Origin of the sequence: Lactiplantibacillus sp. 30.2.29 (assembly GCF_018991255.1) — a bacterium.
GTDB lineage: Bacteria > Bacillota > Bacilli > Lactobacillales > Lactobacillaceae > Lactiplantibacillus > Lactiplantibacillus pentosus.
Genome location: NZ_JAGYGU010000015.1, coordinates 57,672 through 100,762 on the forward strand (window position 1 = coordinate 57,672; position 43,091 = coordinate 100,762).

A 43,091-nucleotide genomic window follows, 5' to 3' on the forward strand; every position below is an offset into this window, starting at 1 on the left:
CAACGGCCGAACCCGTTTGCAAAGTCGATTTATGAGAACATTGCCTTTGCATTGCGGCAGCGTGGGTTGAACAATAAACAACAGTTGGATGAAATCGTTGAACGTTCACTCCGTCAAGCTGCGATGTGGGACCAAGTTAAGGACGATTTGAATAAGAGTGCGTTAGCGCTATCCGGTGGGCAACAGCAACGGCTCTGCATCGCGCGGGCAATTGCGGTCAAGCCTGATATCTTATTACTGGATGAACCGGCGAGTGCCCTCGATCCAGTCTCGACTAGTCAAATCGAAGATACCTTACTAGAATTAAAGCAAAACTACACGATTATTATCGTGACTCATAACATGCAACAAGCGTCACGGATTAGCGATTACACGGCGTTCTTTAACCTTGGAAAGGTCTTGGAATACTCAGAAACTGGTGAGATTTTTACGAATCCGCAAGTTGACCTGACAAACGACTACATTTCCGGGAACTTTGGATAGGAGGATCGTTCATGAGTACAATTTTAACGACTGAGAACTTATCATTATTTTATAGTAAAAAAGAAGCTCTGAAAGGTGTTAACCTAGACTTTGAGGACCGCGGGATCACTGCGTTGATTGGCCCTTCCGGTTGTGGGAAATCCACTTTTCTGCGCTGCCTGAACCGCATGAATGATCTGATTCCAAACGTCACGATTACTGGTGAAGTTAATTTTAACCAGCATAATATTTACGCTCCGACGATGGATACGGTACAATTACGGAAAGAAGTTGGGATGGTATTCCAACAACCCAATCCTTTTCCGTTCTCAATCTATGAGAACGTGGTCTATGGGCTACGTTTAGCTGGTGTCCATGATAAGGAACGTTTAGATGCGGCCGTTGAAAAGAGTTTGAAGCAAGCGGCAATTTGGGATGAAGTTAAGGACCGCTTGCACGCCAATGCGTTATCACTGTCTGGTGGGCAACAACAACGGGTCTGCATCGCACGGGTGCTTGCTGTGGAACCCGATATCATTCTCCTAGATGAAGCAACCAGTGCGCTGGATCCCATCTCTAGTCGAATGATTGAAGAGACCCTATTGAATTTACGTCAAGATTACTCTATCATAACTGTTACGCATAACATGCAGCAGGCTTCACGAATTTCTGACCGCACGGCGTTCTTCTTGAATGGTGAATTGATTGAAGTGAACGATACCAAGCAGATTTTCATGAATCCGGTTAGACAAGAAACCAATGACTATATTTCGGGACGATTTGGTTAGGAGGAAAAAACATGCGACGACTTTTTGATGATGAACTAAATGATATTGATGCAAACTTCACTGAGATGGGAATGATGGTCAGCGAAACGATCGAAAAGGCGGTTAAAGCCTTTATTGACCATGACCGCGATTTGGCCCAAGAAATCATTGATAATGATAAAAAAATCAATCAACGTGAAGTGGAACTAGAACAAAAATCGTTTGAAATGATTGCGTTATACCAGCCCGTGACTTCCGATTTACGGGAAATTGTCACCATCTTGAAAGCCGTTTCTGAATTGGAACGTATGGCTGACTACGCGCGTAACATTGCCCACGCCACGATTCGGGTCAAGGGTAACGTTCGTGTTCCTGAAATCGAAGCCGCGTTATCCGAAATGGGTAACCGGGTTCGGAAGATGGTAGAAGACATGTTAGCCGCCTACGTGAAGAGCGATGACCAAGAGGCGCGCCGCGTTGCCGCTAAGGATGCCAAAGTCGGTGAGATGTACGACAAGATCAACGCTAAGGGCATCTCTAAGATGGAACGGCACCCAGAGACGGTAATCGGGTCGACGGATTATTTAAATGTGGCGACTTACCTGATGCGGATTGGGGCCTTAGTAACGAATATCGGCGAATGGATCGTTTATTTGAACACGGGCGAAATCATCGAACTGAATCCAGAAAGCTCCAACTTAGTCTAGTTAATCATAAATAATTCTTTAAAGCCGGTCGTCTCGTTTGCAACCGGCTTTTATAATTAGTAAGATAAAGTTAGACCAGACTTATAAGGAGTGGCTAACGATGAAATCAAATACAAAACAAAAATTAACTAAATCCAATAATCGCGTTTTTGCCGGAGTCTTGGGCGGAATTGCTGAATATTTAAATTGGAATGCAAATGTATTACGAGTCTTATATGTTATTTTGACCTTAATTACCCATGGCTTTGGTCTTTTGGTATACTTATTACTAATGACAATTATCCCAAGTAAGCCAGAAAATACCGGCTTCTTCGAACAGATGCGGCAGAGTGCTGGCCAACCAGCACAACCAACCAAACATGGACGAAAAGAAATTCATAATGTTCATGAGGAGGATGAGCCGCGTCACCAAGATTAATGGAGTGATAAAAAAGTGGGTTTTGTGAAACGAATTTTAATCAATACGATCCTATTTATTGCGATTGCGGGCTTCTTTCAGAGTAGCTTTCACGTTGCCAATGTGTGGATGGCATTATTAGCAAGCTTAGTGTTGGCGTTCCTGAACGCTGCCATTAAGCCGGTATTGATCATCCTTTCATTGCCAATTACGTTAATCACGTTAGGGCTGTTTAGTATTGTCATCAACGGGTTTATGCTCCAAATGACCTCGTTTGTCGTTGGCAAGAATAACTTTGGCTTTTCGAGTTTTGGCATGGCGATTCTTGTCTCCGTCCTGATGTCGATTGCCAATGTGATCGTATCCAATTTTTTCGCAAAAGACAGCATTGATGGTGAATAAAGCGCTTTAAAGTGCTAAAATTAGCAGATAGGGATAATCCGTTTTCAGTCATAAAAGTGTGGCCGCTTGAAAAGGTAGCGTAATAGCGCGACTGGACAACGCCGGTCACACTTTTTTATTAACGGAACGATTTGGAGGGATTCATTTGGCAGAGAGTGTAACCGTTGCCGATTTGGTTAAAAATACGCGTCTGGACGTTTACCATGGCGCTGATTTATTAGATAAAAAAGACATTACGACTAGTGATATTTCACGCCCGGGACTCGCGTTGACCGGTTACTTCAACTACTATCCACGTGAACGGGTTCAATTATTAGGCAAAACTGAAACCGCTTATTCAAAGAACATGAGTCATGATGAACGCTTGATGATTTTTCGTAAAATGTGTCAATTAACGACGCCAGCGTTTGTGATTTCAACTGGTTTACCAGTGCCAGAAGAACTGGTTCAAGCTGGTGAAGAGAATGGGGTGCCGATTCTTGGCACTAAGATGACGTCGTCACGGATCTTGAGTAATATGACCAATTACTTGGAAGGCAAGCTCGCTGAACGGCAGTCCGTTCATGGGGTCTTGGTCGATATTTATGGTCTCGGTGTCTTGATCACTGGTGACTCCGGTGTTGGGAAGAGTGAAACCGCGTTGGAATTAGTCAAACGGGGCCATCGTTTGATTGCCGATGACCGGGTCGATGTTTATCAACAAGATGAACAAACACTGGTTGGTGAAGCGCCTGCAATTTTGAACCACCTGTTGGAGATTCGCGGTATCGGAATCATTGATGTCATGAACCTCTTCGGGGCTGGTGCGGTCCGTCAAGATACTGACATTGACCTCATCGTCCACTTAGAGAATTGGACGCCTGATAAGCAATTTGATAGACTAGGGAATGGAGAACAGAATCGGAAATTCTTTGATGTTGAAGTTCCAGAAATCTCAATTCCAGTCAAGACTGGGCGTAACCTTGCCATTATTATTGAGGCGGCGGCCATGAACTTCCGTGCCGAGAGTATGGGATATGACGCAACCAAGGTATTTGATGATAACTTGAACAAGCTGATCAAAACGAATTCCGTCCACGATTCTCACAAGGCATAAGGAGATGGCAGTAGCGTGAATACCGTTTTAGGGGCACTTAACCCGATTGCACTACGGTTGGGACCAATTCAGGTCCATTGGTACGGCGTCATTATTGCGAGCGCCGTCGTGATTGCGGTGGCACTCGCGGTACGTGAAGGTCAGAAGCGGGGCATTCGTCCCGATGATATTTACGACATGATTTTATGGGCACTCCCATTTACGTTGATTGCGGCGCGGACGTATTACGTCATCTTTCAGTGGTCGTATTATAGTCAACACCCGAGCGAGATTATTCGTATCTGGGATGGTGGGATTGCCATATACGGTGGCTTGATTGGTGCCGGAATTGTGGTCGTCCTATTCTGTCGGTCGCGGTTCATTCCCACCTGGTTAATGTTGGACGTTGCGGCGCCCACGGTGATCATGGGCCAAGGAATTGGTCGCTGGGGTAATTTTATGAACCAGGAAGCCTTTGGGCGCGTCACGAGTCTGAGCTTCTTGCAAGGGCTTCATTTGCCCGAATGGCTCATCAATCAGATGTATATCCAAGGCGCGTATCGCCAACCGACTTTTTTGTATGAATCAGTCTGGGATTTATTGGGGTTTGTGATGTTGATGGTGACCCGCCATCGAACGAATTGGTACAAGCAAGGTGAGGTCTTCTTGACGTACGTTGCTTGGTACGCCTTTGGTCGCTTCTTTACGGAAGGGATGCGTACTGATTCGTTAATGTTATTTAACGTCATTCGAGTCTCACAAGCATTATCAGTCGTGCTCTTCTTCGGGAGTATCGGCCTGATGATCTGGCGGCGGCGACGTCATCCAGAGAATCGCTGGTATTTAGCTGGTTCAGGGCAAAAGATTGCCACGGAAAACAAGTAGAGTAGAGGTTATTTACATGTCAAAACAAATTGCCGTCTTAGGTGCTGGCTCATGGGGCAGCATCTTGGCAAATTTATTAGATGAAAATGGTCATTCCGTTCGTTTATGGTCGTACGCACCTGCACAGGTCGCTGAACTCAACGAACACCACACGAATCAGCGCTATGTGCCTGATTTTCACTATTCAGAAACATTGACGGCTTATTCAGATTTAGCAACCGCAATCGACGGTGCCGACGTGATTTTATTCGTCGTTCCAACCAAGGCAATTCGGAGCGTCGCACACCAAGTTGCCGACGTGTTAGCGAAAACGAATGCCCACCCAATCATTGTTCACGCAAGTAAAGGGTTGGAACAAGAGACCCATAAACGGTTGTCGCAAGTCTTGGCTGAAGAAATTCCGTCTGCGCAACGTGAAGCAATCGTCGTATTATCAGGGCCAAGTCACGCTGAAGAAGTCGCACGGAAAGATATTACGCTGATTACTGCGGCGAGTGATAATGAGGCGGCGGCCGAAACGGTACAACAACTCTTCATGAACGATTACTTCCGAATTTATACGAATACGGACGTGGTCGGTGTTGAACTGGGCGCTGCGCTCAAAAATATTATCGCGTTGGGTGCTGGTGCGTTACATGGCTTAGGCTATGGTGACGATGCCAAAGCAGCCTTGATGACGCGGGGACTAGCTGAAATCAGTCGGTTAGGTGTTGCGCTAGGGGCGAACCCGCTAACGTTTATCGGCCTTTCTGGTGTCGGCGATTTAATCGTTACTGCGACGAGTGTGCATTCACGTAACTGGCGTGCTGGTAACGAGCTCGGCTCCGGTCAAGATTTGAAGACGGTCATCGATACGATGGGTATGGTTATTGAAGGTATTCCGTCAACTAAAGCGGCTTATGAATTAGCTCAGCAACAAAATATCGAAATGCCCATCACGGAAGCGATTTATGATGTATTATATAAGAGTGCTGATATTAAGGAAGTCATTCCACAATTAATGCGGCGCGAGGGGAAACCTGAGATTCAGTAGGAGTTTCCAAACTAATTTCACTATTTTTAGGAGGATTATCACATGTCAAAAGTTAGAAAAGCCGTTATCCCAGCGGCCGGTTTAGGGACCCGGTTCTTACCTGCTACTAAAGCGATGCCTAAGGAAATGTTACCAATCGTTGATAAGCCAACGATTCAGTTCATTGTTGATGAAGCACGCAAATCTGGTATCGAAGATATTGTTATCGTTACTGGTAAGAGTAAGCGGAGTATTGAAGATTACTACGATTCTAATCCAGAACTTGAAGATAATTTACGGGCCAAGCACAAGGAAGAAATGCTGAAGTTGGTTCAAGAAACGACCGATATTAACTTATACTTCATTCGTCAATCACACCCACGTGGCTTAGGGGATGCGGTCTTAACGGCCAAAGCGTTCGTTGGTGACGAACCATTCGTTGTCATGCTTGGTGATGATTTGATGGAAGATAAAGTGCCATTAACGAAGCAATTGATGAATAGTTACGATAAGACACATGCTTCAACCTTGGCTGTTATGAAGGTTCCTCACGAGGAAGTTTCTAAATATGGGGTCATCAATCCTGAAAGTGAAAAGGAACCTGGCTTGTACAACGTTAACAACTTTGTTGAAAAGCCATCACCTGAAGATGCACCTAGTGATTTAGCCATCATTGGTCGTTACTTACTAACACCAGAAATTTTTGATGTTCTAGAACATCAAAAACCTGGTAAGGGTGACGAAATTCAATTGACCGATGCCATTAATACGTTGAACAAGACGCAACGCGTTTTCGCCCACGAATTCAAAGGTACGCGGCATGATGTTGGTTACAAGTTCGGTTACTTGAAGACGACCATCGAATACGGGTTGACTCATCCAGATGTTAAGGACGACTTACGGACTTACATCAAGGACTTAGGTGCCCAATTAACCAAAGAAGATAGCACAACGGCACCAAAGGCCACTAAAAAAACAACCAAATAAGCGCCACTGATCAAGTTGAGCATCGTCTTAACTTGATTGACGAGCGAGAATCGGCAGCTATTCCAATCTGGGGTGACTGCCGATTTTTTGCGGTGGTCAAATGAGGTGAGAAGTCGTATGGCTGACCCATGTCAGAAATACCGATCAATGAACTGGCCGGCTACGGTATGCTGCATAAAAAAGCCATGAAATCTGCTTCAGATTTCATGGCTGTAATCCAAGACAATCGCACGTCGTTATCAGTGTGAGCCCCAATTAATGATGAATAGAATAATAGCTAATGGTCGGCCTTTAATTTGAATAAATGGGGTTTGCCGTAATAGTAACCTTGGCGTAATGCGATATTTAGGTCATCCGCCATCTGGTCTTCAACGTCATTTTCGACGCCTTCGAGAATCAGGCGAATATCATGCTTTAAAGCGATGTCGCGCCAAAATTTCAGTTGAATTGGAATCTCGTTTTCGCGATCTTCCGCGCGAAAGTTTTGCATCGCAAACTTGATTTCTTCAGCTGATTCTAACAATGGTTTGATGTGATCATACACGTTGATGCCAGTCCCAACATCATCAAGACTGAATTGTAAACCGCTGGCCTTGTACTTGGCAATTTGTTGTTGCATGGCCGCCAACGTATAGGTGTCTTCACCTGGTTCTTCGGTGACTTCAACGATGACGTGAACCGGGAATAATTTCTTCTGCGCGTCAATGACGGCGTTGGCGATGTCATCGTTCAGAAATCGTTTGCGGTTGAAATTAATCGACACCGAGCCAATTTTAAGTGCTAGTTCACTGGCCGTAGCCTTTAGTAAGCTGACTTGTACATCGATTGGAATATTATCGAAGCTCTCCGGTAATGTCCAGCGGTCCTGATCAGTTTCACGATAGCGAATCAGCATTTCGTAACCAATCAGTGAATTATTAAATTTATTTAACTGAGGCTGAATAAAGTAACGGTACATGAGCTGGCTCCTTTGATTGGATTAAAACGTTGAACCTTTCACTAATACATACTATACCAAATAACGACTTAGGGAAACTGTTTGTCACTGACTTTTTTGCATTGTGTTGAATGTCAATTGGGATAATGATAATTGTGCTCAATCAACTAGTTGGCCAGTTAAGTGCTCACAGTCGTTGATAAGCGGCAGAAATTAAACGAGTTCAGGTCCCACATCGCAGCTTGTCATTCGGAGGTTTGGTGGTTACGAATGGACGTCATGTCTCGTGCAGCGTCAGCATAATTTGTGGTGATCTTGATTCGCGACGAGATGAGTATGAGATTGCATCAACGAGTCAGTTGAATACTTGCTGTTTTTAGGGCGACTAAGCTGTTCAAGAAGACTGGTTTCAATTCGGCCGTAATAACCGTCAGCCACCCCTGACCATAACGACGGTTATCAGGTTATCAATAACTGTGTCAATTGTTGATTAAGTAATGTAAATTTAGAGAGAAGCAGTTATAATTGATTATGTTTAAATAAATCAAATTAATAATGGGAGTAAATGAAATGAAAATCGTAATTGTTGGGTGTACCCATGCTGGGACTGCCGCTGCAGCCCAAATTTTGAAAAGTCATCCTGAAGCCACAGTTCGAATCTATGAACGTGATGATAATATCTCCTTTCTATCCTGTGGGATTTACTTGTACTTGGGGGGCAAAGTCAATCACCTAGAGGACATGTTTTATTCTTCACCAGAGGCCTTAGCCAAGCTGGGAGCGTGTGTTAAAACACAGCATAACGTGCTCAAAATTGACGCGCAGGCCAAAACGCTGCAAGTCGTCGATATGCAGACGGGGAAAGTCTTCGATGATACCTACGATAAGTTGATTATGACGACGGGGTCAAACGTGGCCGTGCCACCGATTTTTGGGATTGATGAATCCAAAGTGTTGCTCTGCAAGACTTATCAACAAGCCCAAGAAATTTACGAGACTGCCAAGGACAATCAGCGCATTGCCATCATTGGGGCGGGCTACATTGGCACGGAACTATCCGAAAGCTATGCTAATACGAATCATGACGTCACCTTGTTCCAATCACATGACCAGATTTTGAATAACTACATTAGTCCGGATATGTCCGACCAGGCGGTGCAATTGTTGAAAGCGCACGGCGTCAACGTGTTGCTGAACCATCAAGTGACGGCCTTTACTGGTGGGGATGATGGCGAACTCGTTATCGAAACCAATCAGGGCGATTTTACGGCTGATTTGGCAATCGTCGGGACCGGGTTTGTGCCGAATACGGAATTGTTGCGGGGACAGGTCGAGATGGATAAGCACGGTGCCATCATTATCAATGACTATGTTCCGACCTCGAATCCTGATATTTACGCTGCCGGGGACTCGTGCGTCGTCAACTTTAATCCGACGGGGGCGTCAGCCTATACGCCACTAGCGACTAATGCCGTTCGTCAAGGTGCCTTGGCGGGGTTAAACGTCTTTGGCAATCAGCAACGCTACATGGGGACACAAGCGACGTCCGCGATGCAACTCTTTAACCACACACTGGCAACGACCGGTTTAACGCTGAAAATGGCCCAGCAAAGTCATATTCCAGCCGAACGGGTCACGTTTGACGGCACGTGGCGGCCTAGCTATATGCCAAGCACCGATAAACTCACGATCGAACTCATCTATAATCCGGAGAATCGTAAAATCTTGGGTGCCCAATTCTTGAGTGCCCATGAGGTCGCCCAGTCCGCGAGCGCAATCTCGATTGCGATTCAAAATGGGAATACGATTGACGACCTATCCTTTGTCGACATGTTATTCTCGCCTAATTTTGATGACCCGTTTAACTACCTGAACTTGGTCGCACAACAAGCCGTTGAACAGGAACGTCAGGCCGGACGCGATAACCCCCGTATCACGGCCTATGGCGATTGGGCAAAACAAAATGACCGTGACTTACAGTAAGCCGTTACGTCGATATTGGTGGTTAATCGGCCTGCTGATAGCGTTGATGGGACTGAGTGGGTGTCGACAGCAGACAACCGTAAAGCCGCCCAAACAAGCGCCCAGTGGCTTTGTCGTGACTACGAAATATGCGGCTGATTCTAAGCAGCAACGCCAACGCTTGGCGAACTTTATTAAGCGCGGCTTGTTGACCAAGCAGGGCCTATACACGAATTATTTGGATACGGCCAAACGGACCACGGCGACTGCAAGCGGCCACGAGATGCTGAGCGAATCTTCCGGGATGTGGCTACAGTATCTGGCTACCACGCATCAGTGGGCGCAGTTTCGGCAATTTTACCGGCAGACTAAGACGACATTTGATGAAAAGGGGTTGTTCAGCTATCGCTATGATCCGCGGGCGAAGAAACGCTACAGTGTCAATGCGACGCTGGATGATTTACGGGTCATCCGAGCATTATTAACTTACGATGAAGCCCGCCAGACGACGCATTATCGGCAAGAAGCGGCCCAACGCTACCAGACCTTAGCCCAGACGACGATCAAGAATGGACACTTAGTCGATTATTATGATGTTCATTCGCATAAAGCGGCGACGACCGCCAGCTTAGCCTATTTTGATATGCAGACACTCAAGTATTTTGAGCAGGAGACCAAAAGTGGCCGGCAAGCTTATCATAAACAACTGATCGTGCTCAAAGGCGGCTACTTAGGCGACGTCTTTCCATTGTATGCCAAAAGCTATCAATGGACGACGGCGACTTATAGTTCGGGCAACTTGAATACCTCTGAAGCGCTGGAGACACTGTTGCATTTAGCCGAAATTAAGCAACTCAAAGCGACCAGTCGACGATGGCTGATTCAACGGGTCACTAAGCGCGACTTGGCAAATGGCTATACGACGTCCGGGACCGTCAGTGTTGGTGGTGAATCGGCCGCCAACTATGCCTTAGCCGCGGCGATTTTTGCTCAGCTACATGACCGTAAACACTATCAGCTCGCGATGAAGAACGTGTGGCGTCTGCAAGTTGATCAAGCTGATTCGGCCATTGACGGGGGTATTGGTGATGCCAAGACCAAGCAAGTCTATTCGTATAGCAATCTGACGGCGCTTAACGCAGCGTTTTATTAAAGGGGGGCTCAGCACGGTGACGATAGTTAAACAACGACTGCAAAGCGGATTGCGCTGGTTGCAACGCTTACTGCCGCCCCCGCTGTTAGCGACCCTGATTTGTGCCGGGCTAGCGGCTTACGTTGCCTTGGTGCCACCGATTAACGGATTGGCCGACAATGGTGATTTTTATCGCGCAATGTATTCGAATGGCATCTATAAGTTATTAGGAAGCCACTACAATTATTTTGATTTTGTGACGCAAAAATTTGGCTTGATGAAATATTACAACGATTATCAGTCCGTTAATTTTTCATCACAACCTTTGTTTGTCAAACTCGCAATTGGTTTAAACAAGCTATTTTATAGTCGCACCGTCTTTGATATCCGGTTTATGGCGCTCGTCAACATCGGCTTGTACCTAGTCGGGATTTATCTGTTGACGGATGCCCTGACGTTTCCGTCTAAACGCTGGCGTAATTATGTGATTGCTGGATTGGTCGTCTTCGTGTTTGGCGACTCGTCATTTACCTTGTACTTCAATTCGTTTTTTGCTGAGCCGCAGATGCTTGGGTTAACGCTAATTGCATTCGGCTCGTTCTTATTACTTGCTCGGCAACGCTATCGACGACGGTGGCCGTTAATTCTGCTGTACTTTCTCAGCAGTGGCCTCCTGATTACCAACAAGTCGCAAAATGCCCCGTTGGCCTTGAGTTTTGTGGTCATTACGATTGGCCTGCTGTTCTTGCCTCGCGCACGTGCCATGCGTGTCTATCTATTGCTGGGCATGGGCGCGTTACTGATAACGGGTGGGCTGACCTACAAATTAATCGGGCAGGACTTCGTCGATATCAATACTTATCAGACGTTTTCACATGGTGTGTTGACGCAGACGACTGACCCGAGTAAGGACTTAGCCAAAAGTGGCATCGATGAGCAGTACGCCTTGATGCAGTCGCAGGATTACTATGCGAAGCAATTCGCGACGATTCAGGCTTCGGGACCGTACGTCAAAAAGAACCTGATTGCTAAGCTAGGTGTCGGTTGGGTCGTGAAATATTATGCGACTCACCTTAAACAGTTCGGTAAACTGATGGATCTGGCTGCGGCGGATGTCATGATTACGCAGGTCAAGGCGGTTGGTGATTACACGAAGGCTTCCGGCGCACCTGCCGGTAAACAGCTGACATTTTTTACGACCTATAGTCAGCTCGCAGGGGCCTTCTTCCCGCAAAAATTTGCTTTCAACTGCTTATTAGCCGTCGCGTTGGTCATCGTCTACTTGGTCGGCTTTTATAATGACATACGGCAACAGCGCATTGAGGGTGTTTTACGGTTCTTTCTAGTCCTTGGCTTACTGACGATATTTATTTTTGTGCCAGTTATTTCACTGATTGGTGACGGCGATGCTGACCTTGCCAAGCACTTATTCATGGTGCCAGTCAGTATTGATTTGATTTTCTTATTATTTATCTCAGATATTTTGAATCATCGTCTATGGCATGCTTATCGAGAGGAGGCATCGGATGCGTAAAGCAAGTTGGTGGCTAGTACTCGCCAGTTTGGTTATAACGATGATGGTTGTGACCACCCCCAAAACCGTGCAGGCGGCCGAAAATTCCAAGCAAGTCTTGCTCGTATACGACTCTCAAAATGTGGCTGATCATGGGCAGGCAAAAATTGCGGCGGTCCAGCGGATTTTGACCGGACTGCATGTGCGGGTGACGACGATGGCGGCTGAGGACTACCGTGCTGGTGAATTAGCCGATTATTCAGGTGTGGTGACGCTAATCAATTGGCCTCAGACGAAGCTCGATAACGCAGCGTTTGTGCGTGACCGCAATCGATTTAACGGTCCGCAGCTACACATTGGGATGAATCTGACAGCTACGGAGGCACAACGGCTTCACGCGCACCGAACGAATCTTTATCAACAGCAGTTTAGTTTACAGGCCGCGCACCAAGGCGTGCAGCAATTATTGCCGTTCAAAACGTCGCTGACAACGCTGACGGATTTGCCAACGGATGCCCGAACAATTGGTTGGTTGACGCCGCAATCGTTGAATGACCGACGTTACCCCTATGGAACGATCGTTGACCGCAACGGGTATTTGCCGTTTCTGTCGACGGGCGGCTACGCATTCATGTTGGCAACGCAAACCATCGCGACCCTATTCGGTACTAGTGGTCACTATCAACCACTGTTGACGATTGCCAAGGTGACGCCGTATTCCAATCTCGAATTGCTCGACCAACTCAGCGCCTGGTTATATGCACAAGGTATTCCATTTGCCGTAAGTACGACGACGGTTGGTGACAATGGCAGTTTTAAAGCCTATCAACGTTTTGCGAAAGTGTTACGGCGCGTGGAAAACCGGGGCGGCGTTATTTTCCTGAAAACGCCGGTTGTTGGTGGCGTCACGGCTAGTAGTGGTCCGGGACTCAATAAGTTGATGAATAGCTATTTGATTCAGTTTGCGCAAAACCAAGTCTACCCAGTGGGCATTAGTAGTTCAGCTTACTGGAATCAAGATCGCGTTTATCGGACGAATTCCTTGGCGAAAGCGAACCAAGTCCTCTTGCTTCCTAATCCGGCAACGACGACTTATGCCCATCAGGACAATCAGGCAACCATTTTTAAGCAGGCGTTTTATGGCATCAGTGCGACATCGTTTGAATCAGTCAAACAAGGCGCGAATTTGAGCCGCTCAGGATTGGATTTTGCGATTCCAACGGCCCTAACGATGACGATGCCGAATCGTCAGGCGAGTTTGGAAGACGTTACGCGTCGTATCCACCGCATGAATTATCAATGGTATGATCCAACCCAGCAGATGCCGCAAACGCTCATCAAGGCAGGCACTGCGACGATTGGTTATCACCAGGGGACTTATTTCTTAAATGGTGCAGCGACGCAAGTGACCAATGAAGCGCCGAAGACCTAGACCCTGGCACCCGTTAAACCAGCGCAAAGTTGGATGAACCGCTTCTTCAAAACGCAAGGGGTCGTGTTGCTAGTCTTCTTTTCACTGACTTTAGGCATCTTTGGGTTGTTCATTGTCATCGGCCGTCGCGTTTATCTCAATATGTTTAAACCAAAGTAGGGTTGCATTCAGTCACTGAAGGGCTGACTGACGAGCAACAAGTCAGCTCATACAACTAGTACGCGTTGTGCTGGCTATGATTGAGCATCAAAGATGATTGAAGCATGCTATTTTCTAAGTTTAAGGGCTCCCAGCTGAGACCCGCTGGAAAAAGTGCGAGTTATCGTAAACTTGCTGTGGTGGATGCTTCCTAGTCCGGCTTCCAGGTATTTCTGACAACGCTGGAACGCGATGGACACAGATTTAAGCCGAAAGCCCACGTCTTAAATACTGGTCTTCCACTAACCAAGCATACGACGCTTGCTAAGTGGAATTTCATCGCTGAGCATTGTCAGAAACACCTTCCAGCCGGGATGGTATTCGAAAGGCGGACATGTGCGGACCCAACTTTTTGTTGGATTAGTCGTTGGTTACTTGGTACACAGTCACTTTGATATTCAACTGTCAGATTAGTCTTTAATGATAACTAAAGTTCCTTACTTATACTGTCAGACAAGCGACCTCACTGAACTTGTCAGAATCTTCTTCAGTCGTCTGGGATAACAAAATCTCCGATTATAAGCGAAGGTAATTTTATCGACTAAATTCAAGACTAGTTACCATTGAAATTTGAGGCATTGAGATGAGTGAGCAATATCTGGATAATTCTCTCAGTACTCAAATGCCACAAAGCATCACCGATACCGATTGAAAGTTTGCCTGAAGGTCCAGTCACTAAATATTCAGTGGTCAATTGCACCAAGTTAGGTGGCCGTTCATCTGCCATTCGAGCGGGTTCCCGACTGTAGGGGCCGGCTGACAATGCTCAAGGGCGAAGTTCTTCTTGTCCGGGTGGTCTTCCCGAGCTAGAAGAAGACTCGTATTTGAAATTGCGCAGTGATTTTCTGCGTGAGTTCAAATCGATGTCCGCCCTGTTCCAGCGTTGTCAGCCGGCCCCGGAAGTCGGAATAAGGAGATCACCGGCTGACGAACAACAATCCAAACAATTAGCATGCTTTAATCATTATCCATGACAATTAACGAGTTGGCACAGATAAACATGATGGATGAGGGGGAACGCATCATTAGTGTTTTAGATTATTTTTTGTTTTTAGCGGTGTTGTCGATTTGGGGCATCCTCGTCGTGAACGTGATTTTGACGATTGCGGGTTATGTTAATTATTTACAAAAGGTGCGGCAGCCTAAGCCGCAATTGCCAGCGCAGGTCCCGTTCGTTTCAATCATGGTGCCGGCCCATAATGAGGGCATCGTCATTGTTAAAACGTTACAAGCCTTACTGAACTTCGACTATCCCAAGGACCGCTATGAAATTATTATTATCAACGATAATTCGGATGATAACTCAGCTGAATTACTAGCTGAGGTGCAGTCGCTCTATCCGCATCGCAATCTCAAGGTTATCAATACCGATAAGACTAACGGCGGTAAGGGTAAGTCGAACGCACTGAACATTGGGCTCAAGCAGGCGCAAGGCACGTTGATTTCAATCTATGATGCCGACAATACGCCTCAGCGCAGTGCGTTGCGATACTTAGTGGCTGAGTTAATGCAGGACTCCCAGTTGGCCGCGGTCATTGGTAAATTTCGGACTCGGAATAAGAACGCGTCACTGCTGACAAGGTTTATTAATATCGAGACATTATCTTTTCAATGGATGGCGCAAGCGGGGCGCGAGAAGTTGTTCAAACTCTGTACGATTCCTGGTACGAATTATGTGATTCGACGCGATATTTTGGAAAAAATTGGCGGCTGGGACGTTAAGGCCTTGGCGGAGGATACCGAAATCAGCTTTCGCGTTTACCGAATGGGGTATCGGATCCGATTTCAACCGCTCGCCGTCACGTGGGAACAGGAACCACAGACGCTGGATGTCTGGTTTCACCAACGGACGCGCTGGGTCAAAGGCAACATTTACGTGATTTTAAAAAATGCGCGACTGTTGTTTACCAAATCGGGGCGACCGATTCGATTTGATTTGCTGTATTTTTTGGCCATCTATTTCTTACTGATGACATCACTAATTTTGTCCGATAGCATGTTTGTGCTTTCGGTTGCTGGCATCGCACACTCGAACTTAGTTGGGTTCAGTAATGCACTGTGGGTAATGGCCGTTATCACGTTTGTCATTAGCACCTTTGTCACGATTACGACGGAAAAGGGTGAAATGACGCTGGCCAATTTACTCATTATTATTTTTATGTACGTTGTTTATAGTCAAATGTGGCTCGCGGTAGCCGCACATGGAATGGTGGGGTATGTTCGTGAACAAGTTTTTCATCAACAAGCAAAATGGTATAAGACCAAACGCTATCAATAGCTGGCTGCTGTGGGGAATAGTCGTATTGGCGTTACTGGGCGGCAGTGGTTGGACACTTGCCCATCCGTTGATTGGTCAAGCGGCTGATAAGACTCAGACCTACACGCAATCGTTTCAAAACACAACGACGACGCTATCTGGTGACGCGGTCGAAGCTAATATGTACTTCATTAAGATGGACTACTGGCAAGTCAAAAAAGTGACCATCAACCTGAATTTCCAAGTCTCTCAATTAACGAATCGAGAAACTTCAGATATCACGTTGTCGCTCAATGGCACCAAGTTTGAGTCTTTTCGACCGCGCAACCAGACTGGCCTGCAGACGAAAACAGTGAACGTGCCATTGCGCTTGTTACAAGGTGAGAACCAGCTTAAAATTAGTGGCCAAATCGTCACTAAAGCCGGTGACAAAGGCAGTCAACGCATTCAGACACCAGCAAATTGGTTGACGATTTATTCTGGCGCCAACGCGAATTTTACTTATCAATTAAAAGCGCCGACGACTGCTATCAAGTCGTTTTACGCCCATTTTTCGGGGACGGATACGATTGCTAACGCTAACTCAGTGATCATTTTGCCAGCACAAGCGACGAATGGTGAGTTGACGGCTGGCATGTACGCCTTGACGGGTGAAGCACGAACGATTACGACCGAAACTAATCAAATTCCAGTCACGACTGCCGATACGACGGCGGCAAAAAATGCGGATTATCGGCTGGTCATCGCCACTTATGCGCACTTGCCCAAGGCGTTGCAACGCCAGATTAAACCCTCCGAACTAGCGCAACGGGCAGTCATTAAGACGGTTTATCATGATGGCCACCACACCTTAATTGTTACCGCGCGCACCGCTCAACTGTTACAAAAGGCGAGTCGCTTCATTGCCAATCAGGAGTTGATGCAGGAAACGACTGCCAGCACGAAAACGATTAGTGCTCAGACGGCCACGTACACTTCGGAGGTCCGAAATGGCGGCAAGACACAACTGACGACGAGTGACGATTATTTGACGGGTGCTAACCACCAATCGAGTACCTATTTTGTCAGTTTGCCAGTCGATCAGACCAACGCCAATGGCTCTAAAATTAGGATTCACTTCCGGTATGCCAAGAATTTGGACTTTAAACGGTCATTAGTGACCGTTTACGTCAATGATAAGGCCCTGGGAAGTAAACGGTTGACTGCAGCCAACGCGGACGACGACGAACTGACCGTTAGTTTGCCTAAGGGTCAGGCGTTGGGGCATGATTTTACGATTCGAGTGGCCTTCGACTTGGAACTCCCTGGAAAAACTGCGACCAACAATGCACAGACACCTTGGGCCCTGATTCGCTCGAATTCTGAGGCGACCATCAAATCGCAACCGGTCGCTGACTTATTGTTGACGAATTATCCGTATTTGTTTCTGAAAAATGACACCTTCAATCAGTTGGCCGTCGTTCGGCCGAGTCGGTTGACCGCGGATGATTATCAGACACTGACCAACATCTTCAATCTGATTGGGACCTATGCCAAAAGTAATACCGGACAGATCAAATTTTATACGCATCGGCCAAGTTCAAAGGTGTTGAAAAATAGTAACGTCATCGCGTTTGGAACGCCCCAGCAGAATGCGTTCATCCGCGCGCTCAATTCCAATCTGTATTTTAAATACGATCGCCATTTTACGGGCTTCGTGTCGAATGAAAAATTGAGTATCGAAAAGACGTATGGTCAAAATATCGGCACGGTCCAGCTACTGCGCTCGCCGTACAATTCGCATTCTGGCCTGTTAGTGGTGACCGCTGCCAAATCCAGTGATGTCTATCGTGCGTCGACACAAATCAACTTTCAACGCAATATTGCGCAATATCAGGGCGATGCAATTGTGGTCGACCATGATAATAACCACAACGATTATCGCTTTAAGAAGCACGCGACGGTTAAAGATCAGACAACGGTCAAAACGGTGGTGCAGAAAAATTCGAAGCTGGTGCTTTATCTGGGCATTGCCGTGCTGATCATGGTGCTGATTTTGATTGCCGGTTTTCTGATTATTCGTAAGAACGGGTTGCTAGAACGGAGGGATGACCATCATGAATGATGACCAACGCGCGTCACTGCTCGCTGACATCTATTTGCTGCTGTTTTTAGCGTTGATTTGTACGATGGCGGTACTCATGGCCCTGACGCCCAATTTGACGTTAAACACGCTTTATTTGGGCGTGACGGTCGTCATGATCTTGATGACCTACTTCTTTGGCGTCATCGTGGGTTTGATGGCGAACCTCGCCTTTATCTTCGTGCAGGCGGTCGTCATGATCTATCTCAACACGACTCAGCACGCGATGTTTTCACTGATGATGATTTTTTGGTTGCTCATGCCCTTGTTGTTGTCAGTGACGTTCTATGGGATGACGCGGCGTCTGACCCAGTTGCAGGCCGCTAACGCCAAACTACGCGCAGATATGATGAAACGTGGGGCTTTTGATGAGCAGACCAATCTGCGGACGACCGTCGCCTATATTCAGGATGCCCGCGTTTTCATTGAAACGAATCGACGTTTTCAACTGCCAGTCACGACGGTAATTATTCGGGTGCGCTATTATAATGAGATTCGGCGGATGATGAGTGAACAACAAGTGCGTGATTTGTTACGCCTCGTTTCGGATACGATCACGTCCGCGACTCGCGATAACGATATCACGTATTCGCTGGACCAGGACAACCCGACCTGGGCGATTCTGTTGTTTTCAAACCAACCCGGGGCCCAGATTGCGGCTGACCGAATCAAAACGAACTTTGCGAAGAATTTGCAGCGGTCGGCCAGTTTGAATGCCTTAGAAATTTTATTGGTCGTTGGAATCGCCAGTTGGGATGCCGATAAAATGCAGAGCCCATATGACTTTATGAATACAGGCATCAAGGAGACGGAATACGATGTGGCGCGTTGATTTCGGTTGTGTACAAACAAGATAGTCGACAAATGTAAATTTTGGGGGTATATTAGGCGTCATAGTAATTTAAGTGGAAGGGGTCTTTAGAAATGGCAAAGAGTTACGACGTGATTATTATTGGTGCGGGGCCTGCCGGCATGACAGCCGCCCTCTATGCTTCACGGGCCAATCTATCAGTACTGCTATTAGATCGCGGAATCTATGGTGGACAAATGAATAATACCGCCGCAATTGAAAATTATCCTGGTTTTAAATCAATTTTAGGGCCGGATTTGGCTAAAGACATGTATGAATCAGCGACCCAATTTGGGGCTGAATATGCTTATGGTAGTGTTGAATCTGTTGAGGATCGTGGCGATGTCAAAATCGTGACGACCGACAGTGATACGTTCGAAACGAAGGCCCTCGTCATTGGGACCGGTTCTGAATATCGTAAGTTAGGCGTTCCTGGCGAAGATACGTATGGTGGCCGGGGTGTCTCATACTGTGCCGTTTGTGACGGTGCGTTCTTCCGTAACAAGCACGTGGTCGTTGTCGGCGGTGGGGACTCCGCTATCGAAGAAGGGACGTACTTGACGCAGCTCGCTGATAAGGTCACGGTGATTCATCGTCGGGACCAATTGCGGGCACAACAAATCTTACAAGACCGGGCATTCGCAAACCCTAAGATTGAATTTGTATGGAACAGTAATGTGACGGAAATCGTCGGTGACGATAAGAAGGTCACTGCGGTTAAGGTCAATAACAACAAGACGGGCGAAGACAGCGAAATTGCAGTCGATGGTGTGTTTATTTATGTTGGGATCAACCCAATTACCAAGCCATTCAGTAATCTTGGCATTACCGATGAAAATGGCTGGATCGAAACCAATGATCACATGGAGACCAAGGTTCCTGGTATCTTTGCGATTGGCGATGTTCGCAAAAAGGACTTACGCCAAGTTGCCACAGCCGTTGGTGAAGGTGGGACTGCCGGACAAGGCGTCTACAACTACATCACTGCGTTAGGTGACAAGGTCAAAAACTAAATCTGATTAAATGCACCGAGACGCCTCGTGGCTGGTGATTAAGTCTGAACTTAATGGCTGTCCGGCGTTAAAGTGCAACACAAAATGCGCGACTAACCTGAGATTAGCCGCGCATTTTTTAGTCATTATCCTCAATGTTGGTAGGGGAACAGTAACAACTGTTTATTCGTATAAGTTGCGAGGTAAATCTCACTGATTTGATACCCCTGTGCCTGCAACTGTGTCAGTAGCCACGTTTCGTCGTGCTCGCTGGTTTCCAGTGCATCAGTGTTGACTTGACCGTCGACGATCAGCGGATATTTGACAGTGTCGTCACCGACTTGCGTAATCGTCAGTTGCCCGTTTTGCTCCAGCACGGCGCGTTTGACGTTGCGAATATCGGTAATGCCTTCTGTTTGCAAGCGGAACGTCAAGTCGTTGGCACTCAAACCGTTTTTAAGTGTGGTACTGACTAATAGCTCACCGTTTTTGATGAGTAGCTGTGGGCGTCCATCAATCATGCGTTTGACGAAATGATTGTGATTCGTTAAGAACCGTAAGACCAGTACTAACAACGTCCAAATAAGTAAGACCAGAATATACTGCAGCACGGTGACACTGGTGCTATAAATCATACCACCGACAATTGCACCAAGGACGTAATTCTGCACTTGATCCAACGCGCTGATCGGGGCTAAGTTACTCTTACCAGAGAGGTTGATTTGGATGATGATAGTTAATAACCCGAGTGCGAGTTTGATGGTCACATCCCAGTATGAGAACATTTACTCACCCTCCTTAACGTAATTGATTTTAGACTGAATCGGGGTCGCTTTGGTCAGGGTATAGCTATTGCCATCCGTATTGACGGTCACGTTGTAGATATGGTCCTGAACTTTGATGAGCATCCCACTGCTGACGGAGCTCGTGTTGGACCAGACGGCCGTCTTCTTAACGCCCTTTTCCTTGGCCACCCGCTGCATGATTTGGGTGACCTGCGACTTCTGATTGAAGCTATTTTGCAAGCTCTCCCATTCATTGTATTGAATACCGACGAGTAACAATAATAAGAGAACCATGATAATGAATAAATCACGGTATTTGAGGTCCGTCTTGTGACGATACCAGAGCCAACTGAGCACGGCAATGATTAAAATTGTAATACCGATGATGCCGAGCTGAATTAGCGTATGATTGCTGTTTTGATGGACTAAGTAGTTGTATGAATAAAAAGTCATGTCGCCCTCCTTATAAGATTCATTATAGCAAGTTTTGCGACTGACTTTACAAACCGACACTTGGTTAGCGCCCCTGTACAGCGCTTACATTAACGAACTAACCGCGCGAAAGTCGGGGATTAATGGATTTTCTTAGTAAATTTTACTTTGTTAAGCCTAGCAATGTTGTATACTATTTTTGTAAGCACTAACAAATATCGGAATTGGAGATGGTTTTTGTGAGTTGGCAAGATACTTATAATACCTGGAAAAACCAAGCGACACTTGAAACAAGTTTAAAACAAGAATTAACGGCGATGGCTGGTGATGATTCAGCCTTAGAAGATGCCTTTTATGAACCAATGGAATTCGGAACTGCCGGCATGCGCGGGGTCCTCGGACCTGGAATCAACCGGATGAATATTTATACTGTTCGTCAGGCAACGGAAGGGTTAGCCCGGTTCATGGATACGCTACCCGCCGATGTTAAGGAACGCGGCGTGGCGATCAGTTTTGATTCACGGCATCATTCTGAAGACTTTGCCCACGAATCCGCACGGGTCTTGGGGCAACACGGCATCAAGTCATACGTGTTTGAAAGCTTGCGGCCAACTCCAGAATTGTCCTTCACGGTACGGCATTTACACACCTATGCCGGCATTATGATCACGGCTAGCCACAATCCTAAGCAGTATAACGGCTATAAGATCTATGGTGAAGATGGTGGTCAAATGCCACCAAAGGAATCCGATTTGATTACGTCATACATCCGGAAAGTTGACGACGTGTTCGCCATTGCGGTTGCTGATGAACAACAATTATTAGCTGACAAGACTGAAACGATTATCGGTGATGACGTCGACCAAGACTACTTGGCAAAGGTCAAGGAAGTCACGATCAACCAAAAATTAGTCGATGAAGTTGGCAAAGACATGAAGCTGGTCTTCACGCCACTGCACGGGACTGGTCGGATGCTGGGTGAAAAAGCCTTGAAGAACGCTGGGTTCAAAAACTTCAGTGTCGTTAAGGAACAAGCAGTCGCTGACCCTGACTTTTCAACGGTCAAGTTCCCGAACCCTGAATTCCCAGAAGCCTTCAAGATGGCGATCGATTTAGGGAAAAAGGAAGGTGCCGATGTATTGATTGCGGTCGACCCAGATGCTGACCGGTTGGGGACAGCTGTTCGGCAACCAGATGGCGAATACGTCTTATTGACTGGGAACCAAATTGCGGCCGTCTTATTACACTACATCTTGCAAGCCAACAAGGATGCAGGGACCTTACCAAAGAACGCTGCCGCGGTCAAATCGATCGTTTCCAGCGAATTTGCGACGAAGGTTGCGGCTTCCTATGGTGTTACGATGATCAACGTCTTAACTGGATTTAAGTATATCGCTGAACAAATCGAACACTTTGAAGCCACCGGTGAACACACCTACATGTTTGGCTTTGAAGAAAGCTATGGCTATTTGATCAAGCCATTCGTCCATGACAAGGATGCCATCCAAACGACGGTCTTATTAGCCGAAGTTGCCGCTTACTACAAGCAACAAGGTAAGAACCTCTATGACGGGCTTCAAGACCTATTTAAGGAATATGGCTACTTCCGTGAACAGACGACTTCTGAAGAATTTGACGGTGTCGGTGGTAGTGACAAGATTGCAGCCTTAATGACCAAGTTCCGTAGCGAAGCCCCAACGGACTTTGCTGGTTACGCGGTTCAAGGGACGGAAGACTTCCAGAGCCAAACGGAAAGCTTTGCGGATGGTCACACGGCCCCAATCGATTTACCACAAGCCAATGTTTTGAAATATCACTTAGAAGACGGCACTTGGATCGCCATTCGGCCTTCTGGGACGGAACCTAAGATCAAGTTCTACATTGGTACCTTGGGCGACACCCTCGATGAAGCCAATGATAAATTAGCTAAGTTTGAAGCTGCAATTCAAGCGTTTATCAAAGAATAACGATTAGCCTGCGCAGGCTACCTGCCTGATTTTAATTAGAGCCATCAAAATAACACCCGCTAGTTTCAGTAACTTGCTGAGACTAACGGGTGTTATTTTGGATTCGATAATAGCAGTTGTTGGAAATCGAGTAAAAAAACTGGATGACTGACGCAGCTATTTGTGTGGTGGTGACGATTAAGCTTGAGCGAATGGTAATTCAAAGTTGATGGGATCGCCAGGGAGCCGTAATAATTGCGGCTTGCCATAGTAGTAGCCTTGTCGTAAATTAATGTCAAAATGACTACTTAGGCGGTCGTCATCCTCGTCTTCGATGCCTTCGAGAATTAAACGCAACCCATATTCACTACTGATGGCACGCCAGAAATGTAACTTCTGTTGGATTTTGGGGTCCTTCATATCGCTGCGGAAATTCTGCAAGGCAAACTTTAATTCGGAAGCTAATGGCAGAATCTCCTGAATGCTCTTGAAATCATTGATCCCGGTGCCCACGTCGTCTAGTGAAAGCTGCATACCATGTTCAATGAACCCCCGTAAGTGTGGGATCAACTGCGTATCTGGGTACTGCTTAGGCCCGCGTTCCTCAGTCAATTCGACGACGAGCTTGGCAGGGTAGAGTTGGACTTGACTCTGAATAATGGCTTTAGCGACCGTGGTGTCCATCAGTTGTTCACGACTGATATTGACCGCACAGTAGCGGACCTTGAGTGCCAGAATCTTCGTCGTGGCAATCAATAAGTCTGAGGTCGTCTTGGAACTAATGGCCGCAAAGGACTCTGGTAGGCGCCAACCATCTGGCGTCAGCTGTTTAATGAGCAGTTCATAACCATAGACGGTATTATTCAATAAGTTTAATTGGGGTTGTACGAAGTAGCGGTAAATTGGTTCCATAAGTTCCATCGCCTTTTATAGTAAGTTTTAAGTCATTGAATCGTTTTAAAAATAACCAAATCGCTGTATACTCTAAGTATACGTCAACCTAAATGAATGTTTAACCATTCTGTGGTTTAATTTTAATATTTTATGAAAGCTGTGGTCGAATCAATGAAAGTTGCTATTATCGGCTGTACACATGCGGGGATTGCCGCCATGCGGCAAATTTTGAAATACTATCCAGGCACTGAAATTACCGTGTATGAGCGGCACGCGACGATTTCGTATATGTCCTGTGGTACTTATCTACACTTAGGGGGAACCATTAAGGATTTGGACCAGGCGCTATACGCTAATCCTGATGAGTTCAGTAAGCAAGGCGTCCAAATGCGGATGCAACATGATGTGATCAAGGTTGATGCGACAAAACACACCATTTTGGCCCAAAATTTACAAACCAAGACGATGGAAACGGACCATTATGACAAATTGGTTATGGCGACTGGATCACTGACCGTGATTCCGGCAATTCCAGGTGTCGAGAACCCGAAAGTGATGCTGTGCAAGACTTGTGAACAGGCTCAGCAACTTTATGAGGCTGCTCAGCATGCCAAACAAATTGCCATTGTGGGCGGCGGTTATGCCGGGGTGGAGCTTGCTGAGGGCTATATCAAGTCTGGGCACGCTGTCACCTTATATCAACGAGGGCCACAGCTCATTGATGAATACTTGGATGCCAATCTGGCGAACAAGGTTGAAGCCTTATTGACGAGTCACGGCATTGACGTGCGTACCAATGCCCAAGTCACTGGATTTCAAGATACGCCCGACAATCGCTTGCAAGTGACGACGGCCGATTCTGAAACTATCTATGATATGGCCGTCATTTGTCCCGGAGTCATTCCGCAATCAGAATTGCTGGCCGGGCAGGTCAACCGCACGAAGCAGGGTGCCATCGTGACGGACCGCTACATGGGGACTTCGAATCCTGACATTTTTGCGGCCGGTGATGTAACGGAGGTCAAATTTAACCCCACCAAAGATCACGCCTATATGCCATTAGTTTCGCACGCGATTCGTCAAGGCGCCTTAGCGGGGATCAATATTTTTGACAAACGGCTCGGTTCGATTGGCACACAGGCGACGACCGGCATGTTGATTTTTGGGCAGACGATTGCTTGCACCGGGATGACGCTCACGGCAGCCAAAGCCGCCCATTTTGAAGCCAAGACGGCCGTTTATGAAGGCAATTATCGACCAGACTTCATGCCAACGACTGCCAAAATCACCATCGAATTGGTGTATGATCAGCAAACCCGTAAAGTACTAGGCGGCCAATTGATGAGTGCCCACGAAGTCTCGCAATCAGCCAACACGTTGTCAGTGATTATTCATAACGGTAACACGATTGATGAGCTGGCCTTTATGGATATGCTCTTCTCACCGAATTTCGATGAACCGTTCAATTATCTGAACTTGGCGGCTCAGGCCGCAGTCGACCAGGAACATGGGTATCGACGGAATAATTAAGGCCGTCTTGATTTAGATGATCGTATTTAAAAAAGTTCACGTCGCGTTGACGTGAACTTTTTGTGGTTAAGCATAATCGTTGGGGTCGGCTGCTAAGGGCTGGTACGCGTCCATGTCTGCGTCTCGATAGTCCCACCATTCGTTAACGTAGCCGACAAAGCCAGCGGCGCGCATCGCTTCGTCTAAACGTTGATAATACTGGTCTTGTTCAGCCGTCCGTGGTGCATCACGGTGTGCGCGAGCGGTAAAATCATCAAAGGGCGTTGGCATCGGTAGGTCACTGCCGTCTGCGTTGACTAGGGTCAAATCGAGCGTGACGCCTTTTTGATGGCTAAAATTCGGATTTGGGCGCGCAACGAATTCGGGGTCAGGGTAGACTTCAAACAAACGTTTTTGCGCACTAACGGGGCGGTAGGCATCCCAGATTTTGAGCCGGTAACCTTCCTGTTTGACGATGGCACTGGCCTGCGCGAGTTTGTGAGCAGTGCCAGTCCGAACGATTGCCGTCGTAAAGTCGTAAATAACTTGATGCGTGAAATTGTCAGTGGTGGCGTAGCGTAGGTCAACAAGGATATCGGGGTCTAAACGTTGGACATTGGTAAAACCGGTGAATGCTTGCTCCATGGTGTGGCCTCCTCATATAAGTTACCGTTATTGTAGCTGATTTCGCTGCTTTTTACTGGAAAAAGGATTGTCGGTTTGACCACAAACTTTTAACTAGCTTTCGACAGGGCGCCCTGATAAGATGTAAAGCGGTGTGTATTTATGATTATTTTTGTATAACGTAATTTGACATCGTTATGAAGCAACCTTAAATGCAGTCAGTTGTACTTAGCTGAGGACCGCTCGAAGCCGAACAAACTAGTGGCCATAGTGGTCGACGTGCATACGCTAGTTGCCAGTTGAAACGGCACGTATCCAGGCTAATTAACAACAATTCAAACGATGCCAGCGATAATTAACAGAAGAGGTGAGGGCATATCGATCGACAAACACGACGAGCCATCTTAATTTTAGTATTTAGTGAATTTTTAGTCTGCTTAGGGATTAGTTTAGTGATTCCAGTGATGCCGTTTATTAAAAACGAGCTGCATTTAACCGCAACGGATATGGGGATCATGAACGCGTTATTTGCGTTGGCACAGTTTGTGGCTTCGCCGATTATCGGGCGGGTGTCTGATAAACTCGGTCGTAAGCCGGTTCTGGCCACGGGACTTTTTCTATACATGGTGTCAGAAGTGTTGTTTGCGTTAACCAATCAACTGTGGGTGTTCAACATTTCGCGGATCGTCGGTGGCCTGTCAGCTGCGATGGTCGTACCGACCGCAATGGCGCTTGCTTCAGATATCACGACCAAACGGCAACGGGCCCGCGTGATTGGCTGGTTGTCAGCGGCGTTCAGTGGTGGCTTGATCCTAGGCCCTGGGATTGGTGGTATTTTGGCGGGAATCAGTTACAAAACCCCGTTTTGGGTCGCGGGTGCGCTCGGCTTATTAAGCGCGATTGTGCTGATCATTCTATTGCCAGCTGACCGGCAAATCGACCCAGACCGTGAAGCCAAATCGGCTGCCGCAACGCCTGAACATCATCCGATGACGCGGGCGTTCTGGACGGTGCCAATTATTATTTTGTTCACGATGATATTAGTGTCATCCTTTGGTCTGCAAGGGTTTGAAAGTATCTATAGTATCTACGTCAACGAAGTCTTTCACTTTAGTCTGAGCAACATTGCGTTAGTGCTGACGCTCAACGGGCTGATTTCGTTGTTCCTGCAAGTCGCACTTTTCGACACGTTCGTGCAGCGCTGGGGCGAACGGCGCGTCATCCGGGTATGTTTTGCAGCCGCGGTGATTTGCACGATTTGGATCACTCAAGCCCATTCCAAACTCGCGGTGATGATTGCCACACTCGTCATCTTCTCAGCCTTCGACTTGCTACGGCCCGCCATAACGACGCTGCTGACGAAAGCTAGTGAAACGAATCAGGGCCTGATCAACGGACTGAACATGTCTTTGACGAGTATTGGTAACGTGGTAGGACCAATCATGTCTGGAATGCTATTAGATATGAATTACCACTATCCATACCTAGTCGTTGCGGGATTCTTGATTGTGTCTTATCTGATGGCCTTCATGTTGCGCTTACCAGGACAGGTGCAGTCCCATCAGCACGTCTAGAACTCGAATTTGTCATGAATTATGATTAACACGTGCCAAGTTGGCGTCCTGTTCGTCAGCCAATGCGCTTCCTAATCCGACTTCCAGGGCTGGCTGACAACGCTGGAACAGGGCGGACATCGATTTGAACTCACGCAGAGACCCACTGCGCAATTTCAAATACGAGTCTTCTTCTAGCCCGGGAAACCCGCCCGGACAAGAAGAATTTCGCCCTTGAGCATTGTCCGCCAGCCCCTCCAGTCGGGAACCTGCTCGAATGGCGGATGAACGGCCAACTAACTTGGTGCAATTGACCACTGAATGTTAGGGCCTTGTCCTTCAAGCAAGCTTTGAATGGGTATCGCTAATGCTTTATGACATTTGAGTACTGAGAAGATTACTGAATATAATTCACTAATATCAACGGACACTAGTCTTGCATTTAGTCGATAAAACGACCTTCGCTTATAATTCAAGATTTTGCTATCTCAGACGACTAGATAAAATTCTGGCAAGTTCAGTAAAGTCGCTTGTCAGAGACCTTAAAACATGAGTAAGAAAGGTTAGTGATTGTTAGAAAACAGTCTGACGGTTCAATATCAAAATTCTCGTGGACCAATGAACCAACGACCAATTCAACAAAAAGTTGGGTCCACATATGTCTGCCTTTCGAATACCATCCCGGCTGGAAGGTATTCTGGGCAAGGCCCAGTGTTTTCAGAGTGTGAGGTTCAGACGGGTTGGGACTGAGGATTAGCCTAGCTAGAGCGTTAAGCGGCGTATTTCCGCTTGGCGTTCTGGCGTAGCTAACCGGAAGTCCCAGTCTGACCCGAACACGTTTCGTCCATATCGCAGGCAACGTGAAAGACCAGTATTTAAGACGTGGGCTGTCGGCTTAAATCTGTGTCCACCACGTCACGGCCATTGCCCAGAATGCCTGGAGGCCGGCATAGGACGTCGCCACAACAGCAGTTTTACGTAAATTCGTACTGTTTCCAGCGGGTCTCAGCTGGCGGTTCTTGAACTTAAAAAATAGCACGTTTTAATCATTTTTAATGCTAAATAATAATTAACACGCGTGCTCTCTCCCAAAAATGTGTGATAAATAGATTTTAAGAATCGTTACAATAATTCTGATCAAAAGCGCCCCAAATTTGCGTCACTGGGGCGCTTTTGGTACACTTAGGCCAAATTAGATTAAGGATGGTGGCTGCAATGGGAATGCATCAATATTTTCAAAGTTTGAGTAATTTAGAAACGATTCAACGCGCGCCAGGCTTCTTTAAGTATCAAAATCATTCAGTTGCGGCCCATTCGTTTAAGGTGGCGGAAGTGGCCCAGTTTTTAGGTGATGTGGAAGAAAATGCGGGTCAAACGGTGGACTGGCGGGCTTTATACGAGAAGGCCCTTAATCACGATTATAATGAGCGTTTTATCGGCGATATTAAGACGCCGGTCAAGTATGCGACGCCAACGTTACGGTCGATGCTCGCAGATGTGGAGCACAAGCTTTCCCAGAACTTTGTTCAAAATGAAATCCCGGCTGAATTTCAGGCGGCCTATTCGCGGCGTTTGTCCGAGGGTAAAGACGAAACCTTGGAAGGCCAGATTCTGTCAGTGGCCGATAAAATTGACTTACTATATGAATCATTTGGTGAGATTCAAAAAGGTAATCCAGAGCCAGTGTTCACCGATATTTATCAAGAAAGTTTAAAAACAATTGTGGCGTTTAAAAAAATGACCAGTGTTCAATATTTCTTAAAAGCAGTCCTACCGGAGATGTTAGCGGAACCGTTCACGCATCAGGACCAGTTACAGGCATTGACGACGCAAATATTAACGGCCACAACGCAATCCGATTAATGGCGAAAGTATGTTCGATGTGCTAAAATTAAATGCGATTTGAATCTGATAGGGAAGCGCGGGCTTGCCTATTTTTTATGGTGGGACGGCAAGTTATCGTTATCAACAAATGAACTGAACGGGCAACCGTTTCAAAGGAGGACTACGTTTGATTGATCGGGTAAATAATAATCATTTTGACTTGGTTTCAGATTACCAACCAACTGGGGACCAACCCCAAGCGATTAAGCAATTGACGGCTGGAATTGAGTCCGGTGAGAAAGAACAGATTTTGTTAGGGGCCACCGGGACCGGGAAGACGTTTACGATTTCCAACGTGATTGCACAAGTGAACAAGCCGACCTTGATTTTGTCACACAACAAAACGTTGGCGGGACAACTTTACGGCGAATTTAAGAAGTTTTTCCCGAATAATGCGGTGGAATATTTTGTCAGTTATTACGATTATTATCAACCGGAAGCGTACGTGCCTTCGAGTGATACTTATATCGAAAAGGATTCCGCAATCAATGATGAAATCGATAAGCTGCGACATTCTGCCACGAGTTCATTATTAGAACGTAATGATGTCATTGTCGTGGCGTCGGTTTCCAGTATTTTTGGTTTAGGGGATCCGCATGAGTACCAAGACCACGTCGTTTCACTGCGGGTCGGTATGGAAATCGACCGCAATGACTTGTTACGGAAGTTGGTCGATATTCAGTTCGACCGCAACGACATTGATTTTCAACGGGGCCGTTTTCGGGTGCACGGGGATGTTGTCGAAATCTTCCCGGCGTCACGTGATGACCACGCCTTACGTGTCGAGTTTTTCGGTGATGAGATCGACCGGATTCGCGAAATCGATGCATTGACTGGTGAAGTGGTTGGTGACCGCGAACACGTGGCCATTTTTCCAGCGACCCACTTTATGACCAACGATGATATTATGGAACACGCCATTAAAGGCATTGAAGAAGAACTGGACAGCCGGTTGAAAGAGTTGACTGCAGACGGTAAGTTATTGGAAGCGCAACGTCTGAAGCAACGGACGACTTACGATATTGAAATGCTCAAAGAAATGGGCTATACGAGTGGTATCGAAAACTACTCACGGTTCATGGACGGCCGTAAACCGGGCGAACCGCCATATACGTTGCTGGACTTTTTCCCGAAGGACTTTCTACTAGTTGTCGATGAATCTCACGTGACGATGCCGCAAGTACGCGGCATGTATAATGGTGACCGTGCTCGTAAACAGATGCTAGTAGATTACGGTTTCCGGCTGCCAAGTGCGCTGGATAACCGGCCATTGAAGCTCGAAGAAGTCGAACAACACATCAACCAGGTCGTTTACATGTCTGCGACGCCAGGGCCTTATGAAATGGGCCGGACGAAGCACGTTGCACAACAAATTATTCGACCGACTGGCTTGTTGGATCCAACCATTGAAGTTCGGCCAATCATGGGCCAAATCGATGACTTAGTTGGCGAGATCAATAAGCGGATCGAGCTGAATGAACGGGTCTTCATTACGACGTTGACCAAGAAGATGGCCGAAGATTTGACCGACTACTTCAAAGACTTAGGAATCAAAGTGCGGTATTTGCACAGTGATATCAAGACGCTGGAACGGACCCAAATCATTCGTGATTTACGATTGGGCAAGTTTGACGTGCTCGTCGGGATCAACCTGTTGCGGGAAGGTATCGACGTGCCAGAAGTCTCATTAGTTGCCATTTTGGATGCTGATAAGGAAGGCTTCCTGCGTAATGAACGGTCATTGATCCAAACGATTGGACGGGCGGCCCGGAACGAACACGGGGCGGTCATCATGTATGCGGATACGACCACCGATTCGATGCAAGCGGCCATTGATGAAACCGCTCGGCGTCGGACGATTCAAATGAAGTATAATGAAGACCATCACATTACACCACATACCATTCAAAAGGCCATTCCAGATTTGATTGCGTCTACCAAAAAATCTGAGGATGCTGGTGAAAAGGATGACTTCTTGGAAACTGACTTTGATGATATGACGCACGAACAACAATTAGATATGATTGCAAAACTTGAGGAACAGATGAAGACTGCCGCGAAGAAGCTTGATTTCGAACAAGCTGCCACTTTGCGGGATACGGTCATGGAATTGAAAGCACAAATCAGCTAGCTTTGGCTGGTGATGGTTAGATTGAGGAGGCCTTTTTTTGGCAAATGATAAGATTGTCATTCACGGTGCGCGTGCCCATAACTTAAAGGACATTGACGTCACCATTCCCCGCGACAAACTCGTGGTCATTACCGGGTTATCAGGTTCGGGTAAGAGTTCTTTGGCGTTTGATACCTTGTATGCGGAAGGACAACGGCGCTACGTCGAAAGTTTGTCCGCGTACGCTCGCCAATTTTTAGGACAAATGCAAAAACCAGACGTGGATTCGATTGATGGGCTGAGTCCAGCCATTTCGATCGACCAAAAAACGACGTCTAAGAACCCGCGGTCAACGGTCGGAACGGTCACTGAAATCAATGACTACTTGCGGCTATTGTGGGCCCGGGTCGGGGAACCAATCTGTCCAAACGATGGCACGCCAATCGCTAGTCAAACGGTTGAACAGATGGTTGACCGGATTCAGAAGTTGCCTGAACGGACTAAGCTCCAGATTCTGTCACCAATCGTTCGTCAAAAGAAGGGCGAACACAAAAAAATCTTTGAAAAGATCAAGCGTGAAGGCTTCGTCCGCGTTCGTGTGGATGGCGAGATTCATGATATCAGTGAGACGTTTGACTTAAACAAGAATCAACAGCACACGATTGAAATCGTAATCGACCGGATCGTTGTGAAACCAGGGGACCGCTCACGGTTATTCGATTCGTTTGAAGCGGCTTTACGTTTGAGTGGCGGCTATGCGATTGCCGATGTGATTGGCGGCGACCCAATTATGTTCTCAGAACATTATGCTTGCCCAATCTGTGGCTTTACGGTCGGTGAACTCGAACCACGGTTGTTCTCCTTCAACGCGCCACAAGGGGCTTGCCCGGACTGTGAAGGACTGGGGATCAAGCTGGAAGTTGACGAAGACTTAGTTGTCCCTGATCGCCAATTAACGTTGGCCGAGGGTGCGCTGGCGCCTTGGAATCCAATCAGTTCACAGTATTATCCTGAATTATTAAAGCAAGCTTGTGAACAATTGGGGATTCCGATGGACGTACCATTTGAAAATCTTTCCAGAGCAGACCAACAGACTGTTTTGTACGGTTCTAATGGTAAAACGTTCCATTTCCACTATCAAAACGATTTCGGTGGTGTTCGCGATGTTGATGCTGTCTTCGAAGGGGTCATTAATAACGTTGACCGGCGTTATCACGAAACTAATAGTGATTTCACCCGCGATGTGATGCGCAAGTACATGACCGAATTGACTTGTCAGACTTGTCATGGTTTCCGTTTGAACCGCAAAGCACTGGCCGTTAAGGTGGGTGGCGAACACATTGGAGCCGTCTCAGACCTCGCAATTGGCAAGGAATTAGACTTCTTCAATGACTTGAAATTATCAGAACAGAGTTTGGTGATTGCCCAACCGATTTTGAAGGAAATTCGTGACCGGCTTTCCTTCTTACAAAACGTTGGGTTGGCCTACTTGACGCTCAGTCGTTCAGCGCGGACCTTATCCGGTGGGGAAGCGCAACGGATTCGCCTAGCCACTCAGATTGGATCGAATTTATCAGGGGTCTTATACATCTTGGATGAACCATCGATTGGGCTGCATCAGCGTGATAACGACCGTTTGATTGGCTCACTTAAGAAGATGCGAGACTTAGGCAACACGTTGATCGTGGTCGAACATGATGAAGATACTATGCGGGCCGCGGATTATATCGTTGATATTGGTCCGGGTGCCGGTGAAAATGGTGGCGAAGTCATGGCGGCCGGGACACCGAAGCAAGTCGCACGTTCACGTAAGTCACTGACTGGACAGTATTTGTCTGGCAAACGGTTCATTCCGCTACCTGAGACGCGGCGCCCTGGCAATGGTAAGAAGATTCGAATTACCGGTGCGGCTGAAAATAACTTGAAGAATATCACCGTTGATTTCCCACTGGGTGAATTTGTGGTCGTCACGGGAGTTTCCGGTTCTGGTAAGTCGACGCTAGTAAATGATGTCTTGAAACGGGTCTTAGCTCAGAAGTTGAATCGAAATTCTGAAAAACCCGGGAAGTACAAGAGTGTCAGTGGCATCAAAAATATTGAGCGCTTGGTCAATATTGACCAAAGCCCCATTGGCCGGACACCACGTAGTAATCCCGCCACTTATACGGGCGTCTTTGATAACATCCGCGACTTGTTTGCGCAGACCAATGAAGCCAAATTGCGGGGCTACAAGAAGGGCCGCTTCAGTTTCAATACGAAGGGTGGCCGTTGTGAAGCCTGCCACGGTGATGGGATCTTGAAGATTGAAATGAACTTCTTGCCCGACGTGTTCGTACCTTGTGAAGTTTGCCATGGTAAGCAGTACAATTCAGAAACCTTGGAAGTAGAATATAAAGGCAAAAACATTGCGGATGTCTTACAGATGACGGCATCTGAAGCAGTTAAGTTCTTTGAACCAATTCCTAAGATTCGTCGTAAACTCCAGACATTAGTTGATGTTGGCTTGGGCTACGTCAAGTTAGGTCAGCCAGCAACGACGCTTTCTGGTGGTGAAGCCCAACGGATGAAGTTGGCTTCTGAACTGCACAAGCAACAGTCCGGTAAGAACTTCTATATCTTGGATGAACCGACGACCGGGTTACACAGCGAAGATATTCGCCGTTTGATTGGCGTTCTGGATCGCTTAGTGGATGCCGGTAATACGGTCCTCATCATCGAACATAATCTGGACGTGGTGAAGTCCGCAGACTACTTGATCGACCTGGGTCCAGAAGGTGGCGATGGTGGTGGCACGATTGTTGCGACTGGCACCCCAGAACAAGTGGCTGAAGTGGCCGAAAGCTATACTGGTCAATACTTGAAGCCCATTTTAAAGCGCGATCGTGAACGGCAGGGAACGATGACTGCCAAATAGGCAACATTGTGCTACACTTGAGTTTGTAATGTGATTTTAATTTAGAGGAGTTGTTGAATACATGGCTAAAGTAGAAAGTTTTACATTAGATCATACCAAAGTTTTAGCACCTTACGTTCGTAAAATTACGGTGGAAAATGGGCCTAAGGGCGACGCCATCACTAATTTTGACTTACGGTTAGTTCAACCTAACAAGGCGGCCATCGATACGGCTGGTTTGCATACGATCGAACACATGTTAGCAGGGTTATTGCGTGACCGGATGGACGGCGTCATTGACTGCTCACCATTTGGTTGCCGGACTGGTTTCCATTTGATTACATGGGGCGAACACGATACGGTCGAAGTTGCTAAGGCATTGAAGTCCTCATTAGAATTCATTGCTGGCCCAGCTAAGTGGGAAGATGTTCAAGGAACGACCATTGATAGCTGTGGGAATTACAAGGATCATTCCTTATTCTCCGCTAAAGAATGGGCAAAATTGATTCTTTCACAAGGTATTTCATCCGACCCATTTGTACGTAAGGTCGTTGAATAAGCAGTAATTATATCACCGGTCATTGTGAAGATGACCAGGACTACTAAAGACGCCAACTTTCTGAACATAGAAGGTTGGCGTCTTTTTTGGTTGCTTAAAACCTTAAAGCTTAATGAGTTCGATTACTGCGGATAGTGGGCGATTTCAATCTCATCGAATCTGACCGGGTACAGTGAGACCGAAAACGAAGCTGCGCGAACGCTGGTATGACGGGAATCAATTATAAGTCTTGTCGTCACAGCGGGACTATTGCTGAATTCGATGATTGAAGCTGTAAGGGACGGATGGCCGGCTGAAACTAATAAAAAATATACTAAAATAACTGAATAAATGTATAAATATCCATAATTTCAATGAATATCACTGAAATAAAGAATATTTTACAAAAATTATTGCATAAAATGAAATGAGGTGGTACGATACTGTCATTGAGAAATACAAAGATAAAATTTCGGAGGTACAAATCAATGGTCAAACAAAATGATAAAATTATTCTCGCTTATTCCGGTGGTTTAGATACGTCAGTTGCAATTAGTTGGTTAAAGGACAAGGGCTACGACGTGGTTGCTTGTGGGATCGATGTTGGTGAAGGTAAAGATATGGATGCCATCAAGGAAAAAGCCTTGAAGCTCGGTGCCGTTTCCTCATACATGATAGATGCGAAGCAAGAATTCGCTGAAGAATACGCTTTGATTGCGTTACAAGGTCATACCTTATACGAAGGCGAATACCCATTAGTTTCAGCGTTATCACGTCCGTTAATTGCCAAGAAGTTAGTCACTTTGGCCAAACAAGAACACGCCGTTGCGATTGCCCATGGCTGTACCGGTAAAGGGAACGATCAAGTTCGGTTTGAAGTCGCAATTCACGCCTTGGCCCCAGATATTAAGATTGAAGCCCCAGTTCGTGACTGGCACTGGTCACGTGAAGAAGAAATTGATTACGCTAAGGAACATAACATTCCAGTGCCAATCAACCTCGACAGTCCATACTCCATCGATGAAAACTTATGGGGTCGGGCCAATGAATGTGGGATTTTGGAAGACCCATGGCAAGCTGCTCCAGCCGACGCGTTTGACCGGACGAACGGCTTAGCTGATACACCTGACACGCCAACGACCCTTGAAATTACTTTCGAAGCTGGTGTTCCGGTTGCTTTAGATGGCGAATCCATGAACTTGGCCGACTTAATCATTAAGTTAGACAAAATTGCCGGCGAACACGGTATCGGCCGGATCGACCATATTGAAAACCGGTTGGTCGGAATCAAATCTCGTGAAGTCTATGAAGCACCCGCAGCAACTGTGCTATTAAAGGCGCACAAGGATTTGGAAGACTTGACGTTTGAACGGGAATTAGCGCACTTCAAGCCAATCATTGAACAAAAATTAGCCGATACGATTTATAACGGCTTATGGTTCTCACCATTAATGGAAGCCATGGTTGCTTTCTTAAAGCAGACTCAACAAGTTGTTAACGGGGTGGTCCGGGTTCAACTCTTCAAGGGTAACGTCATTACGGAAGGTCGGAAGTCACCAAACTCCTTGTATGACACGAACCTCGCGACTTACACGTCAGCAGACTCATTCGACCAACAAGCGGCAGTTGGTTTCATCAAACTTTGGGGCTTACCAACCCAAGTTAATGCGCAGGTCCAAGCTAAGGCCCAAGCTGAAGCCAAGGCCAAGGCAGACAAGGCGCACGCCTAATGAGCACCAAAAAGTTATGGGGTGGCCGTTTTACTGAAACGGGTGCTAAGTACGTTGATGATTTTGGCGCATCCATCAGCTTTGACCAGTTGCTTGCCGCAGAAGATATTGCTGGTTCCTTAGCACACGTGAAAATGTTGAAAAAAACGGGCATCCTACCAGCCGAAGACGTCGACAAAATCGTTGCTGGCCTGGAAACGTTAGCGGCTCGCCAAAAAGCGGGTGAGTTGGAATTCTCAACGGTCAATGAAGATATTCATATGAATATTGAATCCTTATTGACTGAAGAAATCGGACCAGTTGCCGGTAAACTGCATACGGCCCGCTCGCGGAACGACCAAGTCGCAACCGATTTTCATCTCTATTTGAAGCATCAATTGCCACTGATTTTAGACCGGCTACACGAGCTTGAAACCGTGTTAGTTGATAAAGCTAGTGAAAATGTGGAAACGGTGATGCCAGGGTATACGCATTTGCAACACGCCCAACCAATTTCATACGCGCACTACTTATTGGCTTACTACCAGATGTTCAAACGTGATATGGAACGCTTTGAATTCAACATGCAACACACTGATATTTCACCATTGGGAGCGGCAGCCTTAGCCGGCACGACCTTCCCGATCGACCGTGAATATAGTGCTAAACTATTAGGGTTTAGTGACGTTTATCATAATAGTTTAGATGCTGTTTCTGACCGGGACTTCGTGTTGGAATTCCTCAGTAACGCGTCAATTCTGATGATGCATCTGTCACGGTTCTGTGAAGAAATCGTCAGCTGGAGCAGTTATGAATTCAAGTATATTAGCTTGAGTGACCAATTCTCGACGGGTAGTTCAATTATGCCGCAGAAGAAGAATCCAGATATGGCTGAGTTGATTCGGGGCAAATCTGGCCGGGTCTACGGTAACTTGATGGGCTTGTTGACAGTCATGAAGGGCATTCCGTTGGCTTACAATAAGGACCTTCAAGAAGATAAGGAAGGCGCCTTTGATACGGTGACCACCGTCTTGACTAGTTTGCACGTCTTTACTGGCATGCTGGCAACGCTCACGGTTAATGAAGATCGGATGGCAGAAGCCACCACCAACGATTTCTCAAACGCTACTGAATTAGCAGATTATTTGGCCAACAAGGGGATTCCATTCCGCGAAGCCCACGCGATCGTCGGTAAACTTGTTTTGGACGGCTTGAAAAAACAGCGGCCATTACAAGATATTCCATTAAGTGAATATCAGCAGATTTCACCACTGATTCAAGAAGACGTTTATCATGATTTGGATGCCAAGGTTGCCGTGCAACGGCGGCATTCACTCGGTGGTACCGGCTTTGACCAAATCAAACAAGAGTTGCAACGGGCACAAGCGCAACTCGCCACCTACCAGTCCTCAACGACTGACTAAATATTGTTATCAATTTGACCATTGATAGTTTTCGAATCGACCGCCAAGTGTGTATGCACTTGGCGGTCGTTTTCTTGATGGAAATTTTGAAGACGAAACAGACTTTAGGTTCGTTCAAAAGCAGCCAGCTGAGGGACGCTGGAAACAAGGCGAATTAGCGTAAAACTGTCGTGTTGTTCGTCCTACACCGGCTTCCAGGCATTTCTGACAACGCTGGAACGCGATGGACACAGATTTAAGCCGACAACCCACGTCTTAAATACTGGTCTTTCACGTTCTATGCAATATTGTTGAAACGTGTTCGGGTCAGACCGGGACTTCCGGTTAGCTACGCCAGAACGCCAAGCGGAAGTTCACCGCTTAACGCTCTAGCTAGGCTAATCCTCAGTCCCAACCCGTCTGAACCTCACACTCTAGGAGCCGCTGAGCATTGTCAGAAATACCTTCCACCCGGGGATCGTATTCGAAAGGCAGACATGTGCGGACCCAACTTTTAGTGAACAGGTCGTTGGTTCTTAGTGATGAGTCATTTTGGTATCGAACTGTAAGACTGGTCTGCAGCAATTTCAAGTAGTCATACTTTTTTATTCAATTGACCGTCAACACCATTGAACGTTATCGAAAAATTTCCTAGTTGACTCAGCTGGTGAAGCCTTAGTTTTCGACGATTGGCGGTACTATCAGCCATCCTTGAGACTGATTTTCGTCGCGATTTGCTGATAATCGTCAGACCGTCTTTTTAGTATCTAAATCCCATAAATCATCATCCATGTTGATTTAAGATTTGCCTGAAGGATCGGCCACTTAATGTTCAGGGGGTAATTGTACCCAGATAGGGGGTCATTCATCCGCCATTCGAGCGGGTTCCCGACTGGTCGGATTGGCTGACAATGCTCAAACCGATGTAGCCCTGTTCCAGCAATTGTCAGCCAGCTCCAAAAGTCGGAATAGGGAGATCATTGGCTGCCGAACAATCAGCCAACTGTTTGATTCCTTTTACCGAAAAAACAATACTGATTAAAGTCTAATAAAGTCCATCAGAAAAATTGGAAACTCTTACATTAACTGGTAAGATAGAATTAATATCGGATATGGGAGATGTTAAGAGATGTTTAATGATCATCGATGGGGTTTTGACTGGACAGAGTTTATGACCGGAGTCGTTTTCTTGATTGCGGCGTACTTTGTGATCAAACAACCCCAAGCAGCATTATTGAGCTTGGTATTTCTATTTGCGATTGCAGCAATTATTAGCGGAATCACAACGATTGGTGGCTACACTAAGTTGCGGCGCGAAACTGGGTTACGAGCGAACTTTGCACTGGTATTTGCAATTATCGATATTTTAGTCGGTTTACTGTTCTTATTCCACGCACCAGCAGGGATCCTCGTCCTCGGCTACGTCTTTGCCTTCTGGTTCTTGATCGACTCGATCGAACGGTTGACCGTGGTCTCACATTTGCGAGTCTTCGGAACGGGCTACTACGTGTTATCACTGATTCTGGATATCATTAGTTTGGCGTTAGGGATTATGCTGATCATCAATCCAATGATTGCGGTCGTTAGTTTCAACGTCCTTGTCAGTTTCTATTTCGCAGTCTTTGGTATCAACGCCATTTTGATTGCCTTTGCACGGCGCAACTAAACGCAAAACAATTTAGTTTGTCTGTACAAATTGACGTAGCTCGCTACCAGAGATAGCGAGCTATTTTTGACGCAACTTTCAATAGATTTTATGGCTAGCATGGTACTAGCCAACCGGACTGTCAGTAGAAATGACACGCCCGGTGTGTTATACTACCAACAATATGGACTTTAGGAGGCCAATATAGCATGGCAGAGTCATTACAACTCGTTATTATTTCTGGGATGAGTGGTGCCGGTAAGACGGTCGCCGTTCAAAGCTTTGAAGACCTAGGCTATTTTTGCATTGATAATATGCCGCCAGCGTTGTTACCGAAGTTCTCAGAATTAGTTGAGGAGTCGGGAAAGATTAAGAAAGTGGCATTGGTGATCGATTTACGGTCACGGGCCTTTTACGATGAAATTATGGATATGTTGGCCAATCTGGACAACACCGACTTTGTGTCGACTCGGATTCTGTTCTTAGATGCTTCCAATGAGGAATTGGTCTCCCGGTATAAGGAGACGCGGCGTTCGCATCCGCTGGCAATGGAAGGCCGGGTCATGGATGGTGTACGTAAGGAACGTGAACTTCTGGCACCATTGAAAGACCGGGCTTCCTACGTAATCGACACGTCGGCATTGACGCCCCGCGAATTACGCGAATCAATTTTTGATAAATTTGAAACTGATCAGGATGAAACCTTCCACATCGAGATGCTGTCGTTTGGCTTCAAATATGGTTTGCCAATCGATGCCGATATCGTGATGGATGTGCGCTTCCTGCCGAACCCGTATTACATTCCGGAATTAAAGACGCAGACCGGATTGGATAAACCGGTGGCGGATTACGTGATGGAACAACCAGCGACGGAGAAATTTTACCAACAATTCCTAGGCATGTTGGAAAGTATCATGCCAGGCTATGAAGCTGAAGGTAAGAGTAGTTTGACGATTGCCATCGGCTGTACGGGTGGTCAACATCGCTCAGTCGCATTGACGCAACGCATCGGCGAAGCGCTGGCTAAGCACTATAAGGTGCATATCAGCCATCGCGATATTGATAAACGAAAGGAAACTGTTAATCGCTCATGAGAAAGTACACATTTAAGACCCAGCGGCCTAAAATTGTGGTGATTGGCGGGGGGACTGGTTTACCAGTCGTTCTGAAAGGCTTGCGCAAACAAGCTGTTGATATCACGGCAGTTGTAACGGTCGCTGATGATGGTGGCTCGTCGGGTATTATCCGCAACTATGTTAACGTCGTGCCGCCTGGTGATATTCGAAACGTTATGGTGGCATTGTCGAATTGGCCCCATTTGTATAAAGATATTTTTCAGTATCGTTTCCAGGGCGACGACCAGTTCTTTGCCGGCCACGCGATTGGAAATCTGATTATTGCCGCCCTCACTGAGATGAAGTCGGGGGTGTTTGATGCGGTCCAAGAACTGTCTAACATGATGCAAGTTGACGGGCACGTCTACCCGGCAGCCAATGAAGCGCTGACGCTACACGGACGGTTCAAAGACGGCACTGAATTAGTGGGTGAAGCTGAAATCACCGCTGCCCACAAGTCGTTGGAACGCGTTTGGGTCACTGATAAAAATGGTCAGGAACCACAAGCCGTTCAACCAGTGATCGATGCCATCATGGCGGCGGACCAGATCGTTTTAGGACCTGGTAGTTTATTTACCAGTATCCTGCCCAACTTGACCATCAGTAATATCGGTCGCGCCGTTTGTGAATCCGATGCGGAAGTGGTTTATATTTGTAACATCATGACGCAAAAGGGTGAAACGGATAACTTTTCAGATGCTGACCACGTGCGAGTCTTGAACCGGCATCTCGGTCAGAATTTCATCAACACGGTACTCGTTAATACGGAAAAAGTGCCGGAAGATTATATGGATTTCCACAAATTCAACGAAGTCTCTCGTCAAGTCAGTCATGATTTTCGGGGGCTACGTGAACAAAATTGTCGGGTCATCTCGTCTAATTTCTTGAAGCTTCGCGACAATGGGGCCTTTCATGATGGCGACCAGGTCGTGGCGGAACTCATGAACTTAGTGGGCCATTCCGACGTTTTTAGATAAGGGGGTCGTGGCATGTCATACGCCAGTGACGTTAAGAAAGAACTAACTAACCTCGCTGTCCATCGCGAGAATGCAAAGGCTGAATTAATGGCCTTGATTCGAATGAATGGGGCAATTAGCCTTGCCAATCACCATTTCATTTTGAATATCCAGACGGAAAATCCGGCCATCGCGCGGCGTATTTACCGGCTACTCAAACAATTTTACGACGTGGATAGTGAACTGATCGTCCGTCGTAAAATGAAGTTAAACAAAAACAATTTATACATTGTGCGGCTGAAGACGGGGACTGACATGGTGCTGGCTGATTTGGGAATCTTAAAAGATTATCAAATCGTCGAAGTCGCACCAACGGAAGTGCTTACCGATGATGCCGCGGTCCGCTCGTACTTGCGAGGGGCCTTTCTGGCGGGTGGCTCCGTCAACAATCCGGAGACATCGCGCTACCATCTTGAAATTTACTCACTTTACGAAGCCCATAATCATATGATTTCTGAAATGATGAATAAGTATGGGTTGAATTCACGAACGACTGACCGGCGTGGCGGCTACATCACGTACATCAAGGAAGCTGAAAAAATCGCGGACTTCTTGTCATTAGTCGGTGCGACGAATGCGATGTTGAAATTCGAAGATATCCGAATCATGCGTGATATGCGGAATTCAGTCAATCGGTTAGTTAATTGCGAAAACGCCAATATGGACAAAGTGGCGAACGCGTCTAGTAAGCAGATTGAAAATATTTTATTGATCGACGAAACGGTTGGCTTACAACAGCTGCCGCCTAAGTTACAAGAAGTGGCGGTCGCGCGGTTAGCACACCGAGAAGTCAGTTTGAAAGAACTTGGCACCTTAGTCCCTGGTGGCCCGATTTCCAAATCTGGGATCAACCATCGTTTGCGCAAAATCAATCAGTTTGCAGAACAATTGCAAAAAGAAGCTTAAATAATGGTCTACCGGTCTTCTGGTATGACCTGTTAATATT

36 protein-coding genes (1 of these 36 only partly in view) are annotated in these 43,091 nt (G+C 46.7%); 30 read left to right on the forward strand and 6 right to left on the reverse strand.

All coding sequences use genetic code 11. The features are described 5' to 3' along the window. The 9 genes from pstB (KGF65_RS09835) to galU form a co-directional block, all read left to right on the forward strand. Positions 1-483, forward strand: the 3' portion of a protein-coding gene (pstB, locus tag KGF65_RS09835; RefSeq protein WP_216748381.1) for a phosphate ABC transporter ATP-binding protein PstB. Its footprint begins 327 nt before the window's first position; only the last 483 of its 810 coding nucleotides appear in the window; the start codon falls outside the window, past its left edge; its stop codon occupies positions 481-483. An 11-nt stretch (positions 484-494) separates the two neighbouring features. After that, entirely contained in the window at positions 495-1,250 is a 756-nt protein-coding gene (pstB, locus tag KGF65_RS09840; RefSeq protein ID WP_216748382.1) for a phosphate ABC transporter ATP-binding protein PstB, read from the forward strand. A gap of 11 nt (positions 1,251-1,261) precedes the next feature. Continuing rightward, positions 1,262-1,936, forward strand: a complete 675-nt coding sequence (gene phoU / locus KGF65_RS09845) for a phosphate signaling complex protein PhoU (RefSeq protein WP_003637831.1) — start codon at positions 1,262-1,264, stop codon at positions 1,934-1,936. Between the two features lie 100 nt (positions 1,937-2,036). Next, the gene (locus KGF65_RS09850) at positions 2,037-2,354 is read left to right on the forward strand and encodes a PspC domain-containing protein (protein ID WP_050339150.1); all 318 of its coding nucleotides are present in this window, start codon (positions 2,037-2,039) and stop codon (positions 2,352-2,354) included. A 15-nt stretch (positions 2,355-2,369) separates the two neighbouring features. Further along, a complete protein-coding gene (locus KGF65_RS09855) occupies positions 2,370-2,735 on the forward strand; it encodes a phage holin family protein (protein WP_088769986.1) in 366 nt (121 codons plus the stop codon). A 145-nt stretch (positions 2,736-2,880) separates the two neighbouring features. Then, positions 2,881-3,831, forward strand: coding sequence for an HPr(Ser) kinase/phosphatase (gene hprK, locus KGF65_RS09860; RefSeq protein WP_003637834.1), 951 nt, complete (start codon positions 2,881-2,883; stop codon positions 3,829-3,831). Between the two features lie 15 nt (positions 3,832-3,846). Further along, positions 3,847-4,695 carry a prolipoprotein diacylglyceryl transferase gene (gene lgt / locus KGF65_RS09865; protein WP_050339148.1) on the forward strand — a complete coding sequence of 283 codons (849 nt, stop codon included), beginning with the start codon at positions 3,847-3,849 and terminating at the stop codon, positions 4,693-4,695. Positions 4,696-4,711: 16 nt separating this feature from the next. Then, on the forward strand, positions 4,712-5,728 hold the full coding sequence (locus tag KGF65_RS09870; RefSeq protein ID WP_101873995.1) for an NAD(P)H-dependent glycerol-3-phosphate dehydrogenase: 1,017 nt from the start codon (positions 4,712-4,714) through the stop codon (positions 5,726-5,728). A gap of 42 nt (positions 5,729-5,770) precedes the next feature. After that, a complete protein-coding gene (gene galU / locus KGF65_RS09875) occupies positions 5,771-6,694 on the forward strand; it encodes a UTP--glucose-1-phosphate uridylyltransferase GalU (protein WP_216748383.1) in 924 nt (307 codons plus the stop codon). A gap of 277 nt (positions 6,695-6,971) precedes the next feature. Here the strand turns inward: galU and KGF65_RS09880 are convergent, their stop codons facing one another. After that, entirely contained in the window at positions 6,972-7,652 is a 681-nt protein-coding gene (locus KGF65_RS09880; RefSeq protein WP_216748384.1) for an EAL domain-containing protein, read from the reverse strand. 549 nt (positions 7,653-8,201) lie between these two features. On the opposite strand from KGF65_RS09880, the gene KGF65_RS09885 reads away from it, so the two are divergent. From KGF65_RS09885 to KGF65_RS09900, 4 genes are read left to right on the forward strand one after another with little or no spacing between them, the layout of a single operon-like run. Then, the gene (locus tag KGF65_RS09885; protein WP_216748385.1) at positions 8,202-9,614 is read left to right on the forward strand and encodes an FAD-dependent oxidoreductase; all 1,413 of its coding nucleotides are present in this window, start codon (positions 8,202-8,204) and stop codon (positions 9,612-9,614) included. Beyond that, positions 9,595-10,746: a glycosyl hydrolase family 8 gene (locus tag KGF65_RS09890; protein WP_101873993.1), complete on the forward strand. Its 1,152-nt coding sequence runs from the start codon at positions 9,595-9,597 to the stop codon at positions 10,744-10,746. Before KGF65_RS09885 ends, KGF65_RS09890 begins: the two co-directional genes overlap by 20 nt. A gap of 16 nt (positions 10,747-10,762) precedes the next feature. Next, on the forward strand, positions 10,763-12,259 hold the full coding sequence (locus KGF65_RS09895; RefSeq protein ID WP_105920646.1) for a hypothetical protein: 1,497 nt from the start codon (positions 10,763-10,765) through the stop codon (positions 12,257-12,259). Next, positions 12,252-13,670, forward strand: coding sequence for a hypothetical protein (locus KGF65_RS09900; RefSeq protein WP_253954412.1), 1,419 nt, complete (start codon positions 12,252-12,254; stop codon positions 13,668-13,670). Before KGF65_RS09895 ends, KGF65_RS09900 begins: the two co-directional genes overlap by 8 nt. Before the next feature lie 751 nt (positions 13,671-14,421). On the opposite strand, the gene KGF65_RS09905 is transcribed toward KGF65_RS09900, so the two are convergent. Beyond that, entirely contained in the window at positions 14,422-14,595 is a 174-nt protein-coding gene (locus tag KGF65_RS09905) for a hypothetical protein (protein ID WP_162255266.1), read from the reverse strand. Between the two features lie 273 nt (positions 14,596-14,868). Between KGF65_RS09905 and KGF65_RS09910 the strand changes: the two genes are divergently transcribed. From KGF65_RS09910 to trxB, 4 genes are all read left to right on the forward strand, one after another. Then, positions 14,869-16,146: a glycosyltransferase gene (locus KGF65_RS09910; RefSeq protein ID WP_101873990.1), complete on the forward strand. Its 1,278-nt coding sequence runs from the start codon at positions 14,869-14,871 to the stop codon at positions 16,144-16,146. After that, on the forward strand, positions 16,085-18,229 hold the full coding sequence (locus KGF65_RS09915) for a cellulose biosynthesis cyclic di-GMP-binding regulatory protein BcsB (protein WP_216748390.1): 2,145 nt from the start codon (positions 16,085-16,087) through the stop codon (positions 18,227-18,229). Before KGF65_RS09910 ends, KGF65_RS09915 begins: the two co-directional genes overlap by 62 nt. Next, a complete protein-coding gene (locus KGF65_RS09920) occupies positions 18,222-19,079 on the forward strand; it encodes a diguanylate cyclase (protein WP_101873988.1) in 858 nt (285 codons plus the stop codon). The genes KGF65_RS09915 and KGF65_RS09920 overlap by 8 nt, the downstream gene beginning before the upstream one ends. Before the next feature lie 92 nt (positions 19,080-19,171). Next, complete coding sequence (trxB, locus tag KGF65_RS09925) at positions 19,172-20,110, forward strand: thioredoxin-disulfide reductase (RefSeq protein ID WP_003637846.1); 939 nt, start codon at positions 19,172-19,174, stop codon at positions 20,108-20,110. Between the two features lie 131 nt (positions 20,111-20,241). Here the strand turns inward: trxB and KGF65_RS09930 are convergent, their stop codons facing one another. After that, a complete protein-coding gene (locus KGF65_RS09930; protein WP_216748386.1) occupies positions 20,242-20,874 on the reverse strand; it encodes a DUF421 domain-containing protein in 633 nt (210 codons plus the stop codon). Beyond that, complete coding sequence (locus KGF65_RS09935) at positions 20,875-21,327, reverse strand: DUF3290 domain-containing protein (RefSeq protein ID WP_050339138.1); 453 nt, start codon at positions 21,325-21,327, stop codon at positions 20,875-20,877. Positions 21,328-21,545: 218 nt separating this feature from the next. Between KGF65_RS09935 and KGF65_RS09940 the strand changes: the two genes are divergently transcribed. After that, a complete protein-coding gene (locus tag KGF65_RS09940; protein ID WP_021336671.1) occupies positions 21,546-23,273 on the forward strand; it encodes a phospho-sugar mutase in 1,728 nt (575 codons plus the stop codon). Positions 23,274-23,450: 177 nt separating this feature from the next. On the opposite strand, the gene KGF65_RS09945 is transcribed toward KGF65_RS09940, so the two are convergent. Further along, positions 23,451-24,164, reverse strand: coding sequence for an EAL domain-containing protein (locus tag KGF65_RS09945; RefSeq protein WP_056952487.1), 714 nt, complete (start codon positions 24,162-24,164; stop codon positions 23,451-23,453). A 153-nt stretch (positions 24,165-24,317) separates the two neighbouring features. Between KGF65_RS09945 and KGF65_RS09950 the strand changes: the two genes are divergently transcribed. Next, a complete protein-coding gene (locus KGF65_RS09950) occupies positions 24,318-25,676 on the forward strand; it encodes an FAD-dependent oxidoreductase (protein WP_216748387.1) in 1,359 nt (452 codons plus the stop codon). A gap of 66 nt (positions 25,677-25,742) precedes the next feature. Here the strand turns inward: KGF65_RS09950 and KGF65_RS09955 are convergent, their stop codons facing one another. After that, positions 25,743-26,300, reverse strand: coding sequence for a M15 family metallopeptidase (locus tag KGF65_RS09955; protein ID WP_050339136.1), 558 nt, complete (start codon positions 26,298-26,300; stop codon positions 25,743-25,745). A gap of 356 nt (positions 26,301-26,656) precedes the next feature. On the opposite strand from KGF65_RS09955, the gene KGF65_RS09960 reads away from it, so the two are divergent. From KGF65_RS09960 to whiA, 11 genes are all read left to right on the forward strand, one after another. After that, a complete protein-coding gene (locus tag KGF65_RS09960) occupies positions 26,657-27,853 on the forward strand; it encodes an MFS transporter (RefSeq protein ID WP_216748391.1) in 1,197 nt (398 codons plus the stop codon). Between the two features lie 1,194 nt (positions 27,854-29,047). Continuing rightward, a complete protein-coding gene (locus KGF65_RS09965; RefSeq protein ID WP_050339134.1) occupies positions 29,048-29,695 on the forward strand; it encodes an HD domain-containing protein in 648 nt (215 codons plus the stop codon). Between the two features lie 148 nt (positions 29,696-29,843). Beyond that, on the forward strand, positions 29,844-31,847 hold the full coding sequence (gene uvrB / locus KGF65_RS09970) for an excinuclease ABC subunit UvrB (protein WP_216748388.1): 2,004 nt from the start codon (positions 29,844-29,846) through the stop codon (positions 31,845-31,847). Between the two features lie 37 nt (positions 31,848-31,884). Continuing rightward, entirely contained in the window at positions 31,885-34,740 is a 2,856-nt protein-coding gene (uvrA, locus tag KGF65_RS09975) for an excinuclease ABC subunit UvrA (protein ID WP_105924321.1), read from the forward strand. 61 nt (positions 34,741-34,801) lie between these two features. Further along, a complete protein-coding gene (locus KGF65_RS09980; protein WP_003637857.1) occupies positions 34,802-35,278 on the forward strand; it encodes an S-ribosylhomocysteine lyase in 477 nt (158 codons plus the stop codon). 467 nt (positions 35,279-35,745) lie between these two features. After that, on the forward strand, positions 35,746-36,987 hold the full coding sequence (locus KGF65_RS09985) for an argininosuccinate synthase (RefSeq protein ID WP_021337461.1): 1,242 nt from the start codon (positions 35,746-35,748) through the stop codon (positions 36,985-36,987). Further along, the gene (gene argH, locus KGF65_RS09990; protein WP_050339130.1) at positions 36,987-38,390 is read left to right on the forward strand and encodes an argininosuccinate lyase; all 1,404 of its coding nucleotides are present in this window, start codon (positions 36,987-36,989) and stop codon (positions 38,388-38,390) included. The genes KGF65_RS09985 and argH overlap by 1 nt, the downstream gene beginning before the upstream one ends. A gap of 1,108 nt (positions 38,391-39,498) precedes the next feature. Beyond that, positions 39,499-40,035 carry an HdeD family acid-resistance protein gene (locus KGF65_RS09995; protein ID WP_003637860.1) on the forward strand — a complete coding sequence of 179 codons (537 nt, stop codon included), beginning with the start codon at positions 39,499-39,501 and terminating at the stop codon, positions 40,033-40,035. Between the two features lie 188 nt (positions 40,036-40,223). Next, positions 40,224-41,108 carry an RNase adapter RapZ gene (gene rapZ / locus KGF65_RS10000; protein ID WP_003637861.1) on the forward strand — a complete coding sequence of 295 codons (885 nt, stop codon included), beginning with the start codon at positions 40,224-40,226 and terminating at the stop codon, positions 41,106-41,108. Further along, the gene (gene yvcK / locus KGF65_RS10005) at positions 41,105-42,106 is read left to right on the forward strand and encodes a YvcK family protein (protein ID WP_003637862.1); all 1,002 of its coding nucleotides are present in this window, start codon (positions 41,105-41,107) and stop codon (positions 42,104-42,106) included. The genes rapZ and yvcK overlap by 4 nt, the downstream gene beginning before the upstream one ends. A 12-nt stretch (positions 42,107-42,118) precedes the next feature. Further along, positions 42,119-43,051, forward strand: coding sequence for a DNA-binding protein WhiA (gene whiA, locus KGF65_RS10010; RefSeq protein ID WP_003637863.1), 933 nt, complete (start codon positions 42,119-42,121; stop codon positions 43,049-43,051). Positions 43,052-43,091 lie beyond the last annotated feature (40 nt).

What these genes read in the sequence shown, in the direction of transcription:
- pstB (WP_216748382.1), top strand. Translation starts at nt 495, where the DNA reads ATGAGTACAATTTTAACGACTGAGAACTTATCATTATTTTATAGTAAA.
- phoU (WP_003637831.1), top strand. Translation starts at nt 1,262, where the DNA reads ATGCGACGACTTTTTGATGATGAACTAAATGATATTGATGCAAACTTC.
- KGF65_RS09850 (WP_050339150.1), top strand. Translation starts at nt 2,037, where the DNA reads ATGAAATCAAATACAAAACAAAAATTAACTAAATCCAATAATCGCGTT.
- KGF65_RS09870 (WP_101873995.1), top strand. Translation starts at nt 4,712, where the DNA reads ATGTCAAAACAAATTGCCGTCTTAGGTGCTGGCTCATGGGGCAGCATC.
- galU (WP_216748383.1), top strand. Translation starts at nt 5,771, where the DNA reads ATGTCAAAAGTTAGAAAAGCCGTTATCCCAGCGGCCGGTTTAGGGACC.
- KGF65_RS09880 (WP_216748384.1), bottom strand. Translation starts at nt 7,652, where the DNA reads ATGTACCGTTACTTTATTCAGCCTCAGTTAAATAAATTTAATAATTCA.
- KGF65_RS09885 (WP_216748385.1), top strand. Translation starts at nt 8,202, where the DNA reads ATGAAAATCGTAATTGTTGGGTGTACCCATGCTGGGACTGCCGCTGCA.
- KGF65_RS09890 (WP_101873993.1), top strand. Translation starts at nt 9,595, where the DNA reads ATGACCGTGACTTACAGTAAGCCGTTACGTCGATATTGGTGGTTAATC.
- KGF65_RS09900 (WP_253954412.1), top strand. Translation starts at nt 12,252, where the DNA reads ATGCGTAAAGCAAGTTGGTGGCTAGTACTCGCCAGTTTGGTTATAACG.
- KGF65_RS09905 (WP_162255266.1), bottom strand. Translation starts at nt 14,595, where the DNA reads ATGGCAGATGAACGGCCACCTAACTTGGTGCAATTGACCACTGAATAT.
- KGF65_RS09910 (WP_101873990.1), top strand. Translation starts at nt 14,869, where the DNA reads ATGATGGATGAGGGGGAACGCATCATTAGTGTTTTAGATTATTTTTTG.
- KGF65_RS09915 (WP_216748390.1), top strand. Translation starts at nt 16,085, where the DNA reads ATGTTCGTGAACAAGTTTTTCATCAACAAGCAAAATGGTATAAGACCA.
- KGF65_RS09920 (WP_101873988.1), top strand. Translation starts at nt 18,222, where the DNA reads ATGAATGATGACCAACGCGCGTCACTGCTCGCTGACATCTATTTGCTG.
- trxB (WP_003637846.1), top strand. Translation starts at nt 19,172, where the DNA reads ATGGCAAAGAGTTACGACGTGATTATTATTGGTGCGGGGCCTGCCGGC.
- KGF65_RS09930 (WP_216748386.1), bottom strand. Translation starts at nt 20,874, where the DNA reads ATGTTCTCATACTGGGATGTGACCATCAAACTCGCACTCGGGTTATTA.
- KGF65_RS09935 (WP_050339138.1), bottom strand. Translation starts at nt 21,327, where the DNA reads ATGACTTTTTATTCATACAACTACTTAGTCCATCAAAACAGCAATCAT.
- KGF65_RS09945 (WP_056952487.1), bottom strand. Translation starts at nt 24,164, where the DNA reads ATGGAACCAATTTACCGCTACTTCGTACAACCCCAATTAAACTTATTG.
- KGF65_RS09950 (WP_216748387.1), top strand. Translation starts at nt 24,318, where the DNA reads ATGAAAGTTGCTATTATCGGCTGTACACATGCGGGGATTGCCGCCATG.
- KGF65_RS09955 (WP_050339136.1), bottom strand. Translation starts at nt 26,300, where the DNA reads ATGGAGCAAGCATTCACCGGTTTTACCAATGTCCAACGTTTAGACCCC.
- KGF65_RS09965 (WP_050339134.1), top strand. Translation starts at nt 29,048, where the DNA reads ATGGGAATGCATCAATATTTTCAAAGTTTGAGTAATTTAGAAACGATT.
- KGF65_RS09980 (WP_003637857.1), top strand. Translation starts at nt 34,802, where the DNA reads ATGGCTAAAGTAGAAAGTTTTACATTAGATCATACCAAAGTTTTAGCA.
- KGF65_RS09985 (WP_021337461.1), top strand. Translation starts at nt 35,746, where the DNA reads ATGGTCAAACAAAATGATAAAATTATTCTCGCTTATTCCGGTGGTTTA.
- argH (WP_050339130.1), top strand. Translation starts at nt 36,987, where the DNA reads ATGAGCACCAAAAAGTTATGGGGTGGCCGTTTTACTGAAACGGGTGCT.
- KGF65_RS09995 (WP_003637860.1), top strand. Translation starts at nt 39,499, where the DNA reads ATGTTTAATGATCATCGATGGGGTTTTGACTGGACAGAGTTTATGACC.
- rapZ (WP_003637861.1), top strand. Translation starts at nt 40,224, where the DNA reads ATGGCAGAGTCATTACAACTCGTTATTATTTCTGGGATGAGTGGTGCC.
- yvcK (WP_003637862.1), top strand. Translation starts at nt 41,105, where the DNA reads ATGAGAAAGTACACATTTAAGACCCAGCGGCCTAAAATTGTGGTGATT.
- whiA (WP_003637863.1), top strand. Translation starts at nt 42,119, where the DNA reads ATGTCATACGCCAGTGACGTTAAGAAAGAACTAACTAACCTCGCTGTC.